Below are 57,671 nucleotides of genomic sequence, written 5' to 3'. Positions count from 1 at the left end.
TGGCAAGCCAGCTCCCACAGGTGTCGAGGTGTGCCCACTTTCTATGTGCGACACAGATTCCTGTGGGAGCTGGCTTGCCAGCGATGGCCGCACCTCGATTTCAGATCAGGTGATCAACCCTTGAGCTTCGACCAGATCCGGTCCTGCAGCTCCCTTGCCTTGTTGCTGCACTCCTTTTCCGGGCGCAAACGCGAGGCGTATTCCTCAGGCATGTTGATCGCGTCCATCACCTTCCACTTCGGATCGAGCAACGAATCGCTCTGAATCCCGTTGGCGTAAGCAATGGCGTTGGACACGGCGGCGGCGTTCTCAGGCTTCATCATCCAGTCGATAAAAATCTTCGCGTTGCCCGGGTGCGGCGCGCTTTTCGGCACGGCGAAGTTGTCCTGGAACATGGCCAGGCCTTCACGCGGATAGACGTACTCGATCGTGCTCTTCTGCAAGGTCGCCCGCGCTGTAGAACCGTTCCAGTTCTGCATCATGATCACCTCGCCCGAAGCCATGCGGTCGACGGTGTTGTCGGAGCTGTACATCTTCAAAAACGGCTTCTGCTTTTGCAGCAGTTCAAGGATGCGCTTGGCGTCCTGCGGGTTTTCGCTGCACTCATCAACGTTCAGATAATGGCTGGCGGCGTTGATCACGCTGCTCGACGTATCCAGTGCGGCGAGCTGGCCTTGCAGCTCTTTGCGCGGTTCAAAGAACTCTTTCCACGAGTCATCCAGTTTGCCGCCGGGCACCCGCGCGCTGTCGTAGGAAAACCCGGTAGTGCCCCATAGATACGGCGCCGAGAACTTGCGTCCCGGGTCGAAACTCGGGTCGCGAAACGGCCCTTTGACGTACTGGAAGTTGCTCAGGCTCGGCGCATCGATTTCCATCAGCAAGTCCTGCTTGATCAGCGTCTGCATGATCGATTGCGACGGCACGATCACGTCATACGCGGCGCCGCCGGCCTGTAATTTGGCGAGCAGGGTTTCGTTGCTGTCGTAACCGTCCATGGTTACCTTGATGCCGGTTTCCTTCTCGAACTTGGCCAACAGATCGACCGGGTAGTAGTCGGTCCAGTTGTAGAAAAACAGTTCTTTCGGTTCGGCGGCGTGGGCGCCGAACGCGGCGAAACAACTCAGGGCCAGACCGGACATTGCCAGACGCATGCTTTTGCTTTTCATGAACAGAGCGCTCCAGATTTATTGTTGTTTACCGCGTTGGCCCAACCAGAAGGCCAGCACCACCAGGACAATCGAGATCAGCAGCATCAGCGTTGAGATCGCATTGATTTCCGGGGTAACGCCGGCCTTGATCGCCGAGAAGATGTACACCGGCAACGTCGTCGAACCGGGGCCGGCGACGAAGAAGGTCATGATGAAGTCGTCGAGGCTGACCACGAACGCCAGCACCGCACCGGACAACACCGCCGGCCACAACAGCGGCAAGGTCACGCGGCGGAATACTTGCCAAGGATTGGCGTACAGATCGTTCGCCGCTTCGAGCAGGCTTTTGTCCAGATCGTTGAGCCGCGCACGGATCGGCAGGTAAGCGAAGGGAATGCAGAAGCCGATGTGCGCGACGATCACCGTGAGCAAACCGAGCTTGATGCCCAACGCCATGAACAGCAGCAAGGTCGCCACAGCGGTGACGATCTCCGGCAGGATCAGCGGCAGGTTGATCCCACCCTCGACCATTTTCTGTCCGTAGAACGGTCGGTACGTCGCCAGCGCCGCGAGCAGCGCAATCGCCGTGGCGCAGACCGTGGCGAGGGACGCGACGATGATCGAATTCAGCGCCGCCGTCTGGATCGACGGATTGGCGAGAATCCGCCCGTACCAGGCAAACGAAAACTCGGTCCACACCGTCGCCGAGCGGTTGGCGTTGAAGCTGTAGGCGATCAACACGAAGATCGGCAGGTACAGATAGGCGAGGATCAGCAGGCTGATTTCGCGGGTTGCCGGGAGTTTTTTCAGGTGCAGGGAAATCATGCTTTCGCCCCCCGATTAATAGTCTTCGCCGCATGGCGGCTGTACAGCGCGTAAAGCACCAGCGACACCAGCAGAATCGCCAGCAACAGGAACGACAGCGAACTGCCCAGCGGCCAGTTGCGCGCCGTGCCGAACTGTTGCTGGATCAGATTGCCGATCATCAGGGTCTTGCCGCCGCCGAGAATCGCCGGGGTGATGAAGGCACCGAGGCTCGGCACGAACACCAGCAACGCACCGGCAATCACGCCGGGCATCGACAGCGGCAGGATGATTCGGCGCAATGCGTGCCAGCGATTCGCGCCGAGGTCGTAGGCCGCTTCAACCAGACGCCAGTCGAGTTTTTCCAGGGTCGAATAGATCGGCAGAATCATGAACGGCAGGAAGCTGTAGACCAGACCGACACTCACCGCGAAATCGTTGTAGAGCAGGGTGATACCGCCGGCACTGGGCAACAGCGCGTTAAGGCTTTGTGCGACCCAACCGTGTTCGCGCAGGATGATCAGCCACGCGTAGTTGCGGATCAGCAGGTTGGTCCAGAACGGAATGGTGATGAGCAACACCATCAGGTTGCGTCGGCGCGGGGTCAGGCTCGACATCCACAACGCCACCGGAAAACCGAACAGAAAGCACAACACGGTGGTGCCGCCGGCTTGCAACACCGAGCGCAACAGCGCTTGCGCATAGACCCAGTTCAGTTCCAGTTCACCGTCAAAACCTTCCTGGAAAAACAGCTGCACATAGCTTTGCAGTTGCCATTGCGCTTGCCAGTCGACGCCGCCATAGGTGTTGCGCGGCAGCAGGCTGATGTAGCCCATGATTCCCAGCGGAATGGCGATCAGGGCGAGCAGGGTCAACACCACCGGGCTGAGCAACAGCGCGCGGTTGAGGGCAGGGGAAGTGCTGCTGACGCTCATCTCAGGCCTCCATCAACAGGCAGGCATGCGGCGGCAGGTGCACGGCGATGCGTTCGCCAACCGCGCGGCTTTGGTTCAGGCCTTCGTTGTTTTCGCGCAGCATGACTTTGATGTCGTTGTTCAGGCGGCACTGGTAGAGCGTCGCGGTGCCAACGTAGAGCACGGCTTCGATGATCCCGCGCAGGTGATGCGGCTCGCTGGCGTCGACCAATTGCGAGCGCTCCGGGCGGAACGCCAGTTGCACGCTGCTGCCAGTAAAGCTCTGTTGCTGGCAGGGGATTTCGATCGGCATGCCGTTGGGCACGAAGAGCTTTTCGTTGTGCTCGCCGTGCTTGAGCTGGCCGGGTAGGAAGTTGATGTCGCCGATAAACTGCGCGACAAAATGATGCTTCGGATGTTCGTAGATATCGGTTGGCGTGCCGATCTGCAGGATCTTGCCGGCCGACATCACGGCGATGCGATCGGACAGGGTCAGCGCTTCTTCCTGATCGTGGGTGACGAAAATGAAGGTGATGCCGGCTTCTTTCTGTACACGCTTGAGTTCGACCTGCATTTCCTTGCGCAGCTTCAGATCGAGTGCCGACAACGGTTCATCCAGCAGCAAGACTTTGGGTTTCGGCGCCAAGGCCCGGGCCAGAGCCACGCGCTGTTGCTGGCCGCCGGACAATTGCGCTGGTTTGCGCCCGGCCAGATGTTCCATTTGCACCAACGCGAGCATCTCGTTGACCCGATCCGGTATCAACTTGCGTTCAAGACCCTGCATCTCGAGCCCGAAGGCGATATTCTGCGCGACACTCATGTGCGGAAACAGCGCGTAGCTCTGGAACACCGTGTTGACCCGACGCTTGAACGGCGGCAAATCATTGACCGGCTCACCGGCCAGACGAATCTCGCCTTCACTGACATGTTCGAAACCGGCGATGGTGCGCAGCAGGGTGGTTTTGCCGCAGCCCGAGGGGCCGAGCAGGGTGAAGAACTCGTTGTCGGCGATGTTCACCGAGACATTGTCGAGGGCTGGCGCAAGGCCGGGATCGTCGGAGTAGCGTTTAGAGACGTTGCGCACTTCAATTGCTATTGGTTGACCCATAATGGTGCAATCCTCTATTTATTGTATGCAATATCTGAATGCAATTTAGAAATACCCGGATTAATCTGCGTGTGCAACCCCCTTTTTCCATGGCCGGGCATCGCCAGGGGTTGGTTGCCCGACGTCAAAGGAGTGTTCGAATGACCGAGAAGAAACTGGAAACCACGGTCGACCGCGTCTACCAAGGGGTTTACGAGGCGATCAGCAAGCGTTCGTTGCGCCCGGGGATGAAGCTGGGCGAGGCCTCGCTGGCCGAATTATTTAATGTCAGCCGCACGTCGGTGCGTGCAGCATTGAAGCAATTGGAGGCCGATGGACTGGTCACCACCGAGCCAAACAAAGGGGCATCGGTCTCGTTGCCAAGCAATGAAGAGATCCGTTCGCTGTTCGAAACCCGCCGCCTTATCGAGATCGGCATCGTCACCGAGCTGTGTCGCCGCAAGGACACGGCAGCGATGCAGGATTTGCGCGAACACCTGCTGCTGGAAGATCAAGCCCACGCGGCGGGCGATCATGAACGCTTGATTCACCTGCTCGGCGAGTTCCACATCAAACTGGCGCGCAGCCTGAACAATCCGGTGCTGCTCGACTGGTTCCAGAAGCTGATCTCCCGCGCTTCGCTCTACGCTGCCGCGCTGGACGATGACAGCCACGAAGCCTGTCGCGATGACGAACACCTGCGTTTGCTCGAGTACATCGAGGCCGGCAATCAGAGCGCCGCGATCGAATTGACCTGCATGCATTTGAACGGTATCGAGAAGGCCATTCTCGACGTCGCCGCGAAGATGAAAACTGGCTACCATCCGCTCAAGCACCTGATCGGGGTCTAGGCGCCGAGCGGGAATGAAATCGGCTATACCTCTTATGAAACCAATACGACGCAAGACGCTCGAAACAGACGGGCGTCGCGTCGTTATGGCGTCGCGATTTATCGGGCAACCACCTAAGGACACTGAGTCAGTCGATGCAGTTTTTATCCGATAGCCATGGTTGTGACGGCTGGAAAGGCGAAATGGCCGGGCGCATCAGTGCGTTCGACTGGGGCCACACCGAACTTGGCCCGCTGAACAGTTGGCCAGCCAGTCTGTGCAGCGCCGTGCAATTGATGCTGGCGTCGCCGCTGCCGATGGTCATGCTCTGGGGCCGTGCCGGCTACATGATCTACAACGATGCCTATTCGAAATTCGCCGGGGGCCGCCATCCGTATCTGCTTGGCGCGCCGGTCGAGTTGGGCTGGCCGGAAGTCGCCGATTTCAATCGGCATGTGGTCGATACCTGTCTGGCCGGCGGCACCTTGTCGTTTCGCAATAAAGTCTTGGTGCTGTTGCGTGACGGCGTTCCGGAGGATGTCTGGCTCGACCTTTATTACAGCCCTGTGGCCAATGACGAAGGCGAGCCGGCCGGGGTGATGGCGATGGTGGTGGAAACCACTGAGTTCGTGATCTCGGAGCGCCTGCGCCAGGAGGCGGAAAACGCCTACCGCGCCGACAACGAGCGGGTACGTCTGGCGTTGAATGCCGGGGCCTTGCTTGGCTCTTTCGTCTGGGACGTGAGAAACAACACGCTGTCAGCCGATGAACGTTTCACCCGTACGTTCTCCTATCCGCCGGATCAGGACTTGAGCAATCTGGCGCAGGACATTGCCGAGTCGCGCATTCATCCCGATGACCACGCCTGGGTGCAGGAGCGGGTCGCCCATTGCGTGCAGACCGGTGAGCCGTATAACGCCGAATATCGGGTATTGCGCAGCGATGGCAGTTATCTGTGGGTGCTGGCCAGCGGTGGTTGCGAGTTCGACGAGCAGGGCGAGCCACTGCGCTTCCCAGGCGTGTTGATCGACATTCATGAACGCAAGATCGCCGAAGAATCCCTGCTCAAATTCACCCGCAACCTTGAACAGCGCGTCGGCGAAGAAGTCGAGGCGCGACTGGCGGCCGAAGAGCAATTGCGCCAGTCGCAGAAGCTCGAAGCCATTGGCGGTCTCACCGGTGGCGTTGCTCACGACTTCAACAACTTGCTGCAAGTGATCGCCGGCAATCTGCATTTGCTCGCCCGCCACGAACCGGACAATGCCAACGTGCAGCGCCGCGTCAGTGCCTCGCTGGCGGCGGTCGAGCGCGGCGCCAAGCTGTCCTCGCAATTGCTCGCGTTTGCCCGGCGCCAGCCGTTGTCGCCGGCAGTGTGCAATCCACGGCAGATCTTCGAAGGTGTCGGCGAATTACTGCAGCGAGCGCTGGGCGAAACCATTCAGATCGATGTGCAACTGCCGCAGCAACCGTGGCATATCAATGTCGACCGCAACCAGTTGGAAAACGCCATTCTCAATCTGGCGATCAACGCTCGCGATGCGATGAAGGGCGAGGGCACCATTGCACTCAGCGCCGCCAACGTGCGCCTCGATCGCGAGTTCTGCGCCGGTAAAGGCATCGTCCCCGGCGAGTTTGTCCGCGTTGCCGTCAGTGACACCGGCGCCGGCATTGCGCCAGGCATTCTCGAGCAAGTGTTCGAACCGTTTTTCACCACCAAGGCCGACGGCCAGGGCACCGGGCTGGGCCTGAGTATGGTGTTCGGTTTCGTCAAACAGAGCGGTGGCCACGTCGAGATCGTCAGTACCGTTGGCGAGGGCACGCGGGTGCAATTGTATTTTCCGCGTAGCTTGCGACCGATCCTTGATGAGTCACCCAATCTGCAAAGGCAGCAGAGTGGCGGCCACGAGACGATTCTGGTGGTCGAAGACAACGACGCGGTGCGCGCCTCGGCGGTCGAGTTGTTGGGTGAGGAGGGTTACCGCGTGTTGACCGCCGGCCACGGCGATGCGGCCATGCAAATGCTCCTCGAAGGTGTCGCGGTCGACCTGATCTTCACCGACGTGGTCATGCCGGGGCTGATCAAAAGCTCCGACCTGTTCGCCTGGGCCAAGGTGCAGACGCCGCCGGTGGCGGTGCTGTTCACCTCCGGGCACACCCGCGACATCATCTCGCGCAATCACCAGCTCAGTCCCGACACGCATTTGCTCGGCAAACCGTATAGCCCGGAGGCCATGTTGCAGATGATTCGCGTGGTGCTCGGTAGCTGAGCGTTGAACATTCCTTCACCAAGGCAGGTCGATGACTTCCAAACGTACCTCCAAAGCGCCCGCCGGCATGGTCCGGGTACGTGGCGCCCGTGAACACAACCTGAAGAACGTCGACGTCGACATCCCCCGCGATGCGCTGGTGGTGTTCACCGGGGTGTCCGGTTCGGGCAAGTCGTCACTGGCGTTTTCCACCTTGTATGCCGAAGCCCAGCGCCGCTACTTCGAATCGGTGGCGCCGTATGCGCGGCGGCTGATCGATCAGGTCGGCGTGCCGGACGTCGATTCGATTGAAGGCCTGCCGCCGGCCGTGGCCCTGCAACAGCAACGCGGCACGCCGAGCACGCGCTCGTCGGTAGGCAGCGTTACCACGTTGTCGAGCCTGATCCGCATGCTCTATTCGCGCGCCGGCAGTTATCCGCCGGGGCAGCCGATGCTATACGCCGAGGATTTTTCGCCGAACACCCCGCAAGGCGCCTGCCCGGAGTGCCATGGCCTCGGCCGTGTCTATGAGGTCACCGAGGCGCTGATGGTGCCCGATCCGAACCTGACCATTCGCCAGCGCGCCGTGGCGTCCTGGCCGTTGGCGTGGCAGGGCCAGAACCTGCGCGACATCCTTGTGACCATGGGCATCGACGTCGATATCCCGTGGAAGAAACTGCCGAAAAAGCAGCGCGAGTGGATTCTCTTCACCGAAGAAACCCCGACCGTGCCGGTATACGCCGGACTGACCCCGGAAGAAACCCGCGTCGCCCTCAAACGCAAAATGGAACCGAGTTATCAGGGCACCTTCACCGGCGCCCGCCGCTACATCCTGCACACGTTCAGCCATTCGCAAAGTGCGCTGATGAAGAAGCGCGTCTCGCAATTCATGCTCGGCAGCCCTTGCCCGTTGTGCGATGGCAAGCGCCTGAAGCGCGAAGCGTTGTCAGTGACGTTTGCCGGGTACGACATTGGCGAGTTGTCGCAGATGCCGTTGTTGCAAGTGGCCGAGGTTTTGAAACCCGTGGCAGCGCAAAGTTATCTGGAGCACGCCGAGGAAACCGGCGAGACCTTGAGCCACGCGCAAACCCGCGAAGCCCGCCAGCAGCGCGTGGCCCATGGTGCCAGCGGGCATGGCAGTGCGCCGGATGTGCGACACACGCCAAACCTGTCGCTGGAAAAACGCTTGGCGGCGCAACGCATTGCCGAGGATTTACTGGAACGGGTCAGCACCCTGACCGATCTGGGCCTCGGTTATCTGGCGCTGGAGCGCAGCACACCAACGCTATCGTCGGGTGAGTTGCAGCGCTTGCGCTTGGCGACGCAGTTGGGCTCGCAATTGTTTGGGGTGATTTACGTGCTCGACGAACCTTCCGCCGGTTTGCACCCGGCCGATGGTGAGGCGCTGTTCGAGGCCTTGCAACGCTTGAAAGCTGACGGCAACACGCTGTTTGTGGTCGAGCATGACCTGGAAACCATGCGCCGCGCTGACTGGCTGATCGATGTCGGCCCGGCGGCGGGGGAAAAGGGCGGGCAGGTGCTGTACAGCGGCCCACCTGCAGGACTGGCCGCGATCGAACAATCGCAGACTCGCGCGTATCTGTTTGCCGAATCGCAACGCCAGACAAGAACGGCGCGCAAACCGACGGCGTGGCTGAAACTAGACGGCATCACCCGTAACAACCTGAACAACCTCAGCGCAGAATTCCCGTTGGGCTGCTTCACCTCGGTGACCGGCGTCTCCGGTTCCGGCAAGTCGAGCCTGGTCAGTCAGGCCTTGCTGGAACTGGTCGGCGCGCAGTTGGGGCGTCCAACAGTGGAAAGCGAACCGGAAGAACTCAGCCTCGAAGACGACGCACCGCAGCTCAGCAGCGGTCAGGTTACGTCTGGGCTGGAGTCGATCAAGCGACTGGTGCAGGTTGACCAGAAGCCCATCGGCCGCACGCCACGTTCCAATCTGGCGACCTACACCGGGCTGTTCGACAACGTGCGCAAGCTGTTCGCCGCGACCCCTGAAGCACGTGAGGCGGGCTATGACGCCGGGCAGTTTTCCTTCAACGTCGCCAAGGGCCGTTGCGCCACGTGCGAGGGGGAAGGATTTGTCAGTGTGGAGTTGTTGTTCATGCCGAGCGTGTATGCGCCATGCCCGACCTGTCACGGCGCGCGCTACAACCCACAAACACTGGCGATCCTGTGGGATGGCTTGAGCATTGCGCAGGTGCTGCAATTGACCGTCGATGAAGCGGTGGCGGTGTTTGCCGAGCAACCGGGGATTCGCCGTTCACTGGAAGTGCTGCGTGACATCGGCCTGGGTTATCTGCGTCTGGGTCAGCCGGCCACAGAGCTTTCCGGCGGTGAAGCGCAGCGGATCAAACTGGCCACCGAGTTACAGCGCAACCAGCGCGGCGCAACCTTGTATGTGCTGGATGAACCGACCACCGGGCTGCATCCGCGCGATGTTGATCGGCTATTGGAACAGCTGGATACGTTGGTGACGGCGGGGCATACGGTGATCGTGGTCGAGCACGAAATGCGCGTGGTGGCGCAGAGTGACTGGGTGATCGACATCGGGCCGGGGGCGGGGGATCAGGGCGGCAGGATTGTCGTGGCGGGCACGCCACAGAAGGTTGCGGCGAGCAAGAAGAGCAGGACGGCCCCGTTTTTGGCGCGGGCCTTGAGCCGGTAATTGCGGTGTTCCGGCTGGCCCCACAGGTTTTTGTGGTGTGAACTGGATAACAGAACACACAAGCCCCCTGTGGGAGCGAGCCTGCTCGCGAAAGCGGAGTGTCAGTCACAGATGAAGTCACTGAGCTAACGCCTTCGCGAGCAGGCTCGCTCCCACATTGGATCTGTAATCTACAGAAATATCTGTGGGAGCTTGCTCACGAAAGCATTGGCTCAGGCACCATCGAGCGTGCGGCGGACCTTGTCGAGCAGCTCGCTGATCTGAAACGGCTTGACCAGCATATCCATGCCACTGCCCAGAAACACCTGGCGATTGATCGCCGTTTCCGCATACCCGGTCATGAACAGAATCGGCAGCCCATCACGCCAGCCCCGCGCAACATCCGCCAACTCGCGCCCGCTCATGCGCGGCAGGCCGACATCGGTCAGCAGCAGGTTGATTGATTCATCGTTCTGCAAGCGCTCCAGCGCCGTTTCGATATCCGCCGCCTGGGTGCAGCGATAACCCGCGTCCTCCAGCACTTCGGTGACAAACATGCGCACCGACGGCATGTCTTCGACAATCAGTACATGCTCACCGCTGCCTTGCGGATCGATTACGGGTGGGGGGATGTCAGCCCCAGTCGGATCGGTGGTGGCCGGCAACATGATCGTCACTTCGGTACCGCGTCGCGCCACGCTGCGGATATGCGCATCGCCACCCGATTGACGGGCAAACCCATAGATCGTCGACAACCCCAGCCCAGTGCCCTGGCCCAACGGTTTGGTGGTGAAAAACGGATCGAAGACCTTGTCGATGACGTTGTGTTCGATCCCGGTACCGTCGTCACGCACCGACAGTGCCACGTAAGCGCCGTCGGCCAGATTCGGGTCGCCATGGGAATAGGCGGCGTAGGTGCTGACCCAGACATTGCCGCCTGTCGGCAGCGCATCGCGGGCGTTGATCACCAGATTCAATACCGCGCTTTCCAGCTGCACCGGGTCGACCAGGGCGATCGCCGGTTTGTTGGTCAGCTCGAGCTTGAGGGTGATGCGTTCGCCGATGGTGCGCATCAGCAGTTCTTCCAGCGAACGTACGTGCTCGTTGATGTCCACCGGCCGCGTGTCCAAAGGCTGCTGGCGGGCAAAGGCCAGCAGACGATGGGTGAGCGACGCCGCGCTCATTGCCGAATTCAGCGCCGCTTCGGAATAAAACTGCACTTTGTCCAGACGCTCGTCGGCGACACGTTTCTGGATCAGTTCCAGGCTGGTGATGATCCCGGTCAGCAGGTTGTTGAAGTCATGGGCGATGCCGCCGGTGAGCTTGCCCAGCGCATCCATTTTCTGCACTTGCAGCAATTGCGCCTCGGCCCGCACGCGTTCGGCGGTTTCCTTGACCAGTTGCGTGGTGGTGTCGTCAAGGCGGGCCAGATGCGAGCGTTCGCGATGGCGGTGTTCGGTGACGTCTTCGACGAACACCAGGCTCAGTTCCGGCGTGCGGTACGGTGAAATCTGCCACTCGGTTTCGCGAATCTCACCCTGCACGCGCATGTTCAGCGTGCCTTTCCAGCGCTCGCCATCGACCAGGCGCAAGCGCAGTTCATTGAGGATGGCGCTCTGCTCCTCGGCGAAGCATTCACGCAGGATTTGCGGGTCCTGATTGTCGAGAATCAGTTGCGCGAAGGCATGGTTGCACTCATGCACTTTGAGGCTGGCATCGAGCACCGCGATCGGCGCGGACACATTGACGAAAATCTCGCGGAAGCGCGCCTCGCTTTCGCGCAGGGCATTTTCCGTGTCGCGTACCCGCAGCAACGTGCGCAGGGTGGCCAGCAGCACGTCGGGATCGACCGGGTGAATCAGGTAGGCATCGGCGCCGGCGTCGAGGCCGGTGATGATGTCGCCGGTCTGGATCGACGCAGCGGACACATGGATCACTGGCAGCAGCGCCGTGCGGCTGTCCGCGCGCAGAATCCGCACGATGTCGAAACCGCTCATGTCCGGCAGATTGACGTCGAGGATCAACGCGTCGAGCGTTTCGCTTTCAATCAGCGCCAGCCCCTCGCTGCCGGTGCCGGCCTCCAGCACCTCATAGCCGTGACGCTCCAGTCGCCGGCGCAAGGCGTAGCGGGTGGCGACGTTGTCGTCGACGATCAACAGGCGGATGTCACGTTTCATCGACGTTCTCCAGAGCGATCGCCAACGGGATGATCACGAAAAAGGTCGAGCCGACCCCCGGCGCACTGTCCATCCCGACTTCACCGCCGAGCAGGGCGGCGAAGCGTTTACACAGCGACAGGCCCAGCCCGGTGCCGCGAAGACGTTTCTGCAACGGCGAGTCGACCTGGGAAAAGTCTTCGAACAATGCGCCATGCAACTCGGCAGCGATACCTATTCCGGTGTCACTGACGGCAAAGCGCACCTTGTCCGCCCCTTCGAGCCGCGCGGAAACCCGCACTTCGCCACGGGTGGTGAACTTCAGCGAGTTGGAAATGAAGTTGCGCAGGATCTGCGCGAGTTTCTTGTCATCGGTGTACAGCCGTGGCAAACCGACCGGCTCTTCGAAGATCAGATCGACCGCCGAGGCGTCGACGATCGGTCGGAACATCCCGCGCAGGGCCGAGAACAGGTCGAACATGTCGAACCAGGCCGGGGAAATGGTGATGCGCCCGGCCTCGATCTTCGCCAGATCAAGCAGGTCATCGACCATGTCGCTGAGTTCGCGCGCCGCCGTGCTGACGAACGCTACCTGTTTGTGTTGCTCGGGACTGAGCGGGCCGTCGAGTTCGTCGGCGAGCAGGCTGTTGATGCTCAGGATCGAACCCAGTGGCGTGCGGAATTCGTGGCTCATGTACGACAGGAAACGGCTTTTCAGATCCGAAGCCTGGCGCAGTTCCTCCGCCTGTACATCGAGTTCGGCGTACAGCGCCAGCACGCCCTGATTGGTTTCATCGAGTTCTTCGCGCAGCGCAGCGGTTTCGCTCTGCAACTGGGCAATCAGCGTGGCCTGCTCGGCACTGCTCAGAATCGGCGACTCAGCCATGGGCGGCCTCCAGGGCAACGACCAGCACCGTTACATCGTCGCGCCCGCGACAGAAGTCGCGGTGCAGGACGCTGGCTATCACGGCGGGATGGCGGTGCACCAGGCCGGGGTAGTCTTGAAGGTTCCAACGGGACTGCAAGCCGTCGCTGTACATGATCAATAGATGTCCGTTCACGTGAGCATAGTCAAAGGGCCGGGCTTTCCGGTATTGCACACCGACAATGCCCGGGTGCGAAGCGAGGCCGCGGGACTTGTCGGCGTTGATCAGGCTGGCGCCGATGTTGCCCACGCCAGCGAAGGTCAGGCTGTCGCGCCTGCCGTCAAACTGGGTAAACGCGACGGCGCCGCCACGCGTGCCGATCATGTCGCGGTGCAGGTCTTCCATCAGCATCACCGGCTCGGCGAATGGTGTCAGGGCGAAGGTTTTGGCGCCGGCGCGGCCAGCGCGTTCGGCTTCCTCGCCATGGCCGAGGCCGTCGATCACCAGCGCGCTGATGCTGGCGCCTTCATACGCCAGGTGCCAGACATCCCCGCACGCCGGATCGTCGTGCAACGAATGCTGACTGACGCCGTAGCGGATATCCGGTTCGCGGTCGTTGCGTGGGTAAAGTCGTGCCAGCAATACCGCGCCACGCGCGTCGGCATAGACATCGAACACCTCGGTCTGCCGCGATACCGCGCCGAGGCCGATCCCCTGAGTGCCGCCCGTAGAGAATCCGTCGGCCATGCAGGCCTCCAGATCAAAGCCTTGAGCGCGATCCACCGCGAGCATCTCGATGCCGAAACCCGTGGGCCGAGGTAATACTCGAAGATGCAGTGCGCCGTGAGTGGCATGTTTGAGCACATTGCTCGCCAGTTCAGTGGCAACCAACGCGACACGCCCGGCATCGCGCTCGTCAAAGCCATGCTGTTCAGCGAGTTGCTGCGCGGTGCGCCGGGCATAACCGATCTGACTGCTGTCTTCGATTGGCAGAACCTGGGTCAACGTCCCCACGATATTCATGTCCATCGGGTGATCGTTATGCGTGTGCCTTTGCCGGGCTCGGTTTCCAGTTCGAATTCTTCGACCAGCCGTTTCGCCCCGGTCAGGCCCAGGCCCATGCCGCTGCCGGAGGTCCAGCCGTCGGTCATCGCCAACTTGATGTCGGCAATGCCCGGGCCTTCGTCGCGGAAGGTCAAGCGCAGACCGACCTTGTGATCTTCATCGAGAATCTGCCAGTCCATGTCGCCGCCACCACCGTAAACCATGGTGTTACGCGCCAGTTCGCTGACCGCTGTGACCATTTTCGTCAGGTCGATCAGGCGCATGCCGCATTCGGTGGCCAGTTTGCGTGCGGTCTGGCGCGCGAGCACGACATCCTGCTCGATGTGGATGGGTTGAGTACCGCTGCTGCGTACGGTCATTGCCGGTCTACTCGTTCCTGCAGCAGTTTCATCCCGCGCTCGACGTTCAATGCCGTGCTGACCCCGGGCAGGGTCAGACCGAGTTCGACCAAGGTGATCGCCACCGCCGGCTGCATGCCGACCAGCATGGTTTCGGCGTCCATGATTTTCGACAGCCCGGAAATCGTGCTGATCATCCGGCCAATGAACGAGTCGACCATGTCCAGCGCCGAGATGTCGATCAGCACGCCCCGCGCCGAGGTCTTGCTGATGCGCTCGGACAAGTCGTCCTGCAGGGTGAGGGCGAGTTGGTCATGCATATCGACCTGAATGGTCACCAGCAGGAACTTGCCCATCTGGAGAATCGGGATACGTTCCATGCTTATACCGTCTTGACGAGGCTGACACCCAGACGAGTCAGGGCCAGTTTCAATGCGTCGGCCAGATTGGCCTTGGTCACCACGCCTTGCAGGTCGAGACCGAGGTGGACGATGGTTTGCGCGATTTGCGGACGCACACCGCTGATGATGCAGTCGGCGCCCATCAGGCGGATCGCGGTCACGGTTTTCAGCAGGTGTTGGGCGACCAGGGTATCGACGGTCGGCACGCCGGTGATGTCGATGATGGCGATTTCCGAACCGGTGTCGACGATGCGTTGCAGCAGCGATTCCATCACCACTTGCGTGCGCTGCGAATCGAGGGTGCCGATCATCGGCAGGGCGAGCACGCCGTCCCACAGCTTGACCACCGGGGTCGACAGTTCCAGCAGTTCTTCCTGTTGACGCTTGATCACCGCCTCGCGGGATTTCTGGAAGGTGCGGATGGTGTGCAGGCCGAAGGCGTCGAGCAGCTCGGAGATTTCCCAGAGCTGTTCGGCGAGCAGCGCAGGCTGGTCTTTGTAGTGGCTCTGCAGCAAGTTAAACAACGGGCCTTTGAGGGCGAAGATGAAACTGGCGGTCTGCTGCGAATCCTGGCCGAGCAGGGCGCGGCTGTGGGAGAGCTTTTCGAGAAACTGGCGGGTGGTCTCCCAACCGGGTGCGGCGATGTTGGTGCCGTTGTCGTTCTCGATGCCACTGACCACCAGTTGCAGGAATTCCGTGGTCTGTTGCTGCAGATCGTGCTCTTTCAGGTTACGCGTGGCGCCGCTGGCTTGCAGGCCGTTGATCCATTCGCCCAGCAGTTGTGCTTGTTTGTTTTTCATCGCATCGAGTGTGCTGTTCTGCAGTGCTGCCATGTGCCTGTTGCTCCGTCGCGAATTGGGGGGCGATCGTGAAAATGATCGCCGCGAAGTGATCGACATTTGCCGCTCGAAATAGTTGTTCGTTCCTGCACGTATATTTTTGATCTGGCGCAAGTAACGTCCCGGTAACTCTAGTCGGCGTGGCCGCAAGCGGCGATGTTTTGAACGATGGCGCGGGTCAGGCTTCGAATCTTTAACACCCGGCGGATGTGTGTCGGGGGTGTTTGACCAACGAGGTGGCCATGAACGAGCAAACGAAGCAGAGCCAATCTGGCGAACCAATCAATCGCAATGATCCGGCTATCGACCCGCAGGTACCGGGGCAGCCGGCGCCGACGCAGCATCAGGGCGAAAAAGAGCAGGCGCAGAGTGCCGACCCGGCGGTGGATCAGAAAAACCAGCACACGGACAACGACAATGAGTTCAGTCCGGGCTTCGAACCGCAGCCGGATCGGGCTAAGCCGGGGGAGGAGACGGATGCCGATATTGATACCGATGGGGGTTGATGTTCGGCGGATATGACAAGGCCGCATCTTATGGATGCGGCCTTTTTTTCGCTTGAGTCTGGTGGTGTGGCTGAGATCGATCCCCCTCACCCCAACCCTCTCCCCCAAGGGGGCGAGGGGGAAAGGGAGCCGATCTTGGTGCTTTTCAAAAGCTGAGTTCAACTCGAGATTTCAGGTCGGCGGCTGTTCATACCTGAGTTCAACTCAATACTTTCAAGTCGGCGTAGCTCGACCATCCAACACGGTAGGCTCCCTCTCCTTTTGGGAGAGGGCTGGGGTGAGGGTAAGGCTGTTTACTTGCTCGGATGCTTGGCCTGCAATTCCTTGGCGGCGGCGAGGTGTTTTTCCAGCCCCGGCAGCATTTTCTGGGCAAAGGCCTTCAATTCCGTAGCGCCTTTGACCTTGTCATCGGTCACGGTATTGGCTTGTTTCTTGAACAGCTCGATGGTCTCTTCATGCGCCTTAACCTGATTATTGGCGTAAGCGGCGTCGAAGGATTCATCGCGCAGGTCGAGGATTTTTTCCTTGGCCTGTTTGACCAGAGTCGTGGTGTCCGGGACTTCGATGTCATTGGCCTTGGCAATGGTCGCCAGTTCATCGTTGGCTTTGCCGTGATCGGTGATCATCATGTTGGCGAACGCCTTGATGTCTGCCGATTGGCTTTTTTCCAGGGCCAGACGGCTGGTTTCGATTTCGGCGATGCCACCGGCTGCGGCGTTATCGACGAAGTCATTGTCCGTGGCGGCGAAAGCACTGCCCATGCCACTGCTCAGGGCGACAGCCAAAACGAGATGACGCAGGTTGAATCCGTCCATTGGTGTATCTCCACGCAGGTTGTTGTCGGTGTTATCCAATGGAGGCAACGCTGCAGACAAAGGTTTTATCGCATTTGCGACAGGGCGACGAACGGCCACCGCTGGTCTGACAGGTGGTCGACAGAACGGCTCAACCAAGGCCATTCTGATAACGGGCCAGCGCATCGGTCGCGCTGGCTGCCGATCAACTGACGGAGGTGTTCCATGCCGGTTCCCCATGACCTGTTTCAGGACTTGAGTTGCACGAAGGAAGAGATCCAGCAAAAACGCACCCAGGATCCACGACTGGATTCACTGATCAACAAGTATTCCCAAGCCGACGCCGACGTGGTCAAGGCCGAAACGGCCACCTCGGATGCTCCCACCGACGATGCATTAAAAAAACTCAAAGAGAAGCGCCTTAAGGTGAAAGACGAAATCGTCAGCCATTTACAGGCCCCGTCCTGACTCTCCATTGATCCGCCGACCTGCGGTTGCGGATTGACGGGAACGACAGCCACGACCGGCACCTCGAATGTACAGAGTCTTCAATCCCCGACTCTTTGCGAGGTGCCTTATGAACGATCCGAAATTCCCCAGTGAAGAGCAGGGCGCATTCGACCCGGTTCCTACCCATCCCGAACCGAACAGCCCGGCGCATACCACCGCTAACCCCGAAGAGCCGGATGAGGATTTGCCTGAAGACGAAGATCCGGAAAAGTTCGACAAATCGAGTAACTGACAGACCGTCATCGCTGGCAAGCCAGCTCCCACAGTGAATTGTGTTGACCACAAATGCTGTGGTCAGCAGAGAACCCTGTGGGAGCTGGCTTGCCAGCGATGGCGTCAATCCGCTCGATACAAATCCAGCAGATTCACTTCAGCGCCGTATCCAACGGCATCCGCGCCATATGCGTGGCCTTCAACGAGCCAAAATACAACCACGACCCATACTCGCGCACCGTGGTAATCGGCGAATAATTGCCGTTGCTGGCATCCTGCAGATTGGCGATCACCTTGCCCTCCAGATCCAGCCCCAGGACAAACCCGCGCTTCTCCACCGGCTTAGGCAAAACTGTCAACGCCCGCACAATCATCTTGCGTACGAAGGGGTGCCCGGCGGTGCCATCGAGCAAGGCATTGCGCGGCGCATACAACGCCACCCAAAAGCGGTTGCTGCCATTGAACGCGAGGTTGTCCGGCAGCCCCGGCAGATTGTCGATGAACAGGTCGTGAGTGCCGGCTTTCGGCCCGGTCAGCCAGTAACGGCTGATGCGATAGGCGCCGGTTTCATTGATCAGTACATAGGCGTCATCCGGACCGAGGGTCACGCCGTTGGCGAATTCCAGCTTATCCAGCAACACGCTGGTTTTACCTGTCTGAAAGTCATAGCGCAGCAGGCGTCCGTCGCCGCCGTGCTCGATGATCGCTTCGCCGTCATGGCCATAGCCCCAACGACTGGAAGCGTCGCTGAAATAGGCGTAATGCCCGGACTTGTCGATGGCGACGTCATCGGTGAAGCCGAACGCCAGACCATTGGCCGCCGTGGTCAAAGGAATCAACTGACCTTGCGCATCAAGGGACAGCAAGCCTTTGACCCCGTCGGCGATCACCAGCAAGCCGTTCGGATGTCGGGCCAAACCGAGCGGACGGCCACCGGTGTCGGCGAGTACTTTGCGTTGCTGGCCGTCGAGGCTGGTGCGCAGCAGTCGGCCGTCGTGCAGTCCGGTGATCAAGAAGTCACTTTCCAGCAGCAAGGCTTCCGGCCCCTCGATGTCGCTCGGCCCGACCTGAGCTGCGGCTTTGAGTTTCTGGTTCTCGGCGTAAATGCCTTCTTTGAGCGATGGCGCTGGCGGCGGCGTCCAGGCCACGGGTTCGACTCTGCTCGGCATCAACAATAAAAAACCGATGACGATGAGCACCAGCAGCAATAGCAGATGTCGCAGCTTCACGCGCTGGCCCTCGCCGATGACAGGTATTGCGCGGCCATGTCACGCAGCGCCAGCATCGACGCGGCAGATTCGCGCTCGATGCGGCGCTTGAGCAGCAAGTGATTGGCGATGCGCATGCCCAAGCCGTCGAAGCGATAATCCAGTGTGCGCACAAATCGCGTGCCGTTACCCTCGGCGCCGCATTCATAGGTCAGCAGCAACGACAAGCCATGATCGCCCTGCGCCCGCGCGCACCAGCGTCGTCCGGGCAGGTACTCAGTCACTTCCCAGCTCAAGTGGCCTTCACGGCCGCCGGCATGAATGTCCTCTTCAAAGCGCGCGCCGGCATGCAGCGGGCCGTGTGGGCCGTCGATCTTCAGCGACGACGGGTGCCACTCCGGCCAGCGCCCGACACTGGCGGCATAGGCGAGCACGGCAATCGGTTCACCGGTGATATCGATCTGGTGCTGCATGCGGGTCATGGGCATTCTCGAATAGCTCAAAGGGGCGGGTTCCGGTTCCCAGTACAGGGTGCCGAACAGGTAGTCCATCAACGGCAGGACGATATTGAAATTGCGCTCCTGCATGCGCTCGCGGCGATGATGCAGTTCGTGCAGGCGGCGCATCTGGCGGATCCACGGCAGGCGCGTCACCGGGTTGTCCGGCGGCAGATGCTCGCAGGCATGAAACACTTCATAGGTCAGATAACCCAGGACCATGCAACCGCCAAACAGCCCGGCGACGTTGGCGTTGAATTGCGCGAACAACCACCATAACGGCAGGGTGATCAGCAATGTATGAACGACGATCAGCCATGCCGGAAACAGAATCACCCGCCAGTCGCGAGCGCTGTCGTAAGTCATGTGCCCGGGGGTGAAAAAACTGTGATGGTCGCCAGCGTGGCGGGCGTAGAACAGTTTGGCAAAAGCCTTTTTGTGGTGGCCGAGATGGCGGTGCACCGTGTACACGCCGAAGTTGAAGAACAACAGCGTCAGCGGCACCGTCAGCCATTCCAGCCCACTGACCTGTTGCACGCGGCTCCAGAAAGCGCCAATGGCCAATACCCCGAACAGCAGCACGAAAGCGCCGTGCAGCCACGGGTTGTAGAGCGGGTGAATGGCCGCACGGTAGCGGCTGCGAAATGCCTCGGTGGTCTGCCTCACTGCGCTCACCTGTCGGTATCGTTGTTATACCCGGCAGATTAGCCGATCCGGCCGTTTGTGCAGGCCGGACCTTGAGGTCACATGCGCCATGATCCGGTGTAAAGCGGCCGGTTCAGCTCAACGGGTTCCAGCGCTGCGACCAGTCGTCATCGGCCTTGATCACGTCGCGCAGCAGGTCAAAGGCCTGTTGCAGGATCGCCGAGTCACGATCGCGCGAATACACCAGGTAAGTCGGATAGCTGAATTCCGGGGCTTTGGTCACCGCTTCGAGTGCGCCGCTCTCCAGATAGGTACGCACGACGCGGGTGCGGAAATAGCCGCTGCCACCGTGTTCGAGAATGTATTGCAGCGCCAGCGGGCCGAGGTTGAAACTCAACGCGGCTTTGGCTTTTTCTGGCAGGGCGGCGTCGTGCTGACGGCGGAAATCCGGGCCCCAATCGATGTAGACGTAGGGATCCGGGCGCTCGGGCGCACGTACCAGAATCAGTTTTTCCTCCAGCACTTGCTCCACCTGCAGTCCCGGCCAGTATTCCGGCTGATAGACCAGCGCCGCGTCGAGTACGCCGAGTTCGAGCTGGCGCAGGAGGTTTTCGCCGTCGCGGATTTCCATGCGCAGGGCATGCCCGGGGATTTTTTCGCGCAGTTCGGCGGCCCAACTGAGCATCAGCGGATTGCACAGGCTGACTTCGCCACCGATGTGCAGCACGTTGTGATAACCCTCAGGCAACGGCAGATCCCGGCGCGCCGCTTCCCAGGTCTGCACCAGTTGATTGGCGTAGACCACGAAAGCCTCGCCATTGGGCGTCAGTTTCGCCCCGGCGCGATTGCGCACGAACAAGGTGCTGCCCAACTGGCTTTCGAGTTTCTGCACCCGGGCGGTGATCGCCGTTTGCGTGACGAAGAGCTTCTGCGCGGCGGCGGCGAGACTGCCGTGGCGGACGATTTCGAGGAAGGTGCGAGCGAGGTCGATGTCCATGGGCGGGCCAATGCAAAAGGTTCGCGCATTGTAAGTGCAGCCTCGGCGGCGCGTCATCGTCGATAGCATGCACAGGCCTTTGTTGCGCCGCCCCGGCCATCGGGCAGCCGAGGCGTGCCCGGTACGCGTTTCAGGGGTAGAATGCGCGCCTAACCGTGACAGCCTGACTAAAAAAACTATGTCCTTGCCCAAGCATCATCTGGAATTGCTCAGCCCTGCCCGCGATGTCGCCATCGCCCGTGAGGCGATTCTCCACGGCGCCGACGCCGTGTACATCGGCGGCCCGAGCTTCGGCGCGCGCCACAACGCCTGCAACGAAGTCGGTGAAATCGCCGAACTGGTAGAGTTCGCCCGCCGTTACCACGCGCGCATTTTCACCACCATCAACACCATCCTGCACGACAACGAACTGGAGCCGGCGCGCAAGCTGATCCATCAGTTGTACGACGCCGGTGTCGATGCGCTGATCGTGCAGGATCTGGGTGTGATGGAGCTGGACATTCCGCCGATCGAGCTACACGCCTCGACCCAGACTGACATCCGCACCCTTGAGCGAGCGAAATTCCTCGATCAGGCCGGTTTCTCGCAACTGGTGTTGGCCCGTGAGCTGAACCTGCAGGAAATCCGTGCGATTGCCGATGAAACCGATGCTGCCGTCGAGTTCTTCATCCATGGCGCATTGTGCGTGGCCTTCTCCGGGCAGTGCAATATTTCCCACGCGCAGACCGGGCGCAGCGCCAACCGTGGCGACTGCTCGCAAGCCTGCCGTTTGCCGTACACCCTAAAAGATGAAAAGGGTGGCGTGATCGCCTACGAAAAACACCTGCTGTCGATGAAAGACAACAACCAGAGCGCCAACATCCGCGCGCTGGTCGAAGCCGGTGTGCGTTCGTTCAAGATCGAAGGTCGCTACAAGGACATGGGCTATGTGAAGAACATCACCGCCTATTACCGTCAGCGCCTCGACGACGTGCTCGAAGATCGCCCGGATCTGGCCCGCGCCTCCAGCGGCCGCACCGCGCACTTCTTCCTGCCTGACCCGGAAAAAACCTTCCACCGTGGCAGCACCGACTATTTCGTCACTGATCGCAAGATCGACATCGGCGCTTTCGACTCGCCGACCTTCACCGGTCTGCCGGTCGGCATCGTCGAGAAAGTCGCCAAGCGTGACATGCAAGTGGTGACCCACGAGCCGCTGTCCAACGGTGATGGCCTGAACGTATTGGTCAAGCGCGAAGTGGTCGGTTTCCGCGCCAACATCGCCGAAGCCAAAGGCGAGTTCGAGGAAGACGGCGAGAAGCGTTACCGCTACCGCGTCGAGCCGAACGAAATGCCCGAAGGCCTGTACAAGCTGCGGCCGAATCACCCGTTGAACCGCAACCTCGACCACAACTGGCAACAGGCGCTGCAAAAGACTTCTTCGGAGCGTCGCGTGGCCCTCAGCTGGGTTGCGCGTCTGCGTGAACAACAGCTGGAAGTGACCGCCACCAGCGAGGAAGGCATCAGTGCCAGCGTCACCCTCAACGGTCCGTTCGGTGTGGCCAACAAGCCTGAGCAGGCGCTGGAACAGTTGCGCGATCTGCTCGGCCAGCTCGGCACCACGCAGTACCACGCCACCGACATCAAGCTGGATGCGCCAGAGGCGTTCTTCATCCCCAACTCGCAGCTCAAAGCCCTGCGCCGTGAAGTGATCGAGAACCTCACCGCCGCCCGTGTCGCTGCGCACCCGCGTGGCCACCGCAAAGCTGAAACCAGCCCGCCACCGGTGTACCCGGATTCGCACCTGACCTTCCTCGCCAACGTCTATAACCAGAAAGCGCGCGACTTCTACCACCGTCACGGCGTGAAGCTGATCGACGCGGCGTACGAAGCTCACGAAGAGGCGGGTGAAGTGCCGGTGATGATCACCAAGCACTGCCTGCGTTTCTCCTTCAACCTGTGCCCGAAACAGGCCAAGGGCGTGACCGGCGTGCGCACCAAGGTCGCGCCGATGCAGTTGATCCACGGCGATGAAGTACTGACACTGAAATTCGACTGCAAACCGTGTGAGATGCACATCATCGGCAAAATGAAGGGCCACATTCTCAATCTGCCGCAACCGGGCAGCGTGGTCGGCCACATCAGCCCTGAAGACCTGATGAAAACCATCCCGCGCGCACCGCACTAAGCGACTGGCAGGCGCGTTGCTGCGGCATCGCGCCTGCCGACGTGCAGCGGGCCGCAGGACTGCCCGAGGCGTGCTGTTTACGCCTTGACCCAGCGCTGCCGGCTCCAGGCGCTCAACGAATCCACTGCCAACACCAGCAACAGCATTGCCAGGATTACCGTGCTGGCTTGCGCCTCCTGAAACAGGCTGAGGCTCACATAGAGCATCTGGCCCAGTCCGCCTGCACCGACAAAACCCAGTACGCTGGCCATGCGGATGTTGTTTTCCCAGCGATAAAGAATGTAGGCGAGCAGTTGTGGCGTAAGGTTCGGCAAGGTGCCGTAACAGAACGCCAGAAGCGGATTGCCGCCTTGCAAGCGGATCGCTTCGGCAGGTTGCGGCGGGGTGTTTTCCAGGGCTTCGGCAAACAGGCGGCCGAGCACGCCCGTGGTGTGCAGGGCGAGGGCGAGGGTGCCGGCGTTCGGCCCAAGCCCGGCAGCGAGCACCATCAGTGCCGCCCAGACCAGTTCCGGAATCGCCCGCAAACCGTTGAGCAACAGCCGCGAAACACTTTGTAGCGGCCAGCCGAAACGCCCGGCGGCGGGCAGGGCGAGGATGATTCCCAGCATCGCCGCGAGCAGGGTGCCGAGGGCCGACATGGCGAGGGTTTCCATCGAGCCGTGAACAATGGCTCGCAGGTAAGCGGTGCTCAAGTCCGGACTGAGAAAGCGCTGCACGTAAGCGCCCATCTGCTTCAGGCTGCTGGCGCTGCCGAGCTCAGCGAGATCCAGGCCCAGATAGCTGAACGAGGCAAAGACCGCCGCGACGATAGCGGTGATCAGCAGCAGATTGATCAGGCGGTTCATGCCAGCCTCCAGCGCAACAAACGGCTGAATTGGTCGGCGGCCAGCACCAGTATCAGGAAGGTCAGCAGCATGCTGGCGACTTCTCCGCCGGCAAACATGCGGATCGACAGATCGATCTGCTGACCGAGCCCGCCGGCACCGACAAAACCCATCACCACTGACGCGCGGATCGCGCATTCCCAGCGATAGACCGTGTACGAGAGCAGTTCCGCCGCGACATTGGGCATGACGCCATAGGCAAAACTCGCCAGCCGGCCGCTGCCCGATTGTAGCAAGGCGTGGGCCGGGCGCTGATCGGTGGATTCGAAAATCTCCGCGTAGACCTTGCCGAGCATGCCGCTGTAGGTGATGGCGATGGCCAGCACGCCCGCCGCTGGCCCCAGACCGACCGCGCGGACAAACAACAGTGCCCAGACGATCTCCGGCACGCTACGCAGAAAGATCAGCAAGGCGCGAATCGGCCAGCGTAACAACCGGCCCATGGCGCTCGGCACGCCACCGCGCGAGGCGGCGGACAACGACAGCGCACGACTCGCCAGCAACCCGGCCGGCACCGCCAGCAGCAGCGCCAGGGCCATGCCGGCGGTGGCGATGGCGAGGGTTTGCAACGTGGCTTTGAGCAACAGCTGCAAGAACGCTTGATCGTGCGCGGGCGGCCAGAAGGCCGAAACGAAACGACCCATTTCGCTGCGGCTGTCATCTTGCAGCAGCACGCCCAGATCCAGTTCGCTGAGCTGGATACCCGGCCACAGCAACGCAATCGCCAGGACGCTCAGCAGCAGTCGTGGCCATGCCGCGGGATCGCGCGAATCGGCGCTCAGCATCGTGGAATCTGCACAGTCAGCGGTGCGACTGCAGCGGCCGGCGATTGCAGTTTTTCGTTGGCGTACAAGGCGTCGAGCATTTCCTCACTGACTTGCCCGGAAGGGCTGTCGAACAGGATCTGGCCGTCGCGCAAACCGATCACCCGCGCAAAGTGCGACAGCGCCAGGTCAACTGCATGCAGGCTCGCCACCAACGTGACGTTGTGCTCGCGGGCATGCCGCGACAGGATCGACAGGGTGTGCCCGGCCATCACCGGGTCCATCGCTGACACCGGTTCATCGGCAAGCAGAATTTGCGGTGCCTGGTACAACACCCGGGCGATGCCGACGCGCTGCAATTGGCCGCCGGACAGTTGCTGGCAATGAGCGAACAGTTTGTCGCCCAGATCGAGCCGTGCCAAAACGGCGCGAGCACCGCCCACGTCCAGTGGATGCAACAGGTTGAGCAGGCTTTTGCCCAGGCTCCATTGCCCGAGTTTGCCAGCCAGCACAGCGGTTACCACGCGTTGGCGCGGCGGTAGCGGCGGCGCCTGATGCACCAGGCCGATGCGCGCGCGCAGGCGTTGGCGCTGGCGGGCGGACAAGTGCCAGGCGCGTTCGCCAAGCACTTCGATCTCACCGCTGCTGGGCCGCAGCGCGGTGGCCAGCAGGTTTAGCAAACTCGATTTGCCGGCGCCGGACGGGCCGATGATGGCGACCTGTTCGCCCGCGCCAATCTGCAGGTCGACGCCGCGCAATGCGTCGACGCCATTGGTGTGGCGCAGGCTGCCCTGTTTGAGGCTCAGGGTCATTTCAGCAGTTCGGCGGCGCGGGCGGCTTCCTCGATGCCCTTGTAGTTCTCAGGCTTGGTGTCGATGAAACGGCTGGCGGCCTGCAGATCAAGAATCTTCTTCTGTTCAGGGTTGGCCGGGTCCAGATCCAGGAAGGCTTTCTTGATTTTCGCCGCCACTGCCGGATCAAGGGTGCCGCGCACGGTCCAGTTGTAATCGAAGTAAGTCGGCGTCGTGGCGAAGACCTTGACCTTGTTGGTGTCGACCTTGCCGGCATCCACCAGCTTCTGCCAGACACTGGCGTTCAGCACACCTGCATCCACCTTGCCGGCCTGCACCCAGGCCACGGTGGCATCATGCGCGCCGGAGTAGGCGACACGGCTGAAATACGCTTCAGGCTTGATGTTGTCGTTTTTCAGCATGAAGTAACGCGGCATCAGGCTGCCGGAGGTTGACGATACCGAGCCGAACGCGAAGGTCTTGCCTTTGAGGTCAGCGAGGCTATGTACGTTCGGGTCGGCAGTGATGAATTTGCTGGTGAATTGCGCATCCTGTTCACGCTGCACCAGAGGGATCACCGGAGTCGTTGCATCGGTCTTCAGACGCGCCTGCACAAAGGTGAAACCGCCCAGCCAGGCCATGTCGAGACGGTCGGTCGCGAGGGCTTCAACCACTGCCGGGTAGTCGGCCACCGGCACGAACTGCACTTTCATGCCCAGTTGCTGTTCCAGATACGCGCCCAGCGGTTCGAATTTGCGCAACAGTTCGGTCGGGGCTTCATCGGGAATTGCGCTGACGCGCAGTACGTCGGCGGCTTGTGCCACCAGCGCGGAAAAGGACAGGGCCAGGCCGGCGGTCAGTGCCAGGGTTTGTTTGAGCATGGGAATCTCCGTTTCAGGGGCGTCGGTAGAGCTGAAATTACGAGGTGAGGCGCAAACTCAGGGTAGACGAATCGGCGAGGGTTATACGGACTCATGCGCGCAAAGGCCAGCGCCATCTAGAAGAGGGCGGCGCGATTATGGGGGGGCAGCTTTTGACGAGCTCAAAGAAACTGTTACCACGGTATTCCGTGCTGTGACAAAGGCAAGGTCTCTGCCTATTCTCCATGACACTCGCAACGTGGCAGCAACTGCTCACTGCGTCCCGCCCACCACCAGAAGTTTCGTTCATGGATCAAGCGTTACTCACATCATTAATTGTCCAGAAGTGGAAATCCGCGCTACGGGTGACGGGATGAAGCGTTCCCGGCCGATGCCGATCGATCTGCGCGGACTGATACTGCTGTTTGTGCTGTTATCGGTCGTGGCGACCCTGTGCAACAGCCTTTACGTCGCCTATCGCGTGCAGCGCGAGGCGCTGATTCTCTCGACGCAGGAGGCTAACGGTGCCTACGCGGCGAAGGTCGCGTCCAGCATCGCCGAGTTTCTGGGGGCGGCGCACAATCGTTTGAGTTACAGCGCGACCGTGCTGGCCGAACATTGGGAGAAACCAGAGGTGTTGCGCAGGGAAGCCATGCGCTTGCAGGCACAGGATACCGACTTCAACTCGGTGGCGATCCTGGATGCCAGCGGTCAAGTCCTTCAGGCGTATCCGCAAAGCCTTCAGATTGTCGGCGCCACGCTGCAATCGCAGGGTATCCAACAAGCCCTCAAGGAGCGCCGGCCTCTGGTCAGTGAGGTGTATGTTTCCTCGGCAGGCAATCTGGTGGTGTTCGTTTCGCAACCGGTATTCAGCCCCTCAGGCACATTTCTCGGGATCGTCGGCGGCTCTGTCTATTTGCTTGAGCAAAGCGCGTTTCACACCATTATCAGTCGCCACTTTCATCACGATGGCACGTTCGCTTTCGTGGCCGATGGCAACCGGCGGCTGTTGTATCACCCGGACCCGAAGCGGATCGGCGAAGTCCTGGGCTGGAGCCTTACGGTAGATGCAGCTTTGCGCGGTGAGAGCGGGACCCTGCAAGGTGACAACTACAAAGGTGTGCCGATGCTCGCCGGGTATGCCCGGGTGCCAGCAGCCAATTGGGCGGTGGTGGTGCAGCGACCTCGCGAGCGCAGCCTTGCCCCGCTGGGACAACTGATGCGCGACATGGTCGTCGGGATGATTCCAGCGGGTCTGTTCGGCCTTGCGCTGATCCTCGTTGGAGCGACGCTGATCGCTCGGCCACTTCGGCAGCTGTCGGCGGTCGCCGACCAGTTGGCAGCACCTGACACCACGCAGCGGTTGGATCGGGTGCATGCCTGGTATCGCGACGCTGCCGCGATCCGCCAGGCGATGCTGGCGGGTGTGCAGTTGCTGCAACAGAAACTCGGTCAGCTTAGCCATGAAGCACAAAGTGATCCCCTCACAGGCCTGGCCAATCGGCGCGCCATGGCTGCCTCTTTGGAGCTGCTGGATCAGACCGGGCAGGGGTATGCGGTGCTGGCGCTGGACATAGATCATTTCAAACGCGTCAACGATACCTTTGGACATGACGCTGGCGACGTTGCCTTGAAAAGCGTTGCCGACATCCTCAAACAGAACTCGCGTTCGGGCGATCTTGCGTGCCGTTGCGGTGGCGAAGAGTTCGCGCTGATTCTTCCTGACGCCTCTCTGGAGACCGCGCGAATGATCGCACAGAGAATCCGCGCGCACCTCGAGGAAACCGAGGTGCCGCAGGTGGGAAGGTTGACGATGTCCATCGGTGTGGCGTGTCGCGATGCGGACGCTGCGACAGCGGCAAGCGTCTTGAAACTCGCGGACGAGCGGCTCTATGCCGCCAAACAGAGCGGGCGCAACAGGGTGGTATGAATGGCCGAATGGCTCTGTCAGCTCGCGTCGGGTAACTTCGCAATCACCTTGATCTCGAAATCAAAACCATACAACCAGGTCACGCCTACCGCCGTTACCGTCGGGTGCGGTGCCTCGCCCCAGAACTCGGTCAGAACGACATCCCAGATCGTCTCGAACTTCGCTGGCGGGTCAACGATGAATACGGTGACATCGACCACATCAGCGAAGCTGCCACCGGCCTCTTCAAGGATTGCATTGAGGTTAGTGAAAGCCTGGCGCACCTGGTTTTTCAAGTCCGGCTCTGGCGTGCCGTCCTCGGTGCTGCCGACTTGTCCCGAGACGAACAGAAAGCCGTTGGAACGAATGGCCGGCGAGTAACGATGACGTTCATACAGGGTGCGGCGTGCGGGTGGAAATACAACATCGCGCTGAGTCATGGAAGGGGCTCCTTCGTTTGAGTGGATGGAGCCACTGTAGGTATTTGCAGGCGAGCGATAAACGCGCAAGCTTGGCGTTCACTGTTTGTGATTCTCAAACAATCGAGGCGCGATCATTGGACCGATTTGATGCAATGCAAGCGTTTGTCCGGGTGGTCGAGGCCGGGAGTTTCACCAAAGCGGCAGAAACCCTGCACATGAGCAAAACCACCGTGACTCAGCTGGTGCAGCAGTTGGAGGCGCGGTTGCGAGTGAAGTTGCTCAATCGCACGACACGCAAGGTCAACGTCACCGCCGATGGCGCCGCTTACTACGAGCGTGTGATCAAGTTGCTGGCCGACATGGAAGACGCCGAAAGCAGCCTGCCCGGTGCGGCGCCGCTCCCCAAGGGGCGGCTGCGTGTGGATGTGCCCAGTCCGTTTGCGCGATTGATCCTGATTCCTGCGCTGCCGGAGTTTCACGCACGATATCCGGATATCCAGATCGACCTGGGGGTCAGCGACCGCATCGTCGACATCATCGATGAGAACGTTGATTGCGTGGTGCGTGGTGGTGAACTCATGGATCTGTCGCTGATGGCCCGCAAGGTCGCCGATCTGCAGTTGGGTGTGTTTGCCGCGCCGCAATACCTGGCTCGGGCCGGGACGCCTGGGCATCCACAGGAACTGGAAGATTCCCATCATCGGGTGGTCGGCTTCCTCTGGGCGCGCACCGGCAAACCGCTGCCGTATGCCTTGCACAACGCCAGCGAAAAGCTGCAAATCAAAGGGCGCCACGTGCTCGCGGTCGATGATGGCAATGCTTACCTCGCGGCGGGCCTGGCAGGCATGGGTGTGTTGTGGCTGCCCACTTACATGTCCGATGCCCATGTGGCTCGCGGCGAACTGGTGCAACTGTTCCAAGACTGGCGGCTCGACCCTATGCCGCTTTATCTGGCGTATCCACCGAACCGGCATGTCAGCCTGAAGTTGCGAGTGTTTATCGATTGGGTTGTGGCGTTGATGGCGCCTTAGAAAAGTGGTGCGTTTATTGCTAGCTTGCGCAGTAATGCCGTCAAAAAACCAACTCGATCGGCGACTTGAAAGCGTGCAGTGATGAGATGCATGACTTTCGAACTCTGGAGCTTCCCCTCGCAATGAATATGTACATCGATATTGTCGGCGCCTGTAACCTGAGCTGCCCCTCTTGCCCAATGGGCAACTCGGAAAACCTCAACTTCAAAAAAGCCATGCAGATCGACATGTTCAAACAGATCGTCGAAAAGGCCCGCACAGAAGGGGTCAAGTCGATTTATCTGTACAACTGGACCGAGCCTCTGGTTCATCCGAAAATTGGTGAATTCATCGAGATCATCAATGCCGCCGGGATGGGCAGCGGTATCAGTACCAACCTCAATCTCGCCAAGAACATGGAAAAGGCCTTGCTGGCCGAACCGGGTTACTTCCGTATTTCGCTGTCAGGCTTTTATCAGGACACCTACGTAAAGGGTCATGTAGGCGGTGATATCGAAGTTGTAAAACAGAACATGATTGCGCTGCACGAGATCAAGCAGCGATTGGGTTTGAGTACCCGTGTCGACGTCTACTATCACCGCTACCTCGATAACATCGAAGAGGAAGCGTTGATGCGTGAGTTCAGCGAACGCCTCGGCTTCAAGTTCACCACCGGTTATTCGGTGATGATGCCGTTGGAGAAAACGCTGGCCATTATCGAGCGCGATCCTTCTGTCACCGATACCGACTATGAAACCCTGAAAAGACTGGCGCTGCCGCCCTACGACGATATTGTCAATGTTGCCCGGCAGTACCCTCAACAAGATTGCCTGCTCAAGGATGACTGGCTGGTGATCGACTGCAATGGCAACACGATCCTGTGCTGCACGATCTTCAATCAGAACGAATATCAGGTCGGCAAGTACCTCGACATGCCGGTTGCGGAACTGATGCAGCGCAAGAACACGCAGAAAAACTGTGTCGACATGTGCAGCCGCTGCGCCAAGAAGGGCATGCATATCTACTCGATGTTCCCCAACCAAGGAGTGCTGGAGCAACATGCGGTCAATCGCATCATTGACTTCGAGAATCTCAGCAGCATGGGCCTTGCCGTGGACAGCGAGTTGCTCGGGCGTGCGGGCGAGGTCAGTGCTGAAAACTTTGACGAGGCGCAGTATTTCCGATTGAACGAGGATGTCAGGCGCGCAGTGTCCACCGGTGAATTCTCAAGTGGCTATCAGCACTATGTGCTTCACGGTCGACTGGAAGGCAGATTGGGCGCCGGTGCCTTTTCGGTGGTTTGATCAACGCTCAAATGGGTTGATAGCCAGGCGATAAAGCTTTTCGCCAGCGGATCATGCTCACTGTCGCGATGCGTCAGCAACGCCCAGTTCGGCCCGCGAATGGTGTCCTCCACCAGCGCTTGCAACACGCCGTCAGCCTGCGCCTGACGGCTGAGCAATTGACTGACCAGGGCAATGCCAAGCCCTGCACAGGCGGCGTCGAGCAGCAACCCGGGATCGGAGAAATTCAATCCCTGATCCTGCTGGCCGACGTCGATTCCGGCCTCGACCGCCCAATGACTCCAGTCCATTTCCCGCTCACCATGCAATGTGGTGCGCCGAGATGCGGGTTGGGACAACAGGCTTGGATGGCCGGCGGGATAGAGGCGATCGGCATGCAGCACTTTGAAGCTGCATTCGGCTTGGGCGCTGATGTCGTCACGCACGGCGATGTCGATGGTTTGCGTGGCCATGTCCGGCACCTCATCGGTGCTGTAGATCCACAGATCAACTTCCGGATGTTGCGCACGAAAGTCCGCCAATCGTGGCAGCAACCAGTGCCGGGCAAACGCCGGCGTGGTGTTGAGCACCAGTTGATTGGGCTTCTGATACTGGCTCAGACGCCGAATCCCCACCGCCAATTGCTGAAGCATCGCTTGCGTGGTGCTGAGCAAATCGTGGCCGGCATCGGTCAATGCAACGCTGCGTCCGCTGCGGAAAAACAACGGCTGTTCCAGGTACGCTTCCAGGCTGCGGATCTGCTGGCTGATCGCCGATTGCGTAAGGTTCAACTCTTGCGCTGCTTTGTGAAAACTGCCCAGTCGAGCGGCGGCTTCGAAGCCGCGCAGCGAGCTGAGCGGCGGCCAGTGTTTAAGCATATAGATAAGCTCCTCTAATCAGTTATCCGCAAAATCCATCGTTTGTTTGCCGTTTTCATGACTCGTAGCATAAGCGCCTTGAACACAATGGCTTAACTGACGAGGCTTATCATGCAGCACAACGACAATAAAAACAGCGCCTGGATGATGCCGGCGGAGTGGATGACCCATGCCGCGACATGGATGGTCTGGCCGCACAACAAAACCTTGTGGGAGTCGGGTTGGCGCGTGACCCTGGCGCAGGTGCAGGAAGATTTCGCTCGCGTGGCCAATGCCATCGCCCGTTTCGAACCGGTGAAACTGGTGGTCGACCCATCGGCCATCGCCAGTGCCAAAGCCCTTTGCGGACCGAACATCGAGCTGATTGCCCTGGAGGTCAATGACAGTTGGTGCCGCGATTCCGGCCCGACCTTTGTCTGCCATCCGCAGCAAGGATTGGCCGGTGTGAGCTGGCGCTTCAACGCCTGGGGCGGCAAGTCGGCGCATGATCTGGATGAAAGCCTGGCGCGCCGTGCGCTCAACCACCTCGGTCTGGAATGCTTCGGCACGCCGCTGAGCAACGAAGGCGGGGCGATTCACGTTGATGGCGAAGGCACGCTGATCACCACCGAATCGGTGCTGCTCAACCCCAATCGCAACCCCGGCATCGGCAAAGCCGAGATGGAAGAAATCTTCAGCCGTTTGCTCGGCGTGAAGAAAACCATCTGGCTGCCGGGCGATCCGGATTACGTCACCGGCGACATGACTGACGGCCACGTCGACGGCGTTTGTGCCTTCGCCCGTCCCGGCGTATTGCTGGTGGACGCCACCCACGATCAATCGTCGGTGTACGCCGAAGTGGCCCGAGAGAACCGTCGCGCGCTGGAATTGGCCACCGACGCCAACGGCCGCAAATTCGAATTGATCGAACTGTTCGAAGCCACCGACGCCGTCGACACCGAAGCCGAAGTGTTCTGCGCCTCGTACACCAATTTCTATATCGCCAACGGCGCAATCATCATGCCGGCCTACGGCATCGAGGCGGATAACGTCGCCGCCAAAGTCTTGGAGCAAGCCTTCCCCGGCCGCGAAGTGGTGCCGGTACGCATCAATCATCTGGCCCATGGCGGCGGCGGGGTGCATTGCATCACCCAGCAGCAGCCAGCCTGGCCGCTGCGAGGTTGAAAGCATGAGCATTCTGACGATCGCCAGCACCCAGATGCCGTGCACCTGGGATTTATTCGGCAACCTTGATCGCGCCGAGCAGCTCGTGCGCGAAGCGGCGCAGCAGGGCGCGCAAGTGATCCTGTTGCAGGAGCTGTTCGCCACGCCGTATTTCTGCATCGAGCAAAGCCATAAACACATGGCGTTGGCCGAGGAATACCGCGACAGCCGCGTGCTTGCGCGCTTCGCCGCACTGGCCCGTGAACTGGGCGTGGTGTTGCCACTGAGCTGGTTCGAAAAGGCCGGCAACGCCTACTTCAATTCGCTGAGCGTGGCCGACGCCGACGGGCGCCTGTTGGGCGTGTACCGCAAGACGCATATCCCCAACGCCATCGGTTATCAAGAGAAGGAATATTTCAGCCCCGGCGATACCGGTTTCAAAGTCTGGGACACCGCGTTCGGCCGCCTCGGCGTCGGCATCTGCTGGGATCAGTGGTTCCCGGAAACTGCCCGTTGCCTGGCCTTGATGGGCGCCGAAGTGCTGCTGTATCCGACCGCTATCGGCTCGGAGCCGGGCTGCGCGGCGTTGGATTCCCGCGACCATTGGCAGATGACCATGCGCGGCCATGCCGCTGCCAATCTGCTGCCGGTGGTGGCGTCGAATCGGGTCGGTCGAGAAACCGCGACCACCGATCCGAGCCTGCAAATGAGCTTTTACGGCTCGTCGTTCATCAGCGACCACAAAGGCCAGTTGCTCGCCAGCGCTGACCGCGATAGCACCGGTGTGCTGGTGCAGCGCCTCGATCTGGCGGCCATGCGCGAAGAGCGTTTGAGCTGGGGCATCTACCGCGACCGCCGCCCGGACATGTACGGGCCGCTGCTGAGTCAGGACGGTCGCCACCTTCACGCACGCTGGAACACCCAAGGGGTTTGACATGGCTATCCATCACAAACGCTTGCGCGGCGCGATCGGCTTGGCGCTGATCTGCTTGATGCCGTCGCTGCACGCCGAAGAAAAAACCCTGCGGCTGTACAACTGGGCCGACTACTTTGCCGAAGACACCTTGAGTCGCTTCACCGCCGAAACCGGGATCAAGGTGATCTACGACGTCATGGACGGCAGCGAAACCCTCGAAGCGAAAATGCTCTCCGGTGGCAGCGGTTATGACCTGATCTTCCCCGGTGACACCGTCGCCGAACGCTTGATGCGCGCCGGCAGCCTGATGTCGCTGGATCAATCGAAGCTGACCGAACTGGCCGACATCGAACCCGGCTTGCAGAAACTGCGCGGCCATTACGAGCACTCCAGCAAAGCCACGGTGCCTTACACCTGGGGCACCATTGGCCTGACCTTCAACGAAGAGCAGATCAAAAAACGCATGGCCGATGCACCGGTCAACAGCCTCGACATGCTGTTCAAACCGGAGCTGGCGGCGAAGTTTGCCGATTGCGGCATCTCGATGATCGACTCGCCGGATGAGGCATTGGCGGTGGTGCTCAATTACCTCGGTCGCGATCCGCGCAGCGGCAAAGCCGAGGATCTGGCCGCCGCCAGTGAATTGCTGATGAAGTTGCGGCCGTACATCCGCAAGTTCCAGTCGCAACCGGTGACCGATCTGGTCAACGGCAACCTGTGTCTGTCACTCGGCTACAGCGGCGACATGACTCAGGCCCAGCGCACCTCGGACAGTGCCGGTAAGCACACCAGTTTTCAGTATCGCGTGCCCCGCGAAGGCACCACGGTGTGGATGGACACCATGGCCATTCCGGTCGACGCCAAACACCCGGAATACGCCTATGCATTCATCAACTTCGTCATGCGCCCGGCGAACATGGCGGCGATCAGCAATTTCACCGGCTACCCAACCTCCAACGCCAAGGCGCGGGCGAACGTCGATGCGAGCATGCGTGACAACCCGGACATCTACCTCGACGAAGCGACCTATGCTCGGTTGATTCCGGGCAAGGACATTCCCCAGGCCGACATGCGAGCGCGTATGCGCACCTGGACCAAATTCAAGACTGCCACTGGCAAATGATCCATGGCCGGCGTATTGCGCCGGCCCTTTTTTCTACAGGAAAAGCAACATGACGACTCGTCGCGATTTCATCAAACAAGCCTCGGTGGTCGCCGCTGTCAGCGCTGCGGTTACAGGCCTGGGCCTTTCGCCGGGCAAAGTCCTGGCTGCCGCGCAAGGCCGCTGGTTCATGCCCGACGAAGGCGACAAACATGAGCGCGCCTACATCGCTTTCGGCGCGCAGGACGCGATCTGGGAAGACTTCACCGAAGACGTCCAGCAAGCTCTCGGCCGCATTGCCCGCGCCATCGCCCGGTTTGAACCGGTCACCGTATTCTGCCGCAAGAACGAACGCAGCCTCGCCGAAGAATTTTGCGGTACGCGCAATATCACTTACGTCACTGCCGGGCTGGATGACATCTGGATGCGCGACATCGGCGCCAATTTCGTCATCGACGACAAGGGTGGTTTGGGCGCGGTGGACTTCAACTTCAACGGTTGGGGTGGCAAACAGCAGCACGGTAAAGACTCGAAGATCGCCGCACTGGTCGCCGACGACGCGCAAGCCACGTACATACGCACCGATCTGGTGGGTGAGGGCGGTGGCATCGAGGTCGACGGTCACGGCACCGGGATCATGACCGAGAGCAGCTGGATCAACAGCAACCGCAACCCCGATTGGAGCAAGGCCGATGTCGAAGCCGAACTGAAGGAACGCCTGGGCCTGCGCAAAATCATCTGGCTGCCGGGCATCAAGGGCAAGGACATCACTGATGCCCACGTCGATTTCTACGCGCGCTTCATCAAGCCCGGCGTGGTCATCGCCAACCTCGACACCGACCCTGAATCCTACGATCACAAGGTCACCCTGGCGCACCTGGAAATCCTCAAGAACGCCACCGATGCTGATGGCCGCAAATTGCAGATCCACACGATGTCGCCGCCGCTGAAACCGCGCAAAAGCAAGTTCAACCAGAACAACCCGGACTTTGCCGCCGGTTACATCAATTACTTCGTCATCAACGGCGCGATCATCGCCCCGGAGTTCGGCGATAAAGCGGCAGACAAAAAGGCTTTCGATCTGCTTTCGCAACTGTATCCGGATCGCGAAATCGTCCAGCTCAACATCGATGCCATCGCCGCTGGCGGGGGCGGAATTCACTGCGTGACCAGCCATCAACCACAGGCGTGATTGACTCTTTGACCGATCAAGCCAACTATCGGGGCATAACAACATGACCGATGGACCACAACTTGATCGAACGACGCCAATTCAGCGGAGGCATGAAGGGGAAAAACCTCCGCTATCTGAATGAGCAAGGCGCGGATGACACGCGCCTGACCCGCACCGGTTTTCTGCTGCTCGAACATTTTTCACTGCCGGCCTTTACCCAGGCACTGGATACGGTTGTCACCACCAACCTGCTGCGCCCGGGGCTGTTTTCGTCGCGCACGTTTGGTTTGGGCGACGGCGAAGTCATCAGCGATCTGGGGCTGGTCATCCGCCCTGACGCACGTCTTGATTCTGCCGCGTTGGCGCAACTGGATCTGCTGGTGGTGTGTGGCGGGTATCGCACCGAACTGCGCGCAAGTGATGAGTTTATCGGCTTGCTCAGATCAGCAGCGGAGCGCGGCATCTCGCTTGCCGGGTTATGGAATGGCTCGTGGTTTCTTGGCCGCGCCGGGCTGCTCGATGGCTACCGCTGCGCAATCCACCCGGAGCACCGTCCGGCGCTGACCGAAATCGCCAAAGCCACCCACGTCAGCAGTGAACCCTACGTAATCGATCGCGACCGCCTGACGGCATCAAGTCCGTCCGGGGCGTTCCACATGGCGCTGGACTGGATCAAGAGCCTGCACGGCAAAGCTTTGGTCGAAGGCATCGAGGATATTCTGGCCTTCGAAGAATCGCGCTACCGGCGGATCAAACCGGATGAAAACCTCTGCGTCAGTGCGCCGTTGCGAGAGGTGGTGAAACTGATGGATGCCAATCTTGAGGAACCGCTGGAGCTGGAGCAACTGGCGGTGTACGCCGGGCGTTCTCGTCGGCAGTTGGAGCGTCTGTTCAAGGAACAACTGGGCACCACACCGCAGCGTTATTACCTGGAATTGCGAATTACCGAAGCGCGGCGTTTGTTGCAGCACACTGAGTTGTCGCAGGTGGAGGTGCTGGTGGCTTGCGGGTTTGTTTCGCCGAGTCATTTCAGCAAGTGCTACAGCTCGTATTTCGGCTATCGCCCATCAAAAGAAAAACGCCTGGTCAAATAACCCAAGTCGTTACCCACCTGAATTCACCTCGAAATTCCACGTCGGCGTACCTCCCCCCTCACCCTAGCCCTCTCCCTTTGGGAGAGGGCTAGGGTGAGGGGCTTTTTAACTTACACGCACTGTTACGTCATAACGGCTACAACACCTTGCGCCGTTGCCCACGCGTACGCCAGACGCTGCTGGGCATTGCGCAAGTGGTCATGTTGGGGGACTTGGCGGTGAACAAGGCGTTGGATCTGGTTGTGCCAACCAATTGATCGCGTACGTTAGTCGGGGTTGATGGTGTCTGGTCGGGCGTGATCGCGAGCAGGCTCACTCCTACATTTGAAATGCGTTCCCCCTGTAGGAGTGAGCCTGCTCGCGATGGCGTCCGTTCAGGCAAGCATCTGTAAAACGGGACCATCCCTCAAGCCTCAAGCCCACTATCAAATAATCAAGCAGTCAGCCTTCGCGGCTGACTGCTTTTTAGTTTCTACAGGTGATCCGCATCAATCACAGCTTTGGCAAACGCCTGCGGATCTTCCTGCGGCAGGTTGTGGCCGATGCCGCCGTTGATCAAGCGGAACTGGTACTTGCCGGTAAAGCGCTTGGCGTAATCCTCCGGCGCTGGGTGCGGTGCACCGTTGGCGTCGCCTTCAAGGGTGATGGTCGGCACGCTGATCGACGGTGCCGTGGCGAGCTTCTGCTCCAGCGCTGCGTACTTCGCTTCGCCCTGTACCAGGCCCAGACGCCAGCGGTAATTGAACACGGTGATGTCGACGTGATCGGGGTTCTGCAACGCCTTGGCGCTACGGTCGAACGTGGCGTCGTCGAACTTCCATTGCGGCGAGGCGGTTTGCCAGATCAGTTTGGCGAAGTCGTGGGTGTTCTTCTCGTAACCGGCGCGGCCACGGTCAGTCGCAAAGTAGAACTGATACCACCACTGCAACTCAGCCTTGGGCGGCAGCGGGTTCTGCCCGGCGGCCTGATTGCCGATCAGGTAACCGCTGACCGAGACCAATGCCTTTACCCGTTCCGGCCACAGCGCCGAGACGATGTCCGCCGAACGCGCGCCCCAGTCATAACCGCCGAGCACCGCTTGCTTGATCTTCAGCGCATCCATGAAGTCGATCACATCACTGGCCAGCGCCGCCGGTTGGCCGTTGCGCAGGGTGTCTTTGGAGATAAACTGCGTATCGCCGTAACCGCGCGCATACGGCATCAACACCCGATAACCCTTGGCCGCGAGCAACGGCGCGACCTCGTCGTAGCTGTGAATGTCGTAGGGCCAGCCGTGCAACAGGATCACCACCGGGCCGTCGGCGGGGCCGGTTTCGGCGTAGGCGACGTCGAGCACGCCGGCCTTCACATGTTTCAACGGGCCGAAGGGCGAGGGCGCCGAATAGCTGACGGCCGCAGGTTCCACCGCTTGCGCCTGAACGCTGGTCACTGCGCCGAACAACGACAAAGCCAGAATCGACAAACCGAACGCGGTGTTGCGGGTGTGCAGTGCCTTTTTCATGCTGACGTCTCCTGTGTGAACCTTTGGCCGAGGGGTCTTTGTGAACCCTTGAAACCTTGAGTGCATTTGAGCGCAGGGACGTATCCGGGCTGTGTCGAAAAAGGCTTTGGTTGCAAGTCGATGTATCGCCAACAGGTTCGTACACACTGTGGTACACAACCCTGTATGGGCGGGCTTGCTCGCGAAGGCGTCGGCACATTCAGTATCAATGCGCGCCTGTCGGACGCCAACACGAGCTGTCGGGGATCAGGCCTTGGCCGCCATCGCCGTGACTTCCACGCGCATCCCTTCAACGGCCAGCGACGCGACGCCCACTGCCGCACGCACCGGCCACGGTTTGGCGAAGAAGCGTTGGTAGACTTCGTTGAACGCGCCGCGGTCGGCCATGTCGGTGAGGTAGATGGTCAGGTGCATGACCCGATCCATCGAGCTGCCGGCGCGCTCCAGTGCGACTTTCAGCGCCTGCAGCGTGCATTCGCTCTGCTCGGTGATGCCACCCAGTTCCAGGCTGCCGTCGGCCCGGGTCGGGATCTGCGTGGAGACCATGATGCCGTTGAACGTAGTGACGTCGGAGGAAATGGAATCGGCATCCGGATCGGGGGTGAAGATGATGTCTTGATTGGCCATGGGGTTCTCTTGTTTGAGCGAGTGAAGATCGCGTCAGTTTACAGATTCGTTGCCGACATGGCCCGTTCGGGCGATCGGCACCATACTTCTGCGCGAAACAGGCAAACCATCTTCTCTTTTCATACAGGAGCAGGGCCATGAGCAACAAGCCGACGATTGTGCTGGTACACGGATTCTGGGGCGGCGCAGTGATTACCGAGGCCGGCAATCAGCCAAATGTCGTCGGGTTGGTGTATATCGCCGCGTTTGCACCGGATACCGGGGAAAGTCCTGGCGCTCTGACGCAACAACATCTGCCGGCTGCTGCGCCCTGATCAAACTGCTTGCGTTGCCGCTTCAGCCGCGAGCGCCGCCGCCACGCAGGGGCGCGAACCGATACGGTGCATGTAAGCGTCGAGCGCTGGCCAGTCGACGATGTCAATGTTGAAGGTCGGTAGCCATCTGCGCACGGTAAACAAATAGGCATCGGCGACGCTGAAGTCGCCGATCAGCCAGTCCTGGTCGGCGAGAGTGCGGTTCAGATAGTCCAGGCGCTTGAACAGCTTGTGCTTGAAGATGGCCTTGATCGCTTCGGGAATGTCCGCGCTGAACAGCGGCGCGCTAGCGCCATGGATTTCCGTGCTGATGAAATTCAGCTGTTCCTGCAAGCGCGTGCGCGCCCAGGTTCCGGGTGCGGGCGCCAGTCGATTGCCCGGTACGAGGTCGACAAGGTACTGCAGGATCGCCGGGCCTTCCGTGAGCACTTGAGCATTATCCAGCTCCAGTGCGGCGACATAGCCCTTGGGATTTATCTCACCGCATAAAACCGCCGACTCGAAAAAGATCGTCGCTTTCCGAACCTGGCTGTTGGCGCTGCGGCAAGACCAAGACTCTTTTGTATAAGCGTGTATCCAGCCCGTTCGTGTACACATGCGCATAACAAACGTCCGGCTTGCGACACATTCCGCCGACATGCTGCACTCAGAATAAAGCCCTCCACACCACTACGTTCAAGAGGGCAACACCATGCGCCGTCCCCTGTTTCTGGCCACTGCTGCGGTAGTCATTTCAATGATCGGTATCGCTCACGCGGCGGACACTCAACCGAAGAGCTGGCAGCAAGGTTTGAGCCGTACCGATCTGGTTCGCGAGGATCTCGGTGCGAATGATCGCGAAGTGATTCAGGCGCGAGTCGATTTCGCCCCGGGAGTGACTTCACCGAAACATGCGCACCCCGGTGTCGAGGTGGCGTACGTGATCAGCGGCACTTTTGAATATCAATTGGAAGGCAGGGCGCCAGTGACACTGAAGACGGGAGATTCGCTGTTCATTCCTGAGGGCGTGGCGCATATCGCCAGGAACGTCGGCCAGGACAAGGGGTCGGAACTGGCGACCTACATCGTCAAGAAGGCTGAGCCATTGCTGATTCTCAAGCCGTAAGCGCCAGGTTCAATGCAGGGTAGCGGCCCTGCGGCTCTCACCAATGCGGATTCGGTCGAGCGCCCGGTTCAAGGCGTCGAGAGCATCGAGCAGGGCTTTGGCTTCCGCCTCTCGACCCTCACCCCAGAGGCGTTCAGCCATTTTGTTCAGGGCCTGGATCGAACGCTCGATATCGGCGGCGCTGGCGGCTGGTTGAGTGACGGGCGGTTGTTTCGGCATACAAGGATCATCCTCCATCGATCGATTTGGCTAAAGACTTGCGCTAAACCGATAGATTACTGCGCGGCGCGACTTCTGTCTGAAGTTGATTGCCACACCTCTCAGCTGCGCTGCGCATTTCGTCACCGCTTCGTTGAGGCGCAACTCCGATCCAGGCAAAGAATCATCGTTTGATAGAGAAGTGGCAAAGAATTAAAACCCTGCTAGCTTGAGTGTTTACCGCAGCTAAATAGCGTCAACCGCAGAACTTTGAGATTTATCGGATATCGAGCCAAGCGAAGCGGTCTTGCGGATTTGCTCGGATTTATTCAAACATTTCTTGCTGAGGATCTGACGAAGGGAAAGTCGCAATGATTACGATCAGATCAACGCAAATGGACGCGCTACAGCGTGAGCGTTATTTGAAATACGCACGGCGCCTGGTTCCTGAAGTGCAAAATAGTTGTTCGGTGATGGTGCAGGCAGAAACGGAAAATACCCTGCTGGAAAAAATATTATTGAATCTTCAGCAAGCAGAGCAGTACGGATTGTTCGAGGATCGCCATACTAAAGTTTTTGTTGAGTGCTGTTTTTTATTGGGAGCCGACTTTCATCTGCAGCCGGATATCAACAAGGTGTTGAACAGTGAAGGTTTGACGGCGGACATGAAGGTTTTTCAAATGCTCAAGAAAATAGACGCAAGCTTTATATGAGTTCTTTCCGCGGCAAGTGAAAGTGTATTTAAGCTGTGCGGCAGGCCAAGGACGTCATTCTGGTATTTTTTTTCGAAAAAAGATGGATCATTATGAAGCTTACCATCACCCGTACAGGTTCTCAGCAGCAGCCATTTACATATTCAAGCCTGGATGTGATCTCAATAGGTACGGCACAGGATGATCACGTGCAGCTGAATTTTATCGAAAAGGGTGAGTCATACGCTTTGCTGTTTCTAGAAGATGACCAAATAAATCTCAGAACATTGAAGTCAGAGGTTTTTTTGGTTTCAGATGAGGGCGAGACTCCTTTGTCGGCTCATATAATTATAGAACTTGAATCTGAGAGTTGCCTCAAGATTGGCAGTGATCTGATTAGCTTTAAAGTTGAATCTTCATTCGGGAATTTTAATGAAGTGAGTTCTCAGGGCTTCTCTGAAGAGAGTATGGAAGAAGAGAAGTCAATTGATGCGTCGCGTCATGCTGCTTCTGCATCAGTCAATGTTTCAACAAAAAGAAAATTTGCGGAGGCGGATGATCAGCCGTTGGAAGATATTGCCGAACAACAGTCGCCATCAGTATTTCCCTCAAGTCAAATATTTTCATTGGTGGAAGGGCGAGAATTTGATAAAGATGAAAAGTTTGACAGGCGGTTGATTCCCAATGAGCAAGCTGAGGTTTCCGAGGCCTTTTCGGGAATAGCAGATAATTATTGCGCCAGTACTTCCAGTCAATCAAGTATTCTCCCGGCGCAACGCTGCGCAAAAATAAAAATTACAGTAGATGGCTACCAAGAGCAACATTTTAACGGCGCAAAAGGATCCAGTGTTCTCCGCGGAAGTTCAGCCAGCGCGGCGCAATCGACGTCGAAGCCTATAGCGAAAATCAATGTGGTATTTCGCTATATGAATTGTCTAGGGGCAGGGGCGCTGAAGTACGGCCCGATTAGTTGCTCTAAAATCGAAGATTTTGACGCATGTCAGAACATTCGCAGCGAGCGAGTAAAGGGGCAAGTGAGCTTTACATTCAAAGTGCTTTTGGAACCCGGTGCGAGATACACGCAAACCGAACCGAAGCTGATCCCGATGGTCGTCCCTACCATAGGGTGTCCATCGGATCTCAAAGACCTCATAAAATGCCGAGCAATGCTTTGGTCAAGCGCCGCCAGAGAAAGGCCCACCTATCTGGTAGTCAGCCATTTGGAGGGCGATATCTATATGCAGCAGTTAGGCTTGAACTTAAAGCAACTCGGAGTGGGGATTATATCCTGGAGTACAAAAAAACCGCTTTATGGATTTGGTGTTTGCAGGCTGGCTGCCCAGACTGCAGCAGAAAATTTTGGTGGTAATTGCACTATAGATATGTGTGACGTAAACGTACTTGATCCATCACTCAAGAATGGTCATCAGGTTGATAAGGTGAAATTTGCTATCAAGAAAAAAGCCAAGTCTACGGTTGATGCTAAGGTTCTAGGCACTGCGTGGTATACGTCTACTGGTAAAGGTAGTGGGATTCCGCTGTTGAAGTTTGATGGATACACGTTGAGTAAATTACCATCTGCCGGTATAGGCGGAGGCGGTCGGCCAATTGAGCAGGTGATAACCATTGGAGATGAGTTGCTTTTTGATCCGTGCTTTATTACTTCTTCGGAAGATATGGATATGACGGAACAATTCCTTCATGAGCAAAATTGGTCGAGAACAAAAGTTACAGTCCACAAAGGAAAGGAGCTGAAGGATGTCAAGCCGCTCTCAAAAATGAAGTACGCATCATTCAAGGATAAGATGACCATTACCAAGGTTTTGTTCGATCAAGGTCCCCTTACTCATGAATATATGATCAAGCGCAACGAATATTTAATGCAGCTCAGTAACGAGGGCAGCTATATTGTCAGCGTTCCAAAATTACAACTTGATCGTGAATTTTATGACAGGTCAGAACCTGGCGATAAAAATTCCATGGTTGAGGATGAGGGCGAGGAAGGTCAGGAGCAAGAAGATGAAGGGGGTGGCGAAGGCGAAGAGGGCGAAGAGGGCGGCCGAGTCAATATTACAATCAACGCCTTGGTTGATTTTATTGAGAAGGAATTCAACTATCGTATTCAGCAGTTCAATGAAAAAGTTGATAAATGGCCCGCCAACACAAAGGCCAAGAAGCCAGAAAAGAAAACAGGCTTGGATGAGAATTTTTCTTTGGTCTTAAGATCTCTCATAGTCGAGAAAATTCTCCTTAAATTGAAAATTGAAAAAAGACAGCTGGAATACCAAGATGTGATGAAGGATTTTATTTGAGTGTTAGGTCACTAATAATATTCGCAGCAGGCAAGGCTTTGCGTTTACACGTCTGGGACGGGACGTTTGTACTGGCACTTCCCATTGGCAAGAATTTTTGTGCCGTACATGTCCGTCGAGTAGACACTGCGGCCCCTATCAGACTGTTCACCGCGCTGATCGCTAATCCATCGCCTTTACCTCCGCACGGGTAAAGAGCGAGCGCACGCGATCGCCCTTCAATGGGCAAATTGAAACCCGTGCCTTGGCGCAATCGCTTAGAGGCAACCTGCCTGTTTTTGCGCAGTTTTGCAGCCGGGGTCTTCGGAACTGCGCGGGTGTCCGTCAGAGTAAGTGTTACAACCGGCGAGCAGATTGATGAGCGTGAACAGTACGAAAATCCTGGTCATGAACCTCTCCTTGTTCAGATGTGTGAGGGGGGCGTGTACATTCTATCTACGACTAAGCCCCGAATGGCCGGGGCTCGGTCGTAGATGAAATGGCGGGCGAGGTGCGCGCAAGTGTATTCATTGCCGTCCCGGAAAGATGGTTATGGAATGTGCGTGTTTGTGCTATCGAATTTCTTGTACTTCCAACTGAACCCGTCTCGTTGGGTAGGTGCGAAACTTTTAAACCAATCTACCCAGTTGCTTGCGGACGGCATCCACCAGCCCTTGATGGTGTTTGCCCAGTGAGCGAGGCCTAGCTCGGAAACCAGATAGTGGCTATGGCTGACACAGTTCTGGTATTGGGTTGTCGCATTGGCAAGATTTGGCCAAAGGACGTCATAGGCGGTCTTTGTTTTCTTTAACTTGGCTTGAAGTTTTCTATATTTTTTTATGAACTGCTTGTTTACGCCAATATAGTAAACGTACGTCGTTGCGCTTCCGGTGGCGCGCGCCCAATCCTGCGAGGCAAGCGTACCCGTGGAGAATTCCCAACCGGTCTCACTGATTCCCGTCAGTGTGATGTTTTCGCCATCGATAAGAAACGTTGTTGCGTGTCCATCCTCCGCAAGTTTTCCTAGCGTTTTCGTCCAGGAACCCAAGCTGAAAGGGTTGAATCCTTTTCCGACACCACTCCATGTCAGTATCGAATAACATATTCCGAAAATTCCTGCTGCTTTGTCGATTGTCTCCAGATCAGCTACCAATGCAGTTCCTTTTTTGTTCGCCATGCGCTTGCTCCCTTAGTCCACATTGCCGATGGGTGCTCATGTGGTTCCTGTTGGCCAGGAAAGGTTAGGACACAGTGTGTGCTAGCGCCAGCGCCTGTGCAGGGATTTGCATGAGCAGGTCGTTCCGGCCTTTTCCGGCCTCAATGCGGGGCGCGGGGCATGTTCAAGGGGCGTGGAGCTCGGCCCCTTGTACATTGCCGAGCAGGTGATGAGCACTCATTATCTGCTCATAAAGCGGGCGTTGTTGTGCCCAGCTATTACAATGGCGACAATAGTCAGCAATGATCACCAGCGTATCTATTGCTTCATTGAAATCAGGCTTGGGGTCTTTATCGTATTCTTCCATAAAGGCTTGGAAATCAAAGCTTTTGGCAAAATCAAGATTGCCTGGACTGGAAATAATGATCCAGTCAAGAATATCTATTTGCCGCTGTAATTCTTTGCGGATCTCAAGATGGTTGATAACCCACGTTTGAATTTCAATGTCAGAGGGCGCCGCGGGAAGGGACTTTGAAATATGTTCAAGCTGCGTCAGTAACAAATTCAGTTGCTCCGACGCGTTGTCTGCCGCTGTATTGTGTTGCTTTACAATTTCACATGTCTTAATGAAGATTTTTATAGGCTGCTCAGCTGCCGTGCCGGCCTCGTGGAGGAAGGTTGCCTTGGCTCTTGGCTCGAGAAAGTATTGCCGCCACGATTTACTGAAATGCTCGATGGAAATGTTGCTGGTGGCTGCTGCTTCCATCCGCTTGGCCAGAGGAATCAAGCCACCATTCGCTACGTTAATCAAGTCTGTTGCGTCCGCTATGTCTGCCGTTAACTCATGAAACAGACGACTTAAATCAAACGCCTGCTTTAGCGATGCAGCGACATAATTATCCATTTGGTGATTGACTTGAACTATGGAGTGAGCGATCTCGCTAGAGCGGCAACTTATTCCAATTTTGATTTCCGAGAGCGGACGTTGAACCCATTCCGAGCTGGCTTTGGTAAAAGTATAAATATCTGTGGGAAGGCTTTTGCGGCACGACTTTCCTGAGCAGGGCAGTGCGCAATCCTGAAAAATTTGCGCGATGAACTGTGAGCACACAATGCCCTCATTGTCAGAAAATTCCGCCTCGTTACTGATTAACGCAGTTATCTTGTATTTCTGACCGTAATAGTATTGAGCCTGTTCGAGCAAATTCCAAGTCGCCGCATCGTCTGCGTAGCGGTGTCGGACTAACAACGAATTGGCGACGTCGTAGGAATGACTCACTTCATCCCATTGACGCAAGGTGATTCCGATGCCTGGATTGGCATCAATTATCATGTTCTGCCCGGTAACCATCGCGACATGTGAGTAGCTCGCGATTTGCAAGCGTGTGATTGATTGAATCGCCATATTGGGCTTGGTCAACAGGCTCTTTCCCCTTAGTAGCAGGATGTCGCCAAGCCGAGGTAGGTCGTGATCAAAATCCATGGGGTTCGTCCTTATTCAGCATTGTCAAAAGCGCACTGACCCAAAGGAGCGAAATTTTACACAAGGGCGGTGAGGTGTTTAAAAATTTCCGCGTTGCATCGATCCTTCTCACCATTTCGCGTAGGGCGAGAAAATGTTCAAAGTTAGACATTGCTAAAGAGAGAAATAAAAATATGGTGTTTTTAATCATTGGTGGGATTTATAAAATTTTAATTTCTTGTTATGCGATCGTTGGTTCTACAAATGCCCAATGGCTAGTTGCACTTATAACATTTGGCGGTAGCCTTGGGAATAAATTGGCTTAATATCCGTAAATTGGATCAAAGTAGGAAAGTGGGGGGTGTGTTTTTTTCCATTCCTTTGCGAATGAAATCCCCATTTCGATTTCCTCAGGTTTCATTTTTGCTGCAATCTCAGGGAGGCTGATCTTCGCTTCCCTTGGTGCTGCTCCCCCTCCTTGGAGCTGTGTTATCAAATACGTAAAGCCATAGGCTTTGACTAAATCGAGCGGAAAGTCGTAACTGTTCGGAAGGTGGGCGATATTGAGGGCATAGCTTCCAAGTGCATCGATATGTCCTGCTTCAGCTGTTTTTTTTAGCCAATGTCCTATCTCTTCCTTTTTTCCATTGTGCTCATATAGGTAGTTAGCATAAAGGTACATTCCGGGAGGATAGCCCCCCTCCGCAGACGCCTTAAACCACTTCTTGACTGCTTTCTCTCGACTGCCTAGGATCAGGAACGAACCCTGTCCATTTTGGTAGGCACTTGCTAGAAGTTGCTGGGCAAAGTCATCACCCGACTCTGCAGCCTTTTCTAACCACTCCAAACCTTGTTTGGCTGTAAAGAGCGCAACCATTGCTTCGGTGTCGCCTCTCTCCGCGCGTTCGTGTGCAGTTTTCAAGGCCAAAGTCCTCCAGCCTTTAACATTTTTCTGCGTGCAGGTTTCGACTAAAGTGCATAGATCTTCTTGGTTACTAAGACGCAGCATGGCATAGATGTGTCCTTTTTCAGCTGCTGCCTCGTACCATTTCACGGCGTCCTTTGTCATGTAACGGTTACTTAGGCGGATGGCCTCGCCTAAGTAATACTGAGCATCTCGATCGCCTGCTTCGGCAGCAGTTTGCAAAAAAGTCTGCGAGGAAGTCCATGCACTTTGCTGGTAAAGCATAATGCCAGTTTCTTTCGCTGCCGCTTGATTTTCAATGACTTGGGCGTTGGAAATTGATGTGGTGGAAACCCACAAGGCAATGCTCAAGAAAATAGGGCGGAAAGCGGACACAGATAAACTTCCTTAAATCAGTAGCCGTAAGCCGGAACAAAGTAGGAAAGTGGTGGGTGATTCTTTTCCCAATCTTTGGCAAAGCGGATCCCATCCTTGATCTCTTGAGGACTCATCTTTTCGGCAATTTCAGGAAGGCTTCTTCTAGCATCCTCAGGGGCTACGCCACCACCTTGCAAATGGGAGATAAGGTAGGTGATTCCATAGGCTTCTACTAAGTCCAACGGAAATCCGTAACTGTCAGGGAGGTGCGCGACAGTGAGGGCATATCCACCAGCAGCATCAATATGACCTGACTCAGCCGCTTTCTTTAGCCAATATCCTACATCTTCTTTGCGTGCATGATTTTCATATAAAAAATTTGCGTATAGGTACATACCCGGCGGGTAACCGCTGTCCGCTGAAGCTTTGAACCATTTTTCAACAGCTTTCTCGCGGCTCCCAGGAATAAGGAACCAACCCTCACCATCTTTGTACTTACCAGCGAGCGTTTTTTGAGCAAATCCACTGCCTGCTGTCGCTGCCTTTTCTAACCATTGCAAACCTTGGCTAGCGGTAAATAAAACAATCATTGCCTCAGTATCGCCTTGTTCGGCGCGTTCATTTGCAATTTGCAGTGCGTAACTCCGCCATTCTTCATCGTTTTTACCTGAGCAACTTTCCATCTCTTTGCACAAATCATGCGCACTCAGCCGAAGCATTGCATACAAATTTCCTTGATTAGCTGCGGATTTGTACCATTTTTTTGCATCTTCGGTGGTGTAGCGGTTGCTGAGGCGGATAGCCTCTCCTAGGTAATATTGCGCTGTACTGTCCCCTGCATCTGCCGCGATTTTCAGTAGTGGCTGTGAATCGTACCAATCACTTTGTTGATAAAGAATAATCCCTTTATTTCTTGTTACTAGCTGTTCTGTTGTTAGCTGTGCGAAAACTGGAGTGAATAAAAATATTGAGTATAAAATGATGATGTATATTATTTTAGTCAATGATTCGTCCTGTATGGAAAGCTTTGACTACTTGAGTGGAGGAAATGATGGCCACTGTATACGTTCGATTAGCTATGGTGGTTATAGATTCTTGTCTCTGGTGCAAAAAAGTCTAATCTGTCGAAGGTGTTTTTAATCGGAGGCATGCCACATGTAAAACATGATAAACCGTGTTCTGCCCCTGAATGTAATTAAGCGAAGGTGGCGTTGTTAAGAATATTTTATCGTCTAGTATCCGTATATTGGGTCAAAATAAGATAAGGGGGCGTGATTTTTTTCCATTCTTTCGAAAACTCAATCCCTTCTGTTATTTCTACAGGATTCATCTTTTTAGCCAGATCCGGGAGCAGCCGCTTTGCATCTCCTGGTGCTGTTCCTGCCTCCAGCTTTGAAAGTAAAAGTGTCAAGCCGTATGCTTCAATCAGATTTTCTGGGTAACCAAGTTCATTGGACGGATCTGAAATTTTGTATGCGTAGGTGCCAACTGCATCTATATGGCTGTGCTCCGCTGATTTTTTCACCCAGTATGCGATCTCTTCTTTACTACCATTATGGTCGTATAAGTAATTCGCATAGAGGAACATGCCTCTCGGGTTACCACCTTCCGATGACGCTTTAAACCATTTGATAATCGCTTTTTCTCGACTACCTGGAATCAAAAACCACCCGGCACCGCTTTTGTAAGCGCTAGCCAGCATTTGTTGTGCGTAACTGTCACCTGCTTCGGCCGCTTTCTCAAGCCATGGCAGGCCCTGACCAGCCGTATACAGGACGGTCATTGCTTCTGTGTCGCCTTTTTTTGCTCGTTCTTGAGCCGTTGTTAGTGAACGATCTCGCCAGTCAACTCCATTTTTATCTGTGCAGGTACCCATACTTCCGCACAAGTCATTTTTATTGCTTAAGCGGAGCATTGCATATAAAAAACCTTGCTCAGCTGAGGCCTCATACCATTTTTTTGCGTCTGGAGTGATATAGCGCTGACTGAGTCTAATAGCTTCGCCCAAATAATATTGTGCGTCACGATCCCCTGCCTCTGCAGCAATGTTCAGGAAGGGCTGGGAGTCGTACCAGTCGCTCTGCTGAAAAATAGCGATACCCGTGTCTTTTGCACTTTTTTGTGTTGGTGTCAGTTCGGCGTTTGCTGTGCCGCACAATGCAAAGTATGCAAAAAATAACCAAGTGTAATGCTTAATCAATGTTTGGCCCTTTATAGATGCTTTTGATCTTTTGAATAGGTGCGAATGCTGGACCTTTGTATTCGGTTTGATAACTGCAATCGTCGTTCAAGCGAGCGCCCATAGTCGAAACTAGCGCTCTGTATCGATTTCTCATTTCGTTAGTGCCAACTTGCAATGATAAAACACGCTCGGCCATGAAGGTGTCCAATTTAAGCTTGTTTTTGCAGTAAACGGATCCTGCCTGACTTGACCGCGCTCCGTCTCTGTTCATGCGAATAATCGCTTCTTCAAACTGTAGCGAAGCATTAGTCTTGTTTGAAATCCAGGTTAAACACTTCTCTATTGCTCGCTGTTGTAGGAGATGTGTCTGTTCTTCATCAAAAACTTCAGCTTGCTCATCTTCTTCGGAGGTGAAAGCTTTTGGAGGAGCGCATAATGCTAAAAGGAGCGGCCCTAAAGCCTCTGGCTGAAGATTAAAAACCCAATCCTGTATAGCTTTCTGGTTCTTATCTCTAATTAATGTATAAGCAATCAACCCCCCACGCCCCCCCTCAGTCAGCGCATCAAATATCCTTTTAACAATGGCATACCCACGCACATAGGCAAACGCCACATCGATACCCGTGGCGCCGAGGAAGCTCAGTTTTTGCAGGTAGTCCATGGCTTCGCCATCGACCCACTCAAGATCCTTGTATTGGTTCGCGGCCATTTCCTGTCGCACCAGTTCCGTCAAGGCTACGATGCTGTCGTAGCCGACTTCAAAGGTCAAATACCCTTTGACGCCTGCGCCACAGACCAGCGCGCCCTTGATCGATAACAGCAGTAGGCCGTTTTGCATCCGTAGGTGCATGTCGCCGGTGTAGCCGGCGCCGATGGCCACGGCTACTTCAACTTCCAGTTTGGCCAAAGGGCGCCACTGGTTGGCTGAAATGCGATTGGGCACGGGAGCAGGCGGGAGGACGCTTGGGGGAGGGCACCAGAACAGTTTGCCGGTGACTTTGCACCCGGCTTGGGCGCCGGCAAACACTTCGAACTTGGCGAGGTCGCCGGATTTTTCAGCGATGTCTACACCGACCAGGCTGGTGTAGCCGGTTTTCTGGTCCAGGGTCAGGTCGCGTGACAGCATGAGACTTGCGCCAGCGAATCCCCAGGCCTTGGCTTCCAGATCCAGAGACAGTTTGCCGAAGTTGACGCTGCGCACGCTGCCGTCATGAGCCTTGTATTTTGCGATCCAAGGGTCGGCTTTTGCCCGTTTCGGGAACTCGACTTTGAGTAAGCTGACTTCCCCGCGCCACGCCGTTACATCCAGTGCGACTTCTACATTGGCAATCTGAGGGGAACCACTTTTCAGCGTGGGGCCTTCCATTTTGACTTCGGACAGAAGGTTGGCGCTTTCCGGGAGTAAGCATCGAACCAGTTGGGCCTGCGGGCTGTTGTCGAACAGCATGAGGTTGCGCAACTGCTTATCTTCGAAAACCATGGCTTTGAGGTTTTCGCCCCAGCTTTTGCGTTTGGCTTCGGCTTTGATGCTTTCGACTCTGTAGCCTTTGGCTTCCAGTGCGCTGAAGAATTTTTCAGGCACGAAAAGTCCATGTTCATCGAACCATGGTCCCTTTTCATCGAACTGCAGCGCTCCTTCCTGTTCCAGCCAATCACTGAATACCCGGTCGTCGTCGGATTCTTTGGCAATCGACTTTGGCAAACTGGTCGCGAGTTCTTTGAGTTGACCCTCGAATGCGTTGCCGCTGACCTGCGCCAGATGTTTCAAGCTGATGTGGTTCAGAATCGTCGTCGACGATGCACTGCTGAGCTCACGCAGTGGAATGTTTGTTTTGGCCAGTCGTTCGAGGGGTTTTGGCTTGTAGCTTTCCGCGTCCCAGAGAAACAGGCGGGGCGGTTTCAGTGCTCGAACGCGTGCTTCGGCGGTGTTCTGAATTCGCTCTGCCTCGTTATTCAGGTCGTACCACTGTTTCTGCAAGCTGACGAAGAGCACGCCGGGTGGCGCAGATTTGCCGCCAGTGGCCAAGACCCATTGGGAGTAACGTTCTTCGATCTTTTTCTCAAGCTCATCGCGTTTGGTGGTCAGCTCGATGAATGCCTGAAAATCCTCGGTACCTGACCAGAAAGGGGACAGGTTTGTTTTCAGTATCTGGAAAATATATCTGTCCCTTTTTTCACGGGCTCATACCATTACACGGCTTCCTCTGTCATGTAGCGATTACTTAGGCGGATGGCCTCGCCTAAGTAGTATTGATCGTCTCGATCACCCGTTTCGGCGGCGGTTTGCAAAAAAAACTGTGAAAAAGTCCAAGCGCTTTGATGGTAAAACGCGATACCGCGATCTTTGGCAGTAGCTTGATTCTATGTCAATTGGGTGGCATAAACATTTGGTGCAAGCATTAAGAGAAGAAAGCTTGTCACTAATTTCATGATTAATGCCACGTTGAGGTTTCAATAGCCGTAAACAGGCACGAAATAAGAAAGCGGTGGGCGCGTTTTCTTCCATTCTTCCGCAAATAGAAGACCTTGCTTGATTTCTTCCTTGGTCATTTTCTCAGTGATTTTTGGGAGCATTCTTTCTCCGTCTTCGGCTGCTGTCCCACCACCCTCGAATTTAGACATCAGATAGGCTAACCCATAAGCCTCAATCAAGTTTTTTGGGTAGTCTAGATCGTTTGGTATATGGGCTACGCTGAGGGCGTAATTACCGACCGCGCTGACGTACCCGCCTTCGGCCGATTTTTTTAACCAATAAGCAACTTCTTCTTTCTTACCTCCATGTTCGAATAAATAGTTGGCATAAAAATACATTGCTTTTGGATATCCACCTTCAGCTGACGCTTTGTACCACTTTTGAATGGTTTTTTCGCGGCTACCTGGAACGATGAACCATCCGTCCCCATCTTCGTAGATTCCTGCAAGTGTATTTTGCGCTAGAGGATCACCTGCCTCAGCTGCCATTTCTAACCAACTGAATCCTTGTTTGGTGATGAATAAAACGATCATTGCTTCAGTGTCGTTGTTTTTAGCTCGTTCCTGAGCTAGTTGTATTACTTGTTCACGCCATTCGTTTGCACTCTTGCCACCGCAGCTTTTCATTTCATTACAGATATCACTCTTACTGCTTAGTCTTAGCATTGCGTAAAGGTTGCCCTGTTGCGCAGCTGCTTCATACCATTTTCTTGCTTCATTAGTTGTGTATCGGTTGCTAAGACGAATCGCCTCTGCCAAGTAATATTGGGCTGTCTCGTCACCAGCAATGGCAGCACTTTCTAGTAAAGGTTGAGAATCGTACCAGTCGCTTTGCTGATACAAAATTAGTCCTCTCTCTTTTTTCGACTGCTGTTCTCGTGTTAATTGCGCAGAAGCTGAGCAGGAAAAAAGGACGGATAGAAATAGGCATAATGCGATTTTAATCAATGTTCGGTCCCTTATAGCTTGCTTTTATATCTTGGGTTGGAGCGAAAGCCGGGCCCTTATAAATGGTGTTGTACTCACAGTGTCCATTTAGTCGGGCGCCTAATCTAGCTACATGCTCGCGATAAATTGTTCTTGTGTCGTTACTGGCCTTGTCCAGAGCTTTAACTCGCTCAGCCATAAATGAATCGAGCTTGAATTTGTTTTTACAATATGTGAGCCCGGCTTGCGGTGGTCGCAATCCATCCCGATTCATACGTATGATTGCCTCTTCAAACTGTAAAGTAGCGTTAGGGTTGGATGATATCCAACCTAAACACCGTTCGATCGCTCTCTGCTGTAGTTGATATGCCTCATCTTCCTTGACGCTTTTATTGTCCTGGTCTTCTTCTATTGAAAAAGGTTCAGGAGATGAGCTAAGGGTCAATAGCAACGGTCCAAGTGCCTGTGGCTGCAAGTTACATACCCATTCCTGCATCTCTTTCTGTTTTTTGTCGGTGACGATTGAGTAAGCAATCAACCCCCCACGCCCCCCCTCGGTCAGCGCATCAAATATCCCTTTAACAATGGAATACCCACGCACATAGGCAAACGCCACATCGATACCCGTGGCGCCGAGGAAGCTCAGTTTTTGCAGGTAGTCCATGGCTTCGCCATCGACCCACTCAAGATCCTTGTATTGGTTCGCGGCCATTTCCTGTCGCACCAGTTCCGTCAAGGCTACGATGCTGTCGTAGCCGACTTCAAAGGTCAAATACCCTTTGACGCCTGCGCCCCAGACCAGCGCGCCCTTGATCGATAACAGCAGTAGGCCGTTTTGCATCCGTAGGTGCATGTCGCCGGTGTAGCCGGCGCCGATGGCCACGGCTACTTCAACTTCCAGTTTGGCCAAAGGGCGCCACTGGTTGGCTGAAATGCGATTGGGCACGGGAGCAGGCGGGAGGACGCTTGGGGGAGGGCACCAGAACAGTTTGCCGGTGACTTTGCACCCGGCCTGGGCGCCGGCAAACACTTCGAACTTGGCGAGGTCGCCGGATTTTTCAGCGATGTCTACACCGACCAGGCTGGTGTAGCCGGTTTTCTGGTCCAGGGTCAGGTCGCGTGACAGCATGAGACTTGCGCCAGCGAATCCCCAGGCCTTGGCTTCCAGATCCAGAGACAGTTTGCCGAAGTTGACGCTGCGCACGCTGCCGTCATGAGCCTTGTATTTTGCGATCCAAGGGTCGGCTTTTGCCCGTTTCGGGAACTCGACTTTGAGTAAGCTGACTTCCCCGCGCCACGCCGTTACATCCAGTGCGACTTCTACATTGGCAATCTGAGGGGAACCACTTTTCAGCGTGGGGCCTTCCATTTTGACTTCGGACAGAAGGTTGGCGCTTTCCGGGAGTAAGCATCGAACCAGTTGGGCCTGCGGGCTGTTGTCGAACAGCATGAGGTTGCGCAACTGCTTATCTTCGAAAACCATGGCTTTGAGGTTTTCGCCCCAGCTTTTGCGTTTGGCTTCGGCTTTGATGCTTTCGACTCTGTAGCCTTTGGCTTCCAGTGCGCTGAAGAATTTTTCAGGCACGAAAAGTCCATGTTCATCGAACCATGGTCCCTTTTCATCGAACTGCAGCGCGCCTTCCTGTTCCAGCCAATCACTGAATATTCGGTCGTCGTCGGATTCTTTGGCAATCGACTTGGGCAAACTGGTCGCGAGTTCTTTGAGTTGACCCTCGAATGCGTTGCCGCTGACCTGTGCCAGATGTTTCAGGCTGATGTGGTTCAGAATCGTCGTCGACGAGGCGCTGCTGAGCTCACGCAGTGGAATGTTTGTTTTGGCCAGTCGTTCGAGGGGTTTTGGCTTGTAGCTTTCCGCGTCCCAGAGAAACAGACGGGGCGGCTTCAGTGCTCGAACGCGAGCCTCGGCAGTGGTCTGAATTCGCTCTGCTTCGTTATTCAGGTCGTACCACTGTTTCTGCAAGCTGACGAAGAGCACGCCGGGTGGCGCAGATTTGCCGCCAGTGGCCGAGACCCATTGGGAGTAACGTTCTTCGATCTTTTTCTCAAGCTCATCGCGTTTGCTGGTCAGCTCGATGAATGCCTGAAAATCCTCGGTACCGGCGTACTGGTCATCGGGACTCAGCGCAAACTCGGGAACTGCAATCCCGCACTCGGCAAGCTCGACGATGGCATTGATGTACTTGGACATCAGGTCTTTCAACGCCAGGATGTTGATTTGCACACCCTTGAGTTTCTTTTCGTCGATCTCGCCGGTTTCAATCAGCTTTTTGTGAAGGGCCTTATATTCTTTCAGATGTTCCCAAGCCGAGGCGATCTTCTTGGTGCCTGGATCGAACATTTTGTAGCCGTGGGCTTTCGCCTTGTCGCGCTCTTTAATGTACGTATCGATGGCTTCACAGGCCTTTAACGCGCGCGGGGTATAGAAGACGCCGTTTTCTCGTTTGTACCCCAACGTTTTTGCTTTTTCGTCGGAAACTTTTTCGAGGGTTTCCATGTTTTTCTGGTTTTTCTCGATGCGCTGTCCAGCGTGGAACATCTCGCGCTCGGCGTGCATCGTGGCGTCGCTATCACCCTTTGCTTTTGCCGTTTCCCAATCCTTGCGGCACTGCGTCTTTTTGGCAGTGTCTTCGGGGATTGCCGACTTAGACGCCAGGTAACTGCTATGTTGCTCGCCTTCGAGAAAGGCTTCCGGGCCCGGGGTGAGGAAGTAGTCCATCAAACCCGCGTCAGCGATGTTGCTCATGCGCGTGGCTTTATCAGCGTCGACGGTTTTCTGTTTGAGCAGGCTGACGCTTTCTTTGAGTTTTTCGGATGTGCGCTTGGGCAACAGCCAGAAACGGCGCTGACCGGTAACGTAGATGATGTCGTCGTAGCTGCTGCTGCAACCCGGCTTCTTGTCTTTGCAGAACGTTTCCGCGTCGGCAGTCTTTTTTGGCGGATCGGCCGGAATGACAACAGGTGGTTGTTCTGGCGCGGGTGTTTGTTCGGACGTACCTGTCATCTCAGACTTCCAGTCGTTGTACTTTCTCGAATGCCGGCATGTCGCTGCTCAGCACGTTCATGACGTCGGCGCGGGCCTGCAGCGGACCTTGATTCAGATTCGGCAGCAGGTGCTCAAGATGACGTCCTTCTTCAATGCCGTGATCCACCAGCAGTTGCAAATTATCGGACACACCAGACAGTTGAGAATCCGATAAGCTCGCAGCGGACTCGGCGTTCCGCAGCCGAATCCAGTACCACCAACGGATTTCATCGAACGCTAACAGCGTGTCGCTCTTTAGGTGCAGCGGATATTTTTGTTCGCCATTAGAGGCATCAACTTTTTCTGTTTGTTCCCAAACACGCCATTGTTGATCGTCGATGTGAGCGGGCGGGGTATAGACGCGATCCCAAGGGCCGAACAGCGCTCGGGCGGGTATCGTCAGCGCCAGCGCACCCCAGAATGCCGGGTCGTAGTAGCGCGCCAGCGAGTCACCATGAGACGGGTCGTTCATGCGCAGGAGGCGACGAGCATGCAAGAGCGCGGTCTCCGGCTTTTCACGCGAGGTCAGCAAAATGCCCGCGCGGTTGTCGCGGCATAGCTCAATGGCTTGGGCGGTGGCAGGACTTCCCGGTGTCAGTTGCAGCCAGATCGGACTGACATCATTCATTTCGGCGAACGGCGTGTCCTGAAACAGCTTTTCAACATCATTCAACCCGGACTGTTGGTAGAGCTTTTCCAGCGCCCGAGGCTGGCGAACGCTGTCGATGATGCCATACAGGGTGCGGTTTCCACTGCTGTCCGATGGCGTCGTGGCCACGGGTTGTTCAAGGAAATGACTCAGCCATTCAGACATGGGCAAACCTCTCGCGAGCAAGCGCCATCGGCTTGCTTTCCACAGATCGGAACAAGGGGCAGACCTTGAACGCTTTTTCGTACAAATGGATTGGTCATTGGCGGGACTAACACCTTGCCAGCCTTGTCAGCATCAGCCTGCTTCAACAACCCCGGCAACAACGGCGCCGCCCCCGTGCCGCTCCCCGGACCACCCCCCGAGTTCATGTTGATCACCGGCCCACTCATGGTCACACCACCAGCATCAATCTTGATAAAGCTGCCACCACCGATCAGGGTCAGCTCCGCACCGGCTTCCATCACCACTTTCATGCCGCTGCTGAGGTGGATTTCCTGGCCAGCATCAATGAACTGGCCGGTGCCAATCTTTATGTGCTGATTGAGGCCCACGGTGAGGTGATCATTGGCGCGGGCTTCGACTTTGCGGTCTTCGTAGACGGTATGGTGTTCTTCGGCTTTGAATTCGCTGTAACTGTTCTT

General features: G+C 57.0%; 50 protein-coding genes and 3 pseudogenes. 19 read left to right on the top strand and 34 right to left on the bottom strand.

The features are described from left to right. Positions 1–113: 113 nt before the first annotated feature. From CQ009_RS23960 to CQ009_RS23945, 4 genes are read right to left on the bottom strand one after another with little or no spacing between them, the layout of a single operon-like run. Complete coding sequence (locus tag CQ009_RS23960; RefSeq protein WP_105708904.1) at positions 114–1,166, bottom strand: extracellular solute-binding protein; 1,053 nt, start codon at positions 1,164–1,166, stop codon at positions 114–116. 18 nt (positions 1,167–1,184) lie between these two features. Beyond that, on the bottom strand, positions 1,185–1,973 hold the full coding sequence (locus CQ009_RS23955; protein WP_105708903.1) for an ABC transporter permease: 789 nt from the start codon (positions 1,971–1,973) through the stop codon (positions 1,185–1,187). Then, the gene (locus CQ009_RS23950; RefSeq protein WP_105708902.1) at positions 1,970–2,887 is read right to left on the bottom strand and encodes an ABC transporter permease; all 918 of its coding nucleotides are present in this window, start codon (positions 2,885–2,887) and stop codon (positions 1,970–1,972) included. Before CQ009_RS23950 ends, CQ009_RS23955 begins: the two co-directional genes overlap by 4 nt. A 1-nt stretch (position 2,888) precedes the next feature. After that, the gene (locus tag CQ009_RS23945; RefSeq protein WP_105708901.1) at positions 2,889–3,974 is read right to left on the bottom strand and encodes an ABC transporter ATP-binding protein; all 1,086 of its coding nucleotides are present in this window, start codon (positions 3,972–3,974) and stop codon (positions 2,889–2,891) included. A 140-nt stretch (positions 3,975–4,114) separates the two neighbouring features. Between CQ009_RS23945 and CQ009_RS23940 the strand changes: the two genes are divergently transcribed. From CQ009_RS23940 to CQ009_RS23930, 3 genes are all read left to right on the top strand, one after another. Beyond that, on the top strand, positions 4,115–4,804 hold the full coding sequence (locus CQ009_RS23940; RefSeq protein WP_105708900.1) for a GntR family transcriptional regulator: 690 nt from the start codon (positions 4,115–4,117) through the stop codon (positions 4,802–4,804). A gap of 134 nt (positions 4,805–4,938) precedes the next feature. Continuing rightward, the gene (locus CQ009_RS23935) at positions 4,939–7,050 is read left to right on the top strand and encodes a PAS domain-containing sensor histidine kinase (protein WP_105708899.1); all 2,112 of its coding nucleotides are present in this window, start codon (positions 4,939–4,941) and stop codon (positions 7,048–7,050) included. A 31-nt stretch (positions 7,051–7,081) separates the two neighbouring features. Further along, complete coding sequence (locus CQ009_RS23930; protein ID WP_105708898.1) at positions 7,082–9,715, top strand: excinuclease ABC subunit UvrA; 2,634 nt, start codon at positions 7,082–7,084, stop codon at positions 9,713–9,715. A 212-nt stretch (positions 9,716–9,927) separates the two neighbouring features. Here CQ009_RS23930 and CQ009_RS23925 read toward each other — a convergent pair whose 3' ends face one another. Genes CQ009_RS23925 through CQ009_RS23900 form a run of 6 tightly spaced genes read right to left on the bottom strand, consistent with a single transcriptional unit; the run spans position 9,928 to position 15,353 of the window. Beyond that, on the bottom strand, positions 9,928–11,871 hold the full coding sequence (locus tag CQ009_RS23925) for a response regulator (protein WP_105708897.1): 1,944 nt from the start codon (positions 11,869–11,871) through the stop codon (positions 9,928–9,930). Beyond that, entirely contained in the window at positions 11,861–12,736 is an 876-nt protein-coding gene (locus tag CQ009_RS23920; RefSeq protein WP_064387684.1) for a sensor histidine kinase KdpD, read from the bottom strand. The genes CQ009_RS23925 and CQ009_RS23920 overlap by 11 nt, the downstream gene beginning before the upstream one ends. Next, positions 12,729–13,739: an ATP-binding protein gene (locus CQ009_RS23915; RefSeq protein ID WP_105708943.1), complete on the bottom strand. Its 1,011-nt coding sequence runs from the start codon at positions 13,737–13,739 to the stop codon at positions 12,729–12,731. The genes CQ009_RS23920 and CQ009_RS23915 overlap by 8 nt, the downstream gene beginning before the upstream one ends. Beyond that, positions 13,736–14,140 (bottom strand): anti-sigma regulatory factor, encoded by a 405-nt coding sequence (locus tag CQ009_RS23910; RefSeq protein WP_007912537.1) that lies wholly within the window; start codon positions 14,138–14,140, stop codon positions 13,736–13,738. Before CQ009_RS23910 ends, CQ009_RS23915 begins: the two co-directional genes overlap by 4 nt. Then, positions 14,137–14,499 (bottom strand): STAS domain-containing protein, encoded by a 363-nt coding sequence (locus CQ009_RS23905; protein WP_007912539.1) that lies wholly within the window; start codon positions 14,497–14,499, stop codon positions 14,137–14,139. Before CQ009_RS23905 ends, CQ009_RS23910 begins: the two co-directional genes overlap by 4 nt. Before the next feature lie 2 nt (positions 14,500–14,501). Beyond that, on the bottom strand, positions 14,502–15,353 hold the full coding sequence (locus CQ009_RS23900; protein ID WP_105708896.1) for an STAS domain-containing protein: 852 nt from the start codon (positions 15,351–15,353) through the stop codon (positions 14,502–14,504). A 248-nt stretch (positions 15,354–15,601) separates the two neighbouring features. Between CQ009_RS23900 and CQ009_RS23895 the strand changes: the two genes are divergently transcribed. Continuing rightward, on the top strand, positions 15,602–15,865 hold the full coding sequence (locus CQ009_RS23895) for a hypothetical protein (RefSeq protein ID WP_064387682.1): 264 nt from the start codon (positions 15,602–15,604) through the stop codon (positions 15,863–15,865). Positions 15,866–16,158: 293 nt separating this feature from the next. On the opposite strand, the gene CQ009_RS23890 is transcribed toward CQ009_RS23895, so the two are convergent. Next, on the bottom strand, positions 16,159–16,680 hold the full coding sequence (locus tag CQ009_RS23890) for a DUF4142 domain-containing protein (protein ID WP_064387681.1): 522 nt from the start codon (positions 16,678–16,680) through the stop codon (positions 16,159–16,161). 204 nt (positions 16,681–16,884) lie between these two features. Between CQ009_RS23890 and CQ009_RS23885 the strand changes: the two genes are divergently transcribed. Then, positions 16,885–17,127: a DUF465 domain-containing protein gene (locus tag CQ009_RS23885; RefSeq protein WP_064387680.1), complete on the top strand. Its 243-nt coding sequence runs from the start codon at positions 16,885–16,887 to the stop codon at positions 17,125–17,127. Between the two features lie 109 nt (positions 17,128–17,236). After that, positions 17,237–17,401, top strand: a complete 165-nt coding sequence (locus CQ009_RS30105) for a hypothetical protein (RefSeq protein WP_172680115.1) — start codon at positions 17,237–17,239, stop codon at positions 17,399–17,401. A gap of 133 nt (positions 17,402–17,534) precedes the next feature. On the opposite strand, the gene CQ009_RS23880 is transcribed toward CQ009_RS30105, so the two are convergent. The 3 genes from CQ009_RS23880 to CQ009_RS23870 all read right to left on the bottom strand — a co-directional run bounded on the left by CQ009_RS23880 (position 17,535) and on the right by CQ009_RS23870 (position 20,729). Then, entirely contained in the window at positions 17,535–18,611 is a 1,077-nt protein-coding gene (locus CQ009_RS23880; protein WP_105708895.1) for an SMP-30/gluconolactonase/LRE family protein, read from the bottom strand. After that, a complete protein-coding gene (locus CQ009_RS23875) occupies positions 18,608–19,753 on the bottom strand; it encodes an SRPBCC family protein (RefSeq protein ID WP_064387678.1) in 1,146 nt (381 codons plus the stop codon). The genes CQ009_RS23880 and CQ009_RS23875 overlap by 4 nt, the downstream gene beginning before the upstream one ends. A 112-nt stretch (positions 19,754–19,865) precedes the next feature. Continuing rightward, positions 19,866–20,729, bottom strand: coding sequence for a LysR family transcriptional regulator (locus CQ009_RS23870; RefSeq protein WP_064387677.1), 864 nt, complete (start codon positions 20,727–20,729; stop codon positions 19,866–19,868). Positions 20,730–20,907: 178 nt separating this feature from the next. Here CQ009_RS23870 and CQ009_RS23865 point away from each other — a divergent pair, with 178 nt between their 5' ends. After that, positions 20,908–22,896, top strand: coding sequence for a U32 family peptidase (locus CQ009_RS23865; RefSeq protein WP_105708894.1), 1,989 nt, complete (start codon positions 20,908–20,910; stop codon positions 22,894–22,896). A 77-nt stretch (positions 22,897–22,973) separates the two neighbouring features. Here the strand turns inward: CQ009_RS23865 and phnE are convergent, their stop codons facing one another. From phnE to CQ009_RS23845, 4 genes are read right to left on the bottom strand one after another with little or no spacing between them, the layout of a single operon-like run. Beyond that, entirely contained in the window at positions 22,974–23,741 is a 768-nt protein-coding gene (gene phnE, locus CQ009_RS23860) for a phosphonate ABC transporter, permease protein PhnE (protein ID WP_105708893.1), read from the bottom strand. Then, the gene (locus CQ009_RS23855) at positions 23,738–24,565 is read right to left on the bottom strand and encodes an ABC transporter permease (RefSeq protein ID WP_105708892.1); all 828 of its coding nucleotides are present in this window, start codon (positions 24,563–24,565) and stop codon (positions 23,738–23,740) included. Before CQ009_RS23855 ends, phnE begins: the two co-directional genes overlap by 4 nt. Then, the gene (locus CQ009_RS23850; protein ID WP_105708891.1) at positions 24,559–25,356 is read right to left on the bottom strand and encodes a phosphonate ABC transporter ATP-binding protein; all 798 of its coding nucleotides are present in this window, start codon (positions 25,354–25,356) and stop codon (positions 24,559–24,561) included. Before CQ009_RS23850 ends, CQ009_RS23855 begins: the two co-directional genes overlap by 7 nt. Beyond that, positions 25,353–26,216, bottom strand: a complete 864-nt coding sequence (locus CQ009_RS23845) for a putative selenate ABC transporter substrate-binding protein (RefSeq protein WP_064388582.1) — start codon at positions 26,214–26,216, stop codon at positions 25,353–25,355. Before CQ009_RS23845 ends, CQ009_RS23850 begins: the two co-directional genes overlap by 4 nt. 352 nt (positions 26,217–26,568) lie before the next feature. Here CQ009_RS23845 and CQ009_RS23840 point away from each other — a divergent pair, with 352 nt between their 5' ends. Next, the gene (locus tag CQ009_RS23840; protein ID WP_105708890.1) at positions 26,569–28,125 is read left to right on the top strand and encodes a diguanylate cyclase; all 1,557 of its coding nucleotides are present in this window, start codon (positions 26,569–26,571) and stop codon (positions 28,123–28,125) included. 17 nt (positions 28,126–28,142) lie between these two features. Here CQ009_RS23840 and CQ009_RS23835 read toward each other — a convergent pair whose 3' ends face one another. Next, complete coding sequence (locus tag CQ009_RS23835) at positions 28,143–28,544, bottom strand: RidA family protein (RefSeq protein WP_105708889.1); 402 nt, start codon at positions 28,542–28,544, stop codon at positions 28,143–28,145. Between the two features lie 116 nt (positions 28,545–28,660). On the opposite strand from CQ009_RS23835, the gene CQ009_RS23830 reads away from it, so the two are divergent. Further along, positions 28,661–29,557: a LysR family transcriptional regulator gene (locus tag CQ009_RS23830; RefSeq protein WP_105708888.1), complete on the top strand. Its 897-nt coding sequence runs from the start codon at positions 28,661–28,663 to the stop codon at positions 29,555–29,557. A 122-nt stretch (positions 29,558–29,679) separates the two neighbouring features. Beyond that, positions 29,680–30,840, top strand: a complete 1,161-nt coding sequence (locus CQ009_RS23825; protein ID WP_064388577.1) for a radical SAM/SPASM domain-containing protein — start codon at positions 29,680–29,682, stop codon at positions 30,838–30,840. Here CQ009_RS23825 and CQ009_RS23820 read toward each other — a convergent pair. Then, the gene (locus CQ009_RS23820; RefSeq protein ID WP_105708887.1) at positions 30,789–31,697 is read right to left on the bottom strand and encodes a LysR substrate-binding domain-containing protein; all 909 of its coding nucleotides are present in this window, start codon (positions 31,695–31,697) and stop codon (positions 30,789–30,791) included. The genes CQ009_RS23825 and CQ009_RS23820 overlap by 52 nt on opposite strands. A gap of 111 nt (positions 31,698–31,808) precedes the next feature. On the opposite strand from CQ009_RS23820, the gene CQ009_RS23815 reads away from it, so the two are divergent. From CQ009_RS23815 to CQ009_RS23795, 5 genes are read left to right on the top strand one after another with little or no spacing between them, the layout of a single operon-like run. Continuing rightward, positions 31,809–32,861 carry an agmatine/peptidylarginine deiminase gene (locus CQ009_RS23815; protein WP_105708886.1) on the top strand — a complete coding sequence of 351 codons (1,053 nt, stop codon included), beginning with the start codon at positions 31,809–31,811 and terminating at the stop codon, positions 32,859–32,861. 4 nt (positions 32,862–32,865) lie between these two features. After that, a complete protein-coding gene (gene aguB, locus CQ009_RS23810; protein WP_105708885.1) occupies positions 32,866–33,774 on the top strand; it encodes an N-carbamoylputrescine amidase in 909 nt (302 codons plus the stop codon). A gap of 1 nt (position 33,775) precedes the next feature. Continuing rightward, positions 33,776–34,879, top strand: coding sequence for an extracellular solute-binding protein (locus CQ009_RS23805; protein ID WP_105708884.1), 1,104 nt, complete (start codon positions 33,776–33,778; stop codon positions 34,877–34,879). Positions 34,880–34,928: 49 nt separating this feature from the next. After that, entirely contained in the window at positions 34,929–36,050 is a 1,122-nt protein-coding gene (locus tag CQ009_RS23800; protein ID WP_105708883.1) for an agmatine/peptidylarginine deiminase, read from the top strand. A 50-nt stretch (positions 36,051–36,100) separates the two neighbouring features. After that, on the top strand, positions 36,101–37,126 hold the full coding sequence (locus CQ009_RS23795; RefSeq protein ID WP_064388565.1) for a GlxA family transcriptional regulator: 1,026 nt from the start codon (positions 36,101–36,103) through the stop codon (positions 37,124–37,126). 472 nt (positions 37,127–37,598) lie between these two features. On the opposite strand, the gene CQ009_RS23790 is transcribed toward CQ009_RS23795, so the two are convergent. Both CQ009_RS23790 and CQ009_RS23785 read right to left on the bottom strand, forming a co-directional pair. Continuing rightward, entirely contained in the window at positions 37,599–38,627 is a 1,029-nt protein-coding gene (locus CQ009_RS23790; protein WP_105708882.1) for an alpha/beta fold hydrolase, read from the bottom strand. Positions 38,628–38,873: 246 nt separating this feature from the next. Continuing rightward, positions 38,874–39,254, bottom strand: coding sequence for a RidA family protein (locus CQ009_RS23785; protein WP_064388561.1), 381 nt, complete (start codon positions 39,252–39,254; stop codon positions 38,874–38,876). Positions 39,255–39,433: 179 nt separating this feature from the next. Here CQ009_RS23785 and CQ009_RS23780 point away from each other — a divergent pair. Continuing rightward, positions 39,434–39,562, top strand: a pseudogene (locus tag CQ009_RS23780) (alpha/beta hydrolase); the annotation flags it as partial. 6 nt (positions 39,563–39,568) lie between these two features. On the opposite strand, the pseudogene CQ009_RS23775 reads toward CQ009_RS23780, so the two are convergent. Next, a pseudogene (locus CQ009_RS23775) lies at positions 39,569–40,045 on the bottom strand (glutathione binding-like protein); the annotation flags it as partial. A 259-nt stretch (positions 40,046–40,304) separates the two neighbouring features. On the opposite strand from CQ009_RS23775, the gene CQ009_RS23770 reads away from it, so the two are divergent. Further along, a complete protein-coding gene (locus tag CQ009_RS23770; protein WP_236708293.1) occupies positions 40,305–40,673 on the top strand; it encodes a cupin domain-containing protein in 369 nt (122 codons plus the stop codon). Positions 40,674–40,682: 9 nt separating this feature from the next. Here the strand turns inward: CQ009_RS23770 and CQ009_RS23765 are convergent, their stop codons facing one another. After that, positions 40,683–40,892, bottom strand: a complete 210-nt coding sequence (locus CQ009_RS23765; RefSeq protein WP_105708880.1) for a hypothetical protein — start codon at positions 40,890–40,892, stop codon at positions 40,683–40,685. Between the two features lie 350 nt (positions 40,893–41,242). On the opposite strand from CQ009_RS23765, the gene CQ009_RS23760 reads away from it, so the two are divergent. Next, the gene (locus tag CQ009_RS23760) at positions 41,243–41,584 is read left to right on the top strand and encodes a hypothetical protein (RefSeq protein ID WP_105708879.1); all 342 of its coding nucleotides are present in this window, start codon (positions 41,243–41,245) and stop codon (positions 41,582–41,584) included. A 92-nt stretch (positions 41,585–41,676) separates the two neighbouring features. Next, positions 41,677–43,875 carry a hypothetical protein gene (locus tag CQ009_RS23755; RefSeq protein ID WP_146117567.1) on the top strand — a complete coding sequence of 733 codons (2,199 nt, stop codon included), beginning with the start codon at positions 41,677–41,679 and terminating at the stop codon, positions 43,873–43,875. Between the two features lie 529 nt (positions 43,876–44,404). On the opposite strand, the gene CQ009_RS23750 is transcribed toward CQ009_RS23755, so the two are convergent. The 10 genes and pseudogenes from CQ009_RS23750 to CQ009_RS23705 all read right to left on the bottom strand — a co-directional run. Then, positions 44,405–45,031 (bottom strand): hypothetical protein, encoded by a 627-nt coding sequence (locus CQ009_RS23750; protein ID WP_105708877.1) that lies wholly within the window; start codon positions 45,029–45,031, stop codon positions 44,405–44,407. A 163-nt stretch (positions 45,032–45,194) separates the two neighbouring features. Further along, complete coding sequence (locus tag CQ009_RS23745) at positions 45,195–46,493, bottom strand: hypothetical protein (protein ID WP_105708876.1); 1,299 nt, start codon at positions 46,491–46,493, stop codon at positions 45,195–45,197. 301 nt (positions 46,494–46,794) lie between these two features. Then, positions 46,795–47,772, bottom strand: coding sequence for a tetratricopeptide repeat protein (locus CQ009_RS23740; RefSeq protein ID WP_105708875.1), 978 nt, complete (start codon positions 47,770–47,772; stop codon positions 46,795–46,797). Positions 47,773–47,789: 17 nt separating this feature from the next. Then, on the bottom strand, positions 47,790–48,758 hold the full coding sequence (locus CQ009_RS23735) for a tetratricopeptide repeat protein (protein WP_105708874.1): 969 nt from the start codon (positions 48,756–48,758) through the stop codon (positions 47,790–47,792). A gap of 221 nt (positions 48,759–48,979) precedes the next feature. Then, on the bottom strand, positions 48,980–49,954 hold the full coding sequence (locus tag CQ009_RS23730; protein WP_371920183.1) for a tetratricopeptide repeat protein: 975 nt from the start codon (positions 49,952–49,954) through the stop codon (positions 48,980–48,982). After that, positions 49,947–51,929 (bottom strand): hypothetical protein, encoded by a 1,983-nt coding sequence (locus CQ009_RS23725; protein ID WP_146117566.1) that lies wholly within the window; start codon positions 51,927–51,929, stop codon positions 49,947–49,949. The genes CQ009_RS23730 and CQ009_RS23725 overlap by 8 nt, the downstream gene beginning before the upstream one ends. Before the next feature lie 458 nt (positions 51,930–52,387). Beyond that, the gene (locus CQ009_RS23720) at positions 52,388–53,356 is read right to left on the bottom strand and encodes a tetratricopeptide repeat protein (protein WP_105708872.1); all 969 of its coding nucleotides are present in this window, start codon (positions 53,354–53,356) and stop codon (positions 52,388–52,390) included. After that, complete coding sequence (locus tag CQ009_RS23715) at positions 53,349–56,357, bottom strand: hypothetical protein (protein WP_105708871.1); 3,009 nt, start codon at positions 56,355–56,357, stop codon at positions 53,349–53,351. Before CQ009_RS23715 ends, CQ009_RS23720 begins: the two co-directional genes overlap by 8 nt. 1 nt (position 56,358) lies before the next feature. Then, positions 56,359–57,192: a DUF4123 domain-containing protein gene (locus tag CQ009_RS23710; protein WP_105708870.1), complete on the bottom strand. Its 834-nt coding sequence runs from the start codon at positions 57,190–57,192 to the stop codon at positions 56,359–56,361. Beyond that, positions 57,177–57,671, bottom strand: a pseudogene (locus tag CQ009_RS23705) (type VI secretion system tip protein VgrG); the annotation flags it as partial. The gene CQ009_RS23710 and the pseudogene CQ009_RS23705, both read right to left, overlap by 16 nt.

Source organism: Pseudomonas sp. MYb2 (genome assembly GCF_002979955.1).
GTDB lineage: Bacteria > Pseudomonadota > Gammaproteobacteria > Pseudomonadales > Pseudomonadaceae > Aquipseudomonas.
The sequence above is the reverse complement of the archived record's forward strand: the minus strand, read 5'-3'. Positions and strand labels throughout refer to the sequence as shown.

Coding starts and splice junctions, on each gene's coding strand:
- CQ009_RS23835 (WP_105708889.1), bottom strand. CDS start 28,544: ATGACTCAGCGCGATGTTGTATTTCCACCCGCACGCCGCACCCTGTAT.
- CQ009_RS23800 (WP_105708883.1), top strand. CDS start 34,929: ATGACGACTCGTCGCGATTTCATCAAACAAGCCTCGGTGGTCGCCGCT.
- CQ009_RS23890 (WP_064387681.1), bottom strand. CDS start 16,680: ATGGACGGATTCAACCTGCGTCATCTCGTTTTGGCTGTCGCCCTGAGC.
- CQ009_RS23805 (WP_105708884.1), top strand. CDS start 33,776: ATGGCTATCCATCACAAACGCTTGCGCGGCGCGATCGGCTTGGCGCTG.
- CQ009_RS23870 (WP_064387677.1), bottom strand. CDS start 20,729: ATGGACATCGACCTCGCTCGCACCTTCCTCGAAATCGTCCGCCACGGC.
- CQ009_RS23840 (WP_105708890.1), top strand. CDS start 26,569: ATGAAGCGTTCCCGGCCGATGCCGATCGATCTGCGCGGACTGATACTG.
- CQ009_RS23920 (WP_064387684.1), bottom strand. CDS start 12,736: ATGGCTGAGTCGCCGATTCTGAGCAGTGCCGAGCAGGCCACGCTGATT.
- CQ009_RS23895 (WP_064387682.1), top strand. CDS start 15,602: ATGAACGAGCAAACGAAGCAGAGCCAATCTGGCGAACCAATCAATCGC.
- CQ009_RS23900 (WP_105708896.1), bottom strand. CDS start 15,353: ATGGCAGCACTGCAGAACAGCACACTCGATGCGATGAAAAACAAACAA.
- CQ009_RS23855 (WP_105708892.1), bottom strand. CDS start 24,565: ATGCTGAGCGCCGATTCGCGCGATCCCGCGGCATGGCCACGACTGCTG.
- CQ009_RS23950 (WP_105708902.1), bottom strand. CDS start 2,887: ATGAGCGTCAGCAGCACTTCCCCTGCCCTCAACCGCGCGCTGTTGCTC.
- CQ009_RS23750 (WP_105708877.1), bottom strand. CDS start 45,031: ATGGCGAACAAAAAAGGAACTGCATTGGTAGCTGATCTGGAGACAATC.
- CQ009_RS23925 (WP_105708897.1), bottom strand. CDS start 11,871: ATGAAACGTGACATCCGCCTGTTGATCGTCGACGACAACGTCGCCACC.
- CQ009_RS23945 (WP_105708901.1), bottom strand. CDS start 3,974: ATGGGTCAACCAATAGCAATTGAAGTGCGCAACGTCTCTAAACGCTAC.
- CQ009_RS23850 (WP_105708891.1), bottom strand. CDS start 25,356: ATGACCCTGAGCCTCAAACAGGGCAGCCTGCGCCACACCAATGGCGTC.
- CQ009_RS23765 (WP_105708880.1), bottom strand. CDS start 40,892: ATGCCGAAACAACCGCCCGTCACTCAACCAGCCGCCAGCGCCGCCGAT.
- CQ009_RS23955 (WP_105708903.1), bottom strand. CDS start 1,973: ATGATTTCCCTGCACCTGAAAAAACTCCCGGCAACCCGCGAAATCAGC.
- CQ009_RS23755 (WP_146117567.1), top strand. CDS start 41,677: ATGAAGCTTACCATCACCCGTACAGGTTCTCAGCAGCAGCCATTTACA.
- CQ009_RS23825 (WP_064388577.1), top strand. CDS start 29,680: ATGAATATGTACATCGATATTGTCGGCGCCTGTAACCTGAGCTGCCCC.
- CQ009_RS23915 (WP_105708943.1), bottom strand. CDS start 13,739: ATGAATATCGTGGGGACGTTGACCCAGGTTCTGCCAATCGAAGACAGC.
- CQ009_RS23820 (WP_105708887.1), bottom strand. CDS start 31,697: ATGCTTAAACACTGGCCGCCGCTCAGCTCGCTGCGCGGCTTCGAAGCC.
- CQ009_RS23930 (WP_105708898.1), top strand. CDS start 7,082: ATGACTTCCAAACGTACCTCCAAAGCGCCCGCCGGCATGGTCCGGGTA.
- phnE (WP_105708893.1), bottom strand. CDS start 23,741: ATGAACCGCCTGATCAATCTGCTGCTGATCACCGCTATCGTCGCGGCG.
- CQ009_RS30105 (WP_172680115.1), top strand. CDS start 17,237: ATGAACGATCCGAAATTCCCCAGTGAAGAGCAGGGCGCATTCGACCCG.
- CQ009_RS23745 (WP_105708876.1), bottom strand. CDS start 46,493: ATGGATTTTGATCACGACCTACCTCGGCTTGGCGACATCCTGCTACTA.
- CQ009_RS23905 (WP_007912539.1), bottom strand. CDS start 14,499: ATGGAACGTATCCCGATTCTCCAGATGGGCAAGTTCCTGCTGGTGACC.
- CQ009_RS23885 (WP_064387680.1), top strand. CDS start 16,885: ATGCCGGTTCCCCATGACCTGTTTCAGGACTTGAGTTGCACGAAGGAA.
- CQ009_RS23715 (WP_105708871.1), bottom strand. CDS start 56,357: ATGACAGGTACGTCCGAACAAACACCCGCGCCAGAACAACCACCTGTT.
- CQ009_RS23940 (WP_105708900.1), top strand. CDS start 4,115: ATGACCGAGAAGAAACTGGAAACCACGGTCGACCGCGTCTACCAAGGG.
- CQ009_RS23935 (WP_105708899.1), top strand. CDS start 4,939: ATGCAGTTTTTATCCGATAGCCATGGTTGTGACGGCTGGAAAGGCGAA.
- CQ009_RS23790 (WP_105708882.1), bottom strand. CDS start 38,627: ATGAAAAAGGCACTGCACACCCGCAACACCGCGTTCGGTTTGTCGATT.
- CQ009_RS23785 (WP_064388561.1), bottom strand. CDS start 39,254: ATGGCCAATCAAGACATCATCTTCACCCCCGATCCGGATGCCGATTCC.
- CQ009_RS23845 (WP_064388582.1), bottom strand. CDS start 26,216: ATGCTCAAACAAACCCTGGCACTGACCGCCGGCCTGGCCCTGTCCTTT.
- CQ009_RS23960 (WP_105708904.1), bottom strand. CDS start 1,166: ATGAAAAGCAAAAGCATGCGTCTGGCAATGTCCGGTCTGGCCCTGAGT.
- aguB (WP_105708885.1), top strand. CDS start 32,866: ATGAGCATTCTGACGATCGCCAGCACCCAGATGCCGTGCACCTGGGAT.
- CQ009_RS23865 (WP_105708894.1), top strand. CDS start 20,908: ATGTCCTTGCCCAAGCATCATCTGGAATTGCTCAGCCCTGCCCGCGAT.
- CQ009_RS23760 (WP_105708879.1), top strand. CDS start 41,243: ATGATTACGATCAGATCAACGCAAATGGACGCGCTACAGCGTGAGCGT.
- CQ009_RS23795 (WP_064388565.1), top strand. CDS start 36,101: ATGGACCACAACTTGATCGAACGACGCCAATTCAGCGGAGGCATGAAG.
- CQ009_RS23770 (WP_236708293.1), top strand. CDS start 40,305: ATGATCGGTATCGCTCACGCGGCGGACACTCAACCGAAGAGCTGGCAG.
- CQ009_RS23815 (WP_105708886.1), top strand. CDS start 31,809: ATGCAGCACAACGACAATAAAAACAGCGCCTGGATGATGCCGGCGGAG.
- CQ009_RS23910 (WP_007912537.1), bottom strand. CDS start 14,140: ATGACCGTACGCAGCAGCGGTACTCAACCCATCCACATCGAGCAGGAT.
- CQ009_RS23710 (WP_105708870.1), bottom strand. CDS start 57,192: ATGTCTGAATGGCTGAGTCATTTCCTTGAACAACCCGTGGCCACGACG.